The sequence below is a fragment of the Nonomuraea sp. NPDC050451 genome, assembly GCF_044458585.1.
The window spans coordinates 1-56758 of record NZ_JBITHZ010000034.1 but is presented as its reverse complement, the minus strand read 5'-3'; the positions used below and the strand labels follow the sequence as shown (position 1 = coordinate 56758).

The following is a 56758-nucleotide window of genomic DNA, read 5'->3' as shown; positions in this document are numbered from 1 at the left end:
AGAAGATCAGGTTGGTGCTCAGGAAATCAGGCGGCGTGGTGCCGAACCAGCCGAAGATGTCGGTGAGCGGCCCGAAGCTCTTGCTGTACAGGAATCCCCACATGACCGCCCCGATGACCGTGGGAATCGCGTAGGGAAGGAAGATCATGAGGCGCGAGAAGCGGGTGAACAGGGAGGTCACGGCGTCCAGGATCAACGCCATCGCGAGCGCGACGATGATCTGCAGCGGGATGGACACCAGCGAGAAGCGGATGACGAACCACGACCCCGACAGGAAGCTGGGATCGGTGAACGCCTTCACGTAGTTGTCGAGAAAGACGAAGCTGGTGCCGCCGATCAGCTTCTTCTGGAAAAGACTCAGATACAGCGCGTACCCGAGCGGCGCGATGAGCAACGCCAGGAAGACGATCCCGAATGGCCCGACGAAGAGCCACCCCATCAGATGCTCACGGAGGCGCACCTTACCGCGGATCTTGTGCGTCTTCTCTTGGGTGCTGGGGGCACCCTCTTCTATCAGGAGGGACATCTTGGGCTCCGGGAAATCGATGCGGGGGAAACAGCGGGCGGGCCGGCCGCCCTCAGACGGCGCGGCCCCGCCTGCTCGTCACTGAACGGTGAAACCTTGCTCTTTGGCGTACTTCACCACGTCTTCCTGCAGCCGGTCGGCGGCCTGCGCACCGGTGACGGAGCCCTCGATGAGCGCGCTGACCTGCTTCGTCAAGGCGTCGAAGTAGTACTGGCCGAACGGGCTGTAGGTCATGCCCTTGTAGGCGTTCGCCGCGGGCACGTAGACCTCCTTGTTCGCCTGCTGGCCGTCGAAGAACGCCACCTTCAGGTCCACGAACTCGGGGGAGTTGAGCGCCTTGAGGTTCAGCGGGAAGATGATCTGGTTGGTCCAGCCGTCGGTGAGCGACTCCTTGTCGGCGTACAGGCCGTACGCCACCTTCGCCGCGAGTTCGGGGTTCTTCGCCTGGCTCGTCACGGAGAAGGCAGACCCGCCCCAGTTCACCTGCACCGGGTTGGCGGGATCCCACTGCGGGAGCGGCGCCACCGCGAACTTGCCGGTGTCCTCGCCCTTGCCGACACCGCCACCGGTGAGGTAGCCGGGCGCCCACGCCGCCGAGATGTACGTGGCGTACTTACCGTTGATGACGCCGGAGATGTACTCGGGGGTGAACTGGTCCTGCGTCCCGACCAGCCCCTTCTTCGCCAGGCGCGCCCAGTAGTCGAGCACGTCCTTGGAGCCCTGGTCGTTCAGCTTGACGCCGACCGTTTCCGGCTGCGCCGGGTCGTAGGCGAACGGAGACGCGCCCTTCTGGATCTGCAGCGCCATCGTGAGGGCCGAGACGTTCGCGGCGAAGTCGCCGAAGTGCGGGCCGCCCGCGTCCTTCATCTTCTGCGCGGCCTGCTCGTACTCGTCCCAGCCCAGCACGTCCACGGCGGCCCGCAACGCCTGCCACTGCTCGGCCAGCCCGTGCGGCACCTCTCCGAGGGGGTCCTCGAAGAAGAAGGCCGGTTCCGGTGAGCGGGCCTGTGCGGCCGGCCCGGTGAGCGGCCGGGGTCAGCCGCGCCAGATCCAGGACCAGCGGCGCGGCCAGCGCCGAGTCGCAGCCGTGCCAGGTGAACTCCATGCGCATGCGGGGTTCCGAGGAAGCCTTCGAAGGAGATCAGGTCCCAGGCGGTCTTGAAGTCGTCGAGGTCCTCGACGTGCCTTCAGGTTGCGCAGGGCGAACATCGGGGCGAGCACCGACTTGACCAGAGTCCCGCCGGGCTCGCCGTCGTGACCCGCGTATGGGCACCCCTCCTTTCTTGCCAGGGTGTCCAGTGCGGGCGCCGGTGGAGGGCGTGAAGTCGACGTACGGGCAGCCTGCCGGCAGGGCGGCGTAGGCGGCCAGGGCGCTGGGCGGGCTCCGGGCCGTCCGGCGCGGCCCGCAGCGCGTCCAGATCGGTGTGGGAGGGGCCGGCGGGGCGGGACGGTGGGCGGCGGCCACTGTGCGGCCGCCGCCCGGCGTGATGGGTCATTCGGAGGAGAAGGCGGCGTCGAAAGCGGCGGCCGGTGGGGTGATGGCGTTGAGCGAGCGGATGTAGGCGAGGGATTCCGGCGCGCCGTGCAGCCGGTCCATGCCCGCGTCCTCCCACTCGATGGAGATCGGACCGTCGTAGCCGATGTGGTTGAGTGCGCGGAAGCACGCCTCCCACGGCACGTCGCCCCGGCCTGTGGACACGAAGTCCCAGCCACGCCGGGGGTCGGCCCAGGCCAGGTGGGAGGCCAGACGGCCGCGCCGGCCGTCGCGGGTGGCCACCCGGGCGTCCTTGCAGTCCACGTGGTAGATCCGGTCGGCGAAGTCGAGGATGAAGTTCGCCGGGTCCAGGTCCTGCCACACCATGTGCGAGGGGTCCCAGTTCAGCCCGAAGGCAGGCCGGTGCCCGATGGCCTCCAGCGTGCGGACCGTGGTGTGGTAGTCGTAGGCGATCTCGCTTGGGTGCACCTCATGGGCGAAGCGCACCCCGACCTCGTCGAAGACGTCGAGGATCGGGTTCCATCGGTCGGCGAAGTCGGCGTAGCCCGCCTCGATCATCGACGGGGGCACCGGCGGGAACATCGCCAGCGTGTGCCAAATTGACGAGCCGGTGAAGCCGACGACGGTACTGACGCCTAGCGCGGCCGCCGCGCGGGCGGTGTTCTGGATCTCTTCGGCGGCACGCCGCCGTACGCCTTCGGCTTCGCCGTCACCCCAGACGCGAGCGGGCACGATGCCCTTGTGGCGCTCGTCGATGGGGTGGTCGCAGACCGCCTGGCCGACCAGGTGGTTGGAGATGGTCCACACCCCGAGGTTGTACTTGGCCAGGGTCTCCTTCTTGCGTTCGATGTAGGAGTCGTCCGCCAGGGCCTTGTCGACCTCGAAGTGGTCGCCCCAGCAGGCGATCTCCAGGCCGTCGTAGCCCCATTCCGACGCCAGCCGGCAGACCTCCTCGAACGGCAGGTCCGCCCACTGCCCCGTGAACAACGTGACCGGCCTGGTCATGAACCCTCCACAGTGATGAAGCGGCTGTCCTCAGCCGCGCTGTTCTCGACCGCCGTCAGCACCCGCTGCACCCGCAGGCCGTCCTCGAAGGACGGCGCGGGGTCGGTGCCGGCGGCGATCGCCTCCAGGAAGTCCTTCATCTCGTGGACGAAGGCGTGCTCGTACCCGAGGCCGTGACCAGGCGGCCACCACGCCCCGGCGTACGGGTGGTCCGGCTCGGTGACCTGCACCCGCCGGAAACCGTGCTCGGCGCTGTCGATGGTGTGGTCGTGGAACCACAGGTCGTTCATCGACTCGAAGTCGAAGGCCAGGCTGCCCAGGGCGCCGTTGATCTCGATGCGCAGCGCGTTCTTGCGCCCGGTCGCGAAGCGGGTGGCCTCGAAGGAGGCCAGCCCGCCGCCGCTGAGCCGTCCGATGAACAGCGCCGCGTCGTCCACGGTGACCGCGCCCCTCCCGACTCCGCCGCCGGCCGAGAGCCCGGCCGAACCAGTCGCCAGCGGACGCTCCTTGACAAAGGTCTCGGTCAGCGCCGCCACCCCGGTCAGCCGCTCACCAGTGATGAACTCGGCGACGTCGATGGCGTGGGCGCCGATGTCGCCGAGGGCCCCGGAGCCGGCCTTGTCCTTCTGGAGCCGCCAGACCAGGGGAAACTCGGGGTCGACGATCCAGTCCTGCAGGTACTGCGCCCGTACGTGCCGGATCTTGCCGAGCATGCCCTCTTCGACGAACCGCCGGGCCAGCGCGACGGCGGGCACGCGGCGGTAGTTGAAGGCGACCATGCTGCGCACGCCGCGCGCCGCCGCCTCCTTCGCCGCCGCGGCCATGGCCTCGGCCTCGGCGACGGTGTTGGCGAGCGGCTTCTCGCAGATCACGTGCTTGCCCGCCGCCAGCGCCGCGACGGCGATCTCGGCGTGCGAGTCGCCGGGCGTGCAGATGTCGATGATCTGCACGTCGTCGCGATCGAGGAGGCGCTTCCAGTCGGTCTCCGCGCCGGCCCACCCCAGCTTCTCGGCGGCCTGCGCGGTCGCCTCGGCCGATCTGCCGGCCACGGCCACCATCGAGGGCCTGAACGGCAGGTCGAAGAACGCGTCCACGCTGCGCCACGCCTGGGAGTGGGTACGGCCCATGAACGCGTAGCCGACCATGCCGATCCCGATGACGGGCCTCATGACTCGAACCCGAGAGGCAGGTACTGGGCGGCGTTCTCCTTGGTGATGGTCTCCGAAGCCAGTGTGATCGACTGCGGCACCTGCTGCTCCAGCAGGTCGCTCATGCCCTTGCCCTGGGCGATCAACCGGGCGATCTTGATCGCCGAGGCGGCCATGGTGGGGGGATAGGTGACGGTGGCCTTCAGCACGCCGCTGTCGGCCTGGATGTCACGCATCGCGTTGGCCGAGCCCGCGCCGCCGACCATGAAGAACTCGTTGCGACCGGCCTCCTTGATCGCCGCCAGCACGCCGATGCCCTGGTCGTCGTCGTGGTTCCAGATCGCGTCGATCTTCTTGTGCGCCTGGAGCAGGTTGGCGGCCACCTGCGTTCCTGACTCCACCGTGAACTTGGCGTCCTGCTGGGCGGTCACCTTGAAGCCGTACGTCTTCAGCGCGTCGGCGAAGCCCTTGCTGCGGTCCTGGGTCAGCGGCAGCGTGGCGATGCCCTGGATCTCCAGGATGACCGGGTTGGAGACGCCCTTGTCCTTCAGCGTCTTGCCGATGTGGTGTCCGGCGGCCACACCCATGCCGTAGTTGTCCCCTCCGATCCAGGCCCGGTACGACAGCTTGTCCGGGAAGACGCGGTCCACGTTGACCACCGGGATGCCCGCGTCCATGGCCTGCCGGGCGACCTGGTTGAGCTGCTGGCCGTCGTTCGGCAGGATCACCAGCACGTTGACCTTCGCCTGGATCAGCGACTCCACCGCCGAGATCTGCTGGTTGATGTCGTTGGTCGGCTCGACCGGCTTGAACTCGACGTCGGTGTACTGCTTGGCCGCGTCCGCCGCGTTCTTGCTGATGGCGGCGATCCAGCCGTGGTCGGCGGCCGGGGCCGAGAAGCCGATGACGACCTTCTCGCCGGGGGCGTCGTTGCCTTCCTTGGCCGCGGGAGCGGCGGCGGGCGCGCTCGCCTGCTGGGTGGCGACCGGCTCGTTGCTGGTGCAGGCGCTGATGAGGGCACCCGCGCCGAGGGCGGCGCCGCTGAAGAGGAAGCCGCGCCGGGCAACGTTCTTGTCCATGTCTGCTCTCCTTGCTGAAGCCGGAAGGCTTGCGATCCGGCTCTGGTGTCAGGTGTGTGTTCTGAGGCTTCGCCGCTGCAGCAGCACGGCGGCGACGATGATCGCGCCCTTGGCGATGAGCTGGTCGGCGGTGTTCAGGCCGTTCAGGATGAACAGGTTGGTGATCACAGTGAAGATCAGCAGGCCGAGGATCGATCCGATGATCGTGCCCCGGCCGCCGCTCAGCAGCGTCCCGCCGATGATCACTGCGGCGATCGCGTCCAGCTCGTACAGGTCGCCGTGTGTGGACGATCCGGTCGTGGTCCTGGCCATGATCAGCACCGCGGCGATCCCGCAGCACAACCCCGACAGGGCGTACAGCAGCAGCGTGTGCTTGCGCACGTCGATGCCGGCCAGGCGGGCGGCCTCGGGGTTGCCGCCCACCGCGTAGGTGCGCCGGCCGAACGTCGTGCGGTTGAGCACCAGCCAGCCGAGCAGCACCACCAGCGCGAACACGTACACCAGCAGCGGCAGCCCGAGCACCCGTGTGGTCGACAGGCTCACGATCATCGAGTTGTCCTGCTGCACGAGCTGTGTGCGCTGGTTGGACATCCGCTGCGCCAGACCGCGCGCGGCCACCATCATCGCCAGCGTCGCGATGAACGGCACCATCCGGCCGTAGGCGATCAAGATGCCGTTCAGCACTCCCGCGCCGGTGCCCACCAGCACCGCGCACACGATCATCACGACCGGCCCGTAGGACTGGGTCGCCAGCGTGGTCGCCCACACCGACGCCAACGCCATCAGCGCGCCCACCGACAGATCGATGCCACCACCGATGATCACGAACGTCATGCCGACAGTGATCACCCCGATGGTCGAGGCCAGTGCCAGGATGCTCACCAAGTTGGAGGAGGTGGCGAAGTTCTCCGGCCTCGTCACCAATCCCACGATCGCCAGCAGTATCAACGCCGCGGCCAGGCCCAGATGCCGGACCTCACCCAGCCGGCCGAACCGCCCGCCCGGTCCCGCCGCCTTCAATCGCGGACCTGTCGGCGCGGCCTGATCAACGTCGGTCATGCGATGCTCCTTCGGTAGGGGGATTCGCCACATCGGATCCGGGCCTCTGTCCTGCGGAGACCATCACCAGGTCGAGCACCCGGTGCTCGTCCAGGTCCTCGGCCGGCGCCTCATGGACGATCCGGCCCTCGCGGATGATCAGCACCCGGTCGGCCAGGCCCAGCACCTCGGGCACCTCGCTGGACACCAGCAGCACGCCGATGCCGTCGTCGGCGAGCTTGCGCACCAGCGCGTACAGCTCGGCCCGGGCGCCGACGTCCACACCCCGTGTGGGCTCGTCCAGCAGCAGCAGCTTGCGGTCCTCGGCCAGCCAGCGTCCCAGCACCGCCTTCTGCTGGTTGCCGCCCGACAAGGTCCTGATCGGGCGGCGCGGGTCCGGCGGGCGGATGTCCAGCGCCTGCGACAGCCGTTCGGCCTCGGCGAACTCGGCCCGGCGGTCGAGCCAGCCCAGCCACCGCGGCCTGGTGTAGCGGCTCAGACTCGCCAGCGTGATGTTCTGCGCGACGGGGTGGTCCAGCAGCAACGCCTGCGCCTTGCGCTCCTCGGGGGCCAGGCCCATGCCCATCCGCACCGCGCGGGTCGTGCTGCCCGGCCGCACCGTCCGCCCGTCGAGCACGACCCGGCCGCGGGCCCGCCGCGCGCCGTAGATCGCCTCGATGATCTCGCTGCGACCGGAGCCGACCAGGCCGGCCAGGCCGACGATCTCCCCGGCTCTGATGCTGAACGACACGTCCGCGAACCGGCCGGGCAGCGTCAGGTTCTCCACCCGCAGCACCTCGGTCCACTCCTCGGGGGCGGCCCTGCCGGGCCGGGGCGGGAAGACGTACTCGACGTTGCGGCCGGTCATCAGCGCCACGATCTTCGAGGTCGGGGTGTCCTTGGCCGCCAGTCCCACCGCGACCGTGCGCCCGTCCTTCAGCACGGTGACCCGGTCGCCGATCTCGCGGATCTCCTCCAGCCGGTGGGAGATGTAGATCACCGCCACCCCCTGGGAGGTGAGGTCGCGGATCACCCGGAACAGGTTGCCGACCTCGTCGTGGTCCAGCGCGGCCGACGGCTCGTCCATGATGATCAGCCGGGCCGAGTGCGACAGTGCCCTGGCCATGCTGACGATCTGCTTGTGAGCCGGCGACAGCCGGCCCACCTCTGCCCGGGGGCGGATCTCTCCGTGTCCCAGCCGCTCGAGCAGCTTGGCCGTCGCCCGGTCGCCCTCGGCCCGGCGGGAGAAGCCGAAGGTCGCCGGCTCGTGGCCGAGGAAGATGTTCTCCGTCACGCTCAACCCGTCCACCAGGTCGAGCTCCTGGTAGATGGTGGCGATCCCGTGGCCCATCGCCGCGGTCGGCGGCGCCAGCCGTACGGGCGAGCCGTCGAGCAGCACCTCGCCCTCGTCGGGTTCGTGGGCACCGGACAGGATCTTGATGAGCGTGGACTTCCCGGCGCCGTTCTGGCCGAGCAGGCAGTGCACCTCTCCGGCTCTGACCTCAAGGTTCACACCGTCCAAGGCGCGCACGCCCGGGAACTGCTTGACGATTCCTCGCATCACGAGCAGCGATGACGAGTCGGATGGTGACCGCGGCACAGGGGCCTCCCTCGATTACGGTGTGGCCGTGCCCGCCTGATGGCCCCGCCCGCCTGACGGCGCCGGTTGGCACCGCCGCGACGGCACCGAGGTCGGCGTCAACGGTGCCGGTGCGGCTCCGGATGACCGATCAGGCGGGCGGGACGTTCTGGGTGGGGAAAGGGCACGGGGTTTCCCGTCCGACTGACCGCATGCCCCATGGCCGCGGCACGCGAGATGGGCGGGATGTGCCGAGGCGGTGCGGAACAGGACGGTCAGGCGGACGGGACGTTCAGGTAGCGGGCGGTAGATCGGGACCGCGTGGCGGACACGCGGGTCAGGCTGACTGTGGCGATCAGGCCATCGGGGTTCCCTCGACAACCCCGATGGTTGGGGACGTTCGGATCGAGATGCTTGTGGGGTCGGACAGTGCTCGTTCGACGACGACTCCGGCCGCTCCGCGTGAGGCGGCGCCGAAGCCGAGGTCGGAGGCGACGAACCGGCAGCGCTCGACGGCGTCGCTCATGCCCAGGCGTGCCAACGCCTGCTGCGCCGCGGGGATGAGCAGGTCGGCGAGTCGCGCGAAGTACCCGCCCAGCACGATCACCCGTGGGTTGAAGAGGTTGACCAGCATGGCCGCCCCGATTCCGAGCCACCGGCCCACCTCCGCGGCGGCGGCGTCGACGCGGGGATCCCCTTCGGCCCGTCGCTGCTCGATCTCGGCCAGCCGCTCCTCCGGGTCGCGGACGACCTGCGGGCCGGTACCGTAAGCGCGGTCAGGTGTGGCCATGCGGACCAGCGCGGCCAGCCCGACTTTGGTCTCCCAGCAGCCGACCCGGCCGCAGCGGCACGACTCGCCGGAGGGATCGATCATGACGTGGCCGACCTCCCCCGCGAATCCGTCCGCTCCGCCCAGCAGCCGGCCACCGGCGATGATGCCGCCGCCGATGCCCACCTCGCCTGTGAGGTAGACCAGGTCGGAGGTGCCAGCCGCGACGCCCGAGGTGTACTCGGCGAGGGCGGCGAGGTTGGCGTCGTTGTCCACCGCGACGGGGATGTCCGCGGCGATGTTCGCGCGGGACAGCCGCTCCGCGACCGCCACCCCGCGCCAGCCGAGGTTCGGGGCGACGACGACGGTGCCGGTGGTGGTGTCGATCAGGCCGGGGACGGCCACGGTGATCCCGGCCGGCGTGATCCCGAGCCGGTCGAGGTCGGCGACGGTCCTCTCGGCCATGCGGGCCAGCTCGTCCAGCGAGCGTTCCGGGCCGGAGCCCATGGCGTCGAAACCGATGCGCCGGTCGATGATCACCCTGCCGGCCAGGTCGGTGGCGATCGCGGCGATGTAGTCGACGTTGACTTCCATGCCGAGGGCGCCGACCCGGGAGCCGTCCAAGGTGAGGGCGACACCCGGGCGGCCGACGGAGCCGGCGTGCTGCCGCCCCATCTCCTTGACCAGTCCGCGCGCCTGCAGCTCGCTCACCAGACTGGTGACGGTCGCCTTGTTCAGCCCGGTCGCGGCTGCGACGGCCGATCGGGTGCACGGCCCGCACGCGCTGACGTGACGCAGCACGAGGGCGAGGTTGGAACGGCGCACGGTGGCCTGGTCCGCGGGAACTCCCGCGGACCCGCCGCGACTCATCGAGTCGGTCGCGTGGCCGTCGGCCCGGTCGTGGTCCACGCCCCTCCTCGATTAGTTCAGATGGCTAGCCGAATTAAAGGCACGACTTCCTGCGGGCACAAGTATTAAATCGTTCGTAACTTGCATAACGTTCCGGTAACTGAAGCGAGAAACGTGGCTGAAGTGCACGGAAATGAGCGATGCCAACTCGTTACGGACTTGAGGGGTGCATGGTCGGACATCGCCGTGTTACAACCCTGATTAATTGATCTGGGAGACAAACAAACGGGCAGGTGGTGCGGGTGGCGTACAGACCGTCCCGCTCCCGCGCCCCGGGCGGCGCCGCGCCGACGGGTCCCGCCACGCTGCGCCGGGCGAACCTCTCGCTGGTGCTGCGCGAGCTGCGCGACCACACGTCCTTGTCCCGTGCCGAGATCGCGCAGGCGACCGGACTGCACCGGGCCACCGTCTCCAACCTCATGGCCGAGCTCCTGGAACGGCGGCTGGTGCGGGAGGTCGGCGTCGAGCACGTGGGGGCGATCGGCCGTCCCCGACGGGCGGTGGCGCTGCACGGCGCGCACGTCGGCGCCCTGGGCATGGAGATCAACGTCGACTACATCGCGGTCCACGGCACCGATCTCAGCGGCCGGAGCCTGGTCGAGCGCCGACTGGTTCACGACGCGATGGGCAGCGGCCCGGACAGCGCCGTGCGCCGGCTCGGGCTCGTGGCCAAGGAGGCCGTGGAGGCGATGCGGCGGGCCGGAGCTGTCCCCTCCGGCATCGTGGTAGCCGTCCCGGGCCTCGTGGACGTGACACGCGGCGTCGTGACACTCGCGCCGAACCTCCACTGGCGCGACCTGCCCCTGGCCGAGCAGCTGAGCTCCATACTCGGCCCGCGGAGCGTGCCGGTGCGGGTGGACAACGACGCGAACCTCGCCGCCCTGGCCGAATACACCTCCGGCGTCGCCGCCGGCACGCCCCATCTGGTCTATCTCACCGGAGAGGTGGGCGTGGGCGGCGGCATCATCTCAGGCGGCGAACTTCTGCGCGGAGCGGACGGATTCTCCGGCGAGGTCGGACATCTGCGGGTCGACCCCAACGGCGACCGATGCGGCTGTGGCCGCATCGGCTGCTGGGAGACCAAGGTCGGCCTGGCCGCGCTCGTACGCGCGGCCATGCCCGAGCAGGCGTACGGGCTGCCCGGCATGCCGGTGCCCGACCCCGACGAACGGGTGGCCGACATCGCCAGAGGGCTGGCCTCGGGCGACCGGCGGATGATGACGGCGGTGGCGCAGGTAGGCGAGTGGCTCGGGCTCGGCGGCTCGATCCTGGCCAACCTGTTCAACCCGCGAGTGATCGTCATCGGCGGCTACTTCGCCTCGCTGGCCCAGTGGCTGCTGCCGCACGCGCAAGATCAGCTGCGTCGGCTCGTGGTGGCCGCTCCCGCCGCCCAGTGCCGATTCGTCGCCTCCACACTCGGCTTCGGCGCCGCCTCCCGGGGCGCCGCGAGCATGGTGGTCAACCACATCATCGACGATCCGACGATCTTGTATTCACTGCCCAGGCCGGCACCTTAGCGACGGCCCCACAGACCTGGAGACGGCACCCTCCAGCAACCGCAACATCCGCTACCACCAAGTGGCAACAAGCGCGGCGGCGCGCGCCTTGCCTGACGTCCCCCCGGTCAGGAAGGGTTTCCATGTCACCACGTCCTCGCACGTGGGCCAGGCTGCTCAACGCGGTCCTGCCAGAATGCGGACGACGCCCGAGACGTCGCACCGCTACCACGATGGCCTTAGCCCTCGTCGCCCCTTTCCTCACGCTCCTCGCGGCGCCGGTGAGCGCCGAGGCCGCCACGGCCGCGGAGCCCGCTTTCAACGTGCTCGTCTTCTCCAAGACGACCGGCTTCCGGCACGACTCGATCCCCGAGGGCATCGCGGCCGTGCAGAAGCTCGGCCAGGAGAACAACTTCGCGGTCGACACGACCGAGGACAGCGCCCTGTTCACGGACCAGAACCTGGCGCGGTACCAGGCCGTGGTCTTCATGTCCACGACCGGTGACCCGCTGGGCACGCAGGAGCAGAAGGACGCCTTCCAGCGCTACATCCAGGGCGGCGGCGGCTTCGTGGGCGTCCACGCCGCCGCCGACAGCGGGTACAACTGGGCCTGGTACGGCAAGCTGGTCGGGGCGTACTTCAAGCAGCACCCGGCGATCCAGCAGGCCACGGTCAAGGTCGAGGACCCGGCGCACCCGGCGACCAAGGATCTCCCGACGACCTGGACCCGTACCGACGAATGGTACGACTACCAGGCGAACCCGCGTGGCACGGTCCACGTGCTGACGTCGATGGACGAGAAGTCCTACACCGGCGCCACGATGGGCGCCGACCACCCGAACACGTGGTGTCAGGACTTCGACGGCGGCCGTTCGTGGTACACCGGGCTCGGCCACCTCAAGGAGAACTACAGCGAGCCCAACTTCCTGAAGCTGCTCCTCGGCGGCATCCAGACCGCCGCCGGCGCCGTCAAGGCCGACTGCTCGGCCTCGCAGAGCAGCAGCTTCGAGAAGGTCACGCTCGACGACAACACGTCGAACCCCATGATGGTGGACGTCGCCAAGGACGGCCGGGTCTTCTACATCGACCGGCTCGGCGAGATCAAGATCATCAAACCGGCCGGCGGCACGGTGACGGCGGGGAAGCTGAACGTCTTCACCGCCAACGAGAGCGGCCTGCTCGGGCTGGCGCTCGACCCCGGCTTCGACTCCAACCACTGGGTGTATCTCTACTACTCCCCCGCCGGTGCGAACGTCGACCGGCTGAGCAGGTTCACCGTCACCGGTGACACCGTGGACCTGACGAGCGAGAAGAAGATCCTCGACGTCCCGGTGCAGCGGGCCGAATGCTGCCACCACGGCGGCGGCATGGTGATCGACCCCAAGACCGGCAATCTGTGGCTGGGCACGGGCGACAACACCAACCCGTTCGCCTCCGACGGCTACACGCCGATCGACGAGCAGTCCGGCCGCTCCAGCTGGGACGCCCAGCGCACCGCGGGCAACACCAACAGCCTCAGCGGCAAGCTGCTGCGGATCCACCCCGAGGCCGACGGCACCTACACCATCCCGTCCGGCAACCTGTTCGCGCCGGGCACGGCGAAGACCAAGCCGGAGATCTACGGCATGGGCCTGCGCAACCCGTTCCGCATCGGTCTCGACCCCAAGACGGGCAACATCATGCTCGGCGAGTACGGTCCCGACGCCAACTCGGCGAGCCCCACCCGGGGCCCCCAGAACACGGTCGAGTGGAACCTCGTCTCGAAGCCGGGCAACTTGGGCTGGCCGTACTGCGTCGGCAACAACACCCCGTACGTCGACTACAACTTCGCCACCAAGCAGTCGGGGTCGCCGTTCAACTGTGCCGCGCCGGTCAACGACTCGCCGAACAACGACGGCCTGACCAGCCTGCCGCCGGTGATCCCGGCGACGATCTGGTACCACTACGCGGCCGACCCGCAGAACTTCCCGGAGCTGAGCGGTGGCGCGCCGATGGGCGGCCCGGTCTACCGCTCCGACCCGAACCTGCAGTCGGACGTGAAGTGGCCGGCGTACTGGGACGGCAAGGCCGTCTTCGGCGAGTGGAACAACGACAAGGTGTGGTCGTTCCAGCTCGACGAGAACGGCAGCAAGGTCGTCGAGATGAATCCGATCCTCGGCTCCCTGTCGTTCAAGAAGCCGATGGACATGAAGTTCGGCCCCGACGGCGCGCTGTACATGATCGAGTGGGGCTCCGGCTTCGGCGGCGACAACGCCGACTCCGGCATCTACCGCATCGAGTACACCAAGGGCACCCGCCCGCCGATCGCCCGTGCCACCGCGGACAAGACCGACGGGCCCCTGCCGCTGACAGTCAAGTTCTCCAGCGAGGGCAGCCGGGACCCGGAGGGCAAGACGCTCTCCTACGCCTGGGACCTCGACGGTGACGGTGACGCCGACTCCACCGACCCCAACCCCACCTTCACCTACGAGAAGGGGGGCGATTACAGCGTGGTCCTGACCGTCAAGACCCCCGACGGCAAGACCGCCACCGCCAGCGTGTCGATCAGCGCGGGCAACACCCGTCCCACCGTCAAGGTGGACGTTCCGCCGAACGGCGCCTTCTTCGAATTCGGCGACCAGGTGAAGTTCAAGGTCACCGTCACCGACGCCGAGGACGGCACGATCGACTGCGAGAAGGTCAAGATCCAGGCGATCCTCGGCCACGACAGCCACGGCCACCCGCTCGACCAGCTCAAGGGCTGTGAGGGCACCCTGCAGACCCAGCAGGCGGGCCACGGCGAGTACGACAACCTCTTCTACGCCATCGAGGCCAGCTACACCGACGCGGGCGCCAGCGGCGCCGGACCGCTGACCGGGCGGGGCCAGATCATCCTGGAGCCCAAGCGCAAGCAGGCCGAGCACTTCTCGCGGACCGGCCGGGTGGCCGACGGCAAGGGCACCGACGCCGCCGGCGTCCAGGCGGAGACCACGACCGACACCCAGGGCGGCAACCAGCACATCGGGTTCGTCCAGGACGGCGACTGGTGGTCGTTCGACCCGGTGAACCTGTCGAACGTCACCGCGATCCGGCTCCGGGCCTCCTCGGGCGGAGCCGGCGGAACCGTGCAGGTCCGGGCGGGCAACCCCGAGACCGGCGCTCTGGTCGGCTCGGTCGACGTGACCCCCACCGGCGGCTGGCAGACGTTCACCGACGTCACGCTCGACCTGACCAGCCCACCGACCGAGAGCGGACCGCTGTACTTCGTCGTGCGCAAGCCGGCGAGCGCGGCCGACAACGCCTACCTCGCCAACTTCAACTGGGTCGACTTCGTCGGCAAGGGCGCCACGGACAACCAGCATCCGGCCGTGACCGCGACGGCGACCCCGGCGACGGGCGTCGCCCCGCTGAAGGTCGGCTTCAAGGCGACGGCCACCGACCCCGAGGGCGACCCGATCACCTACAAGTGGAACTTCGGCGTGACCGGCGCGCCGGAGCCCACCACGGCCGAGGCGAGCTACACCTACACCGCGCCGGGCAGCTACACGGCCGTGGTCACCGTGACCGACGACAAGGGCGCGTCGGCCACCGCGCAGGTCCCGGTCAAGGTGGACGCGGCGGCCACGGTGTGCTTCACCGGCCGTTCCGACGACTTCCTGGGCAGCCAGCTCGACCGTGACCGCTGGTCGGTCATCCGGGAGAACCAGGACCTCAAGGTCGCGGACGGCAAGCTCGTGATCCCGACCTCTACCACCGACATCTACAGCACGGGCGGCAACACGCCGAACATCGTCGTGCAGCCGGCGCCGTCGGGTGCGTGGACCGCCACCGCCAAGCTCACGCTGGACGCGCGTGACGCGTACCAGCAGGCGGGCCTGGTGATCTACGGCGACGACGACAACTACGCCAAGATGGTGCTCCAGGCGCGGTCGACCTCGGGTTCCAACCACGCCAGCCGTATCTTCCAGTTCATCCGGGAGGAGAACGGCAGCCCGAACGAGGTGTCGCAGAGCAACACGGCCAACCTCGGGGACTCCTACCCCGACACGGTGTACGTGCGGTTCGTCAGCGACGGCACCAACATCACCGCCCACTACTCCTCGGACGGCACCACGTTCACCGCGATGCCGCAGACCAAGCCGCTCGCCGGGATCGCCAACCCCAAGATCGGCCTGATCTCGCTGGCCGGGGCCAACCACCCGGTGGTGGACGCGTCCTTCGACTGGTTCCACATCACGCCGGACGACAAGGCGTCGGCGCCGGCCCCGGACGACGAGTTCGACGGCACCGCGCTCGACTCCTGCCGCTGGAACGCGGTCGTGCGCCCCGACGCCACGGCGGCGCGCGTCGGCAACGGCAAGCTGGAGCTCGACACCACGACCGGTGACATCTACGGGACCGGAAACAGCGGCCCGAAGAACTTCATCCTCCAGACGGCGCCGAGCGGCGACTGGACGCTGGAGACCAAGGTGGACGCCTCGGCGCTCAACGAGCAGTACCAGCAGGGCGGCCTCATGGTGTACACCGGCGACGACGACTACGTGAAGCTCGACTTCCTCACCACCAACTCGGCAGGCTCGACGGTGGCGCGGGGCATCGAACTGCGCAGCGAGGTCGGCGGCACCGTGCAGAACCCGCAGCCGCAGGTGAACAACCTCACCAGCGGCGTGTGGTGGCTGCGGCTGAGGAAGGCGGGCACCACCTACACCGGCTCCTACTCCTCCGACGGCCAGACCTGGACGGATCTCTCCGCGACGGTGGCGAACACCGCGGTGGCCACCGGCGCGAAGGTCGGCGTGTACACCATCGGCACCAACCAGTCGGCGTCGAAGACGGTCACGTTCGACTACTTCCACCTGACCAAGGCAGGCTCGGACGAGGACAGGACCGCGCCCGTGACGACGGCGACGACCGATCCGGAGCAGCCGGCGGGCGGTACGTTCACCGGTCCGGTGTCGGTCACGCTGAAGGCCACCGACGAGGACGGCGGCAGCGGGGTCGACATGACCGAGTACCAGCTCGACGGCGGCGGCTGGACCGCCTACACCGGGCCGATCACCGTGACCGGCGACGGGCAGCACGAGCTGAAGTACCGCTCGGCCGACAAGGCGGGCAACGTCGAAGAGGCCAAGACGCTGACGCTGACGATCTCGGCGCCCGCGCCGCAGGTCAAGCTGACGGTCTCCGCCTCGTCCCGCTGCATCGGCACTTCGGCGTACGTGGCGGTCACGGCCGTCAACGGCTCGGACGTGCCGGCGACGGTGACGCTGACCACCCCGTTCGGTTCGAAGACCGTGGCCGACGTGGCCCCGGGCAAGCAGGCGTACCAGTCCTTCAACAGCCGGGCCGGGCAGATCGACGCGGGCACGGTGACCGTGAAGGGGACCGCGACGATCGGCGGCAAGCAGGTCACCTCGTCCTACGACGCCGCCTACCCGGCGATCAGCTGCCGCTGACCGCCGACGGCAGAACCGGGGCCGGCCGGCCGAGCAGCCGGCCGGCCCCACCCCCCTCAATGGAGCGAACACATGAAAACGAACAGGACTACGCAGATACTCGCCGCGGCGATGCTCGGTGTCGCGCTCGCCGCCGGCGTCGGCGTGGCCGGTCCAGCGGCGGCGGACGACGACCCCGGCAAGGGCATCGACGTGTCGGTGACGATCGAGCCGAACACCACTCCCGGTCAGGTGTCCATGACCGTCGCCGACAACGGCGGAGTGGCCCTGCAGGAGAACGGCTCCAACGCCGCCGCCCGCCAGTTCGTCGGCACCCTGCCGACGGTCACGGTGACCGACACCCGCCGTCCCGAGGACATCCCTGCCGGTGACTTCTGGGCGGTCGTCGGCCAGGCCGGCGAGTTCACCGCGACGAGCGGTTCGGCGCCGCCCATCGGCCCGCAGTACCTGGGCTGGCGGCCGCGCCTGCTGAGCGGCTCCTCCTCCGGGGCGGTGGAGGCCGGTGAGCCCGTCTCCAGCGTCATCTCGGACGGCTCGGGAGCGCCCACCGTCGGCCTGCAGGGGCAGGAGCTGCTGGTGTCGACGGCGAACTCCGCCGACGAGATCGGCACCTGGCAGGTCAACGCCGACCTCGCGCTGCGCACTCCCGCCGACGTCGCCGCCGGCGAGTACCACTCGACTCTGACGCTCTCCCTCTTCAACCAGTCCTGAGCCGGAGGCAGGACGCCATCGCCCGCTGTGGGCGATCCGGGACCTGTGCCGGCCTGGCGCAGGTCCCGGACGCCCACGATGAGACTGGAGACACCTCTGTTGACCACAAGCCGTTCGCGAGGCGCCCTCGCCCACCTCGCCGTCCTACCCGCAGTCGGCGTTGCCCTGCTGGTCGCCGTCCTGGTCACCACGGTCGCGTTCGCGACCCCGTCCGACGCCGACACCACCTGGTCGGTCGTTCCGGCCAACGCCGACGGTCCTGACGGCCGCAGCGTCATCGACCTCGAGCTCGCCGGCGGACAGCAGGTGGTCGAGCATGTGGCGGTCATCAACCGCTCCACTCAGCCGGTCGACTTCGCGATCGACGCCAACGACGGCTACCTGACCGCCAAGGGCTACTTCGACATGCGGCCCTCGGACGCGCAACCGACCGACGGCGGCTCCTGGGTAGCGGTTCCCGAGAAGGTGACCATCGCCGCCGGGGCCACCTCCGTCGTGCCGGTGACGGTGTCGATCCCCCAGAACGCGACGCCGGGCGATCACCCCGCAGGTGTGACCGCGTCCCTGGAGACCGTCTCCGGTCAGGTACGGGTCCAGAACCGGGTGGGCGTCCGCCTGAACATCCGCGTCACCGGCGACTATGTGGCCAAGGTGGCGGTAACCGACGTGCGAGCCGAGTACACGGGATCGTGGAATCCCTTCGCCGCCGGATCCGTCGAGGTGACCTACACCGTGGCCAACGTCGGCAACGTCCGGCTGGTCACGGACAACCGGGTCCTGACGTCCACCTTCGTGGGCGAGAACACCTGGACTGACCCGTCCGCGCCCAAGACCAGGGAGCTCATGCCGGGCGGCAGCCGCACGTTCGTCGCACGGGTGCCCGGTGCCTGGCCGCTGGGGCCCATCGGCACGACGGTCACGGCGATCCCCTCGCCCGCGGGCAAGCCGATCCCGGGCGTCGCCGCCCAGCGGATGGCGATCGACACCACGGTCTGGGCCCTGCCGTGGCCGCAGCTCGCCCTCCTCGTCCTCCTCGTCCTCGCCCCCTTCGCCATCCGGCTGGTCGCCGCCTGGCGCCGCAGGCGCATCGAGAAGCTGATCATGCTCCACGGCAGAGGCACGCCTCAGGAGGCGTGAGCGCCATCGACATCCGCCCTCAGGAGGTGGCGACCATCAACCGACCCAGGCAACCGGCCCCCGCACAGGGTGCGACGTGGGCCCGCGTGCTCCCCCTCGTGGTCGCGTTCGCGCTCGGCGCGATCGTCGCCGGCGGTGTGGTGTTCGCGCTGACCCGGCCGGACTCGATCGAGCGGACGGCCAACCGTCTCCGTGCCGAGTCCGCCCTCCGCGACAGAACGCAGATCAAGGCCCTGACGGAGCTGGCCCGCAGCACGCGGGCCCGGCTCCTCCCCGTGCTCGACGGGCTGAGCCGGGCCATGCCGGCCGACGACACCGCGGGGCCCGTCGCGGTGACCGCCGTCGACGTCGAGACCTGGCAGCAGGCGGCCGCCGCGGCCGTCCAAGGCTTCGCCGACCCCCCGTCCGGGGAGACCGCCACCAACGTGGCGCGGTCGAGTCTCGCCTCCGCCGTACGGCAGCTCGCCACGACCGTCGACACCTACGCGGCCGCGCGGGATTTGACAGGACCGGCCCGCGCCGCCGCCATGGACCTGGCCGTACGGCAACGCGCCGACGCGCTCTTCACCTGGTCGATCGGAGCGACCGCTCTCGACGCCGTGAACGTCGACGCGGGCTACGGCCACCAGCACGTGTTCCTACCGACATCACCCGGCGAAGGGGCGCTCACCCCCGACACCGAACCCGAGGGGAGTCACGACTCGTGAACAAGGCACCGGCACACGTCCTCACCGTCCTGCTCACCGTCGCGCTGGCCGGGCTCACGCTGGTGCTCGGCGCACCGGCGGCCTCCGCCCACGGCGGGCCGATCAAGCTGGAGGTGACGGGAGACGGCGCCGACAACGTCAACGTGCTGGTCACGTACAAGAAGGACGGCCATCCCGTAACGGAGATCGTCGAGGCCACGCTGACGGCGACCTCGGCGGACGGCCGTTCCTTCGGGCCGGTGCCGCTCAGGTCGGCACCCGAGGGCCAGAACCTCTACCACTCCGCCGAGCCGCTGCCGAGCGGCGAGTGGCGGGTCACCGTGGCCGCGACCGAGCCCTCCAAGGCGAAAGCGACGGTGAAGGTGAAGGCGGGCGTTGTCGCCGCCTCACCCGTGGCGGCGACCGCCCCCGCAACGGGCCAGGCGACGGCGCCCGCGCGGAACAAGGCCGCCGCGCCGGCGACCGTGATGGACGACCAAGGTGCGATGGGGACTCCCCTCAAGATCGGCATCATCGTCCTCGCGGCGCTCGTCGCCCTCGCGGCCTGGATCGCCCTCGCCTGGCGGCACCGCATGGGCGTCCGGCGCTGAATTCGGCCGGCCGGGGATTGACGAATACAACAGAAGGACGCAACCGACCAGGACCTCGCCGGGGCTGGAGAGGTGGGCTGAGCAACCTCGTTCCGGCCCCCTGGCGCGGCCCGGATCTCGACGTCGTCCCGATGGGCGGTGGCGCCACGATCGGCTCGGCCATCGACGCCAGGCTGGTCGACGCGCTGACGCTGCGCCTCGCGCCCGTCGTGCTGGGCTCCGGGACGCCGCTGTTCACCGGTGCGGCGCCGCGCACGCTGGTGCAGCGGAGCGTGGGCCGCTCGATGAGCTTGCCCTTGCGGAACTTCACCCCCCGACGCGGACCAGAGCGACGAGGTGAGGGGCGCTGACCGCACGCCAGCGGGCCCAGGCCGACTCGATCAGCTTGAACGCCACAACCCGCGCCTCTTTGGGGGTATCGCCTCGGCGCTACCCGGAAGGGAACGGCGCCGAGGGAGAGCGCCGGAGGGCCGGGCTCGAGCGCCGAGCGCACCGCAGCGTGCGCGTAGTCCGGGGTGCTCGGCGTACACAGCGGTCCGCGGGTGAGGGCTTCCTGCGGATCTGCCATTTCTGCCCCATCCAGATTAAGATCCACCGTGGGAGAACAGGAGTGAGTCATGGCCCGAGTGCTTGTTCTGACCGGCGATGCGGCGGAAGAGCTGGACTCCATGTACCCCGTCTTTCGGCTCCGGGAAGGGGGTCATGAGGCGATCGTGGCCGCCCCCACCACGCGTGCGGTAAAGCTGGTGGTCCACGACTTCGAGCCCGGCTGGGACGCCTACACCGAGAGGCCCGGCCATCAGCTGCCGGTGGATCTCGCGTTCGCCGACGTGCGCCCTGAGGACTATCAGGCGCTGGTGATCCCGGGCGGCCGCGCGCCGGAGTACATCCGCACCGATCCCGACGTCGCCCGTATCGTGCACTACTTCTTCGAGCGCGGCCTGCCGGTGGGCACGATTTGCCACGGCCCGCAGGTGCCGGCGGCGCTTGGCCTGCTGCGCGGCCGTTCCACGGCGGCGTTCCCGCCGTTGAGGACCGACATGGAGATGGCAGGTGCGACCTTCGTGGATGCCCCCGACGTGGTGGACGGCGCGATGGTCTCCTGTCGTGGCTGGCCAGACCTGCCTGAATGGTCGCGTGCCTTCATGCGCGTGCTGGAAGGCGCGAACGTCGGCTCGGCTCTGACATCAGGATGAGATGTGCCCCGGAAGACCGGGCCTTTCTCGCCGTGTCCGGTGCCACAACTCGGTTGTAGCCTTGGTCCGCAGTTTCGCACGTCATCAAGAGGCGCTGCGATACACCGCTCGTGCCGATTCATGGACACAAATCGTTGGGCAACGGCTGCTCGGTGGTCATCAGCCGGACTGTCTGAGCGCTGGTCGCTGCGGTGTTGGCGAGGGCGGCGGTGGATTCTGCGGCTTGGCACTTGCGGTGCGCGCGCAGCACGGTGACGGTGTCCTCATCCAACGCAATCCGACGGCCTCATCCCGGCGCAGCCTCCGCGACGCGATCATTCGGTACAGCGCGAACAGCCCGGCGACCCGTTCGTCGCTCCTCACCAGCGCCTTGGGGCGCTCGGCGTCGGTTCGACGACCGCGGCGGGGTTGAAGTCGATCAGTCGGTCGTGCTTGATCGCGATGTTCAGCGCGTGCCGGGGGGTGGCGCGGATGCGGTGCATGGTGGCTGACCGACCGGCCGCCGGTACCGCACCTTGGCCCGCTACTCCGGATCGCCGCTGGCGCGGGCGGTGGTGATGACGTCGTTGAACTCCTCAATCGCGTTGAACATGCCCGCGACACGACGCCCTGTTCACCGCCGATCGTGACCTGGTCGAGGTCATCGAGGACGTCGCCCATCTCGGCGCCCGCCTGATCATCCGAACCGCCGTCGAGGCCGAGGCCGACGCTTCCCTCGGCCGCGCCCGCTACCAGCGCGCCGCCACCGTCACCGCCGAGGAAAGCAGCGAGGAAGACAGGGCGGTGCGGTCGGGCTACCGCAACGGCCGCTGCCCGACCACCGTCAAAACCACCAGCGGTTCGATCACTATCGCCGGCCCAAGCCGCGCGGCACCACCGAGAGGTTCGCCTCTCGCCTCTTCGGCACCGGCGTCACCCGCACCCACGCCCGGGAGACATTCGTGATCGCGTCCTTCGTACGCGGCATGAGCGTGCGCGACGTCGAAGGCACACTGGCCAGTCGTCCCTGAACGTCGCCACGCCCGGTATCGAGGAAAACGTCGCCAACGTCATAACCTATGTAAACCAGTGAGTACCAGGAGAAACCAGCGAACGGCGATATTCTGCCCGCCGGATGGAACGGACATCCGGAAAAGTGTTATGGGGTCGCCCCCAGCCAGTCTCCTCAGGACGAGAGATCGTCTCGTGAAAGGACTCACATGGTTCTCCGTACCAGCCGACGGAGTCTGCTGAAGGCCGCGGCCGGGATCGCGGTGCTGCCGGCGCTGCCCTCCGTGGCGGGGGCGTCGTCGGCGGCGGCGTTCAAGCACCCAGGACTGCTGCACACCCAGGCGGACTTCGACCGGATCGCGGCCGCGGTGCAGGCGGGAGCGCAGCCGTACAAGAGCGGGTGGGACAAGCTCGTCGCCAACGGGCACTCCAAGAGCACGTGGAAGGCGCGCCCGCTGGAGACGGTGGTGCGCGGCGGGACCGGGCAGAATTACTGGCAGTTCTACAACGACGTGCACGCCGCCTACCAGAACGCGCTGCGCTGGAAGATCTCCGGCGAGAAGGCGCACGGCGACGCCGCCCGGGACATTCTGAACGCCTGGTCGGGCATGTTGAAGACGATCAACGGCAACGCCGACCGGTTCCTGGCGGCGGGCATCTACGGCTACCAGTTCGCCAACGCCGCCGAGCTCATGCGCGGCTACCCGGGCTTCGACGTCGAGCGGTTCCAGAAGATGCTGCTGAACGTCTTCTACCCGGTGAATGACCGCTTCCTGCGTGAACACAACGGTGCCTGCGTCACCAACTACTGGGCCAACTGGGACCTGTGCACCATGGCCTCGGTCCTGGCGATCGGGCTGTTCTGCGACGACCAGGCCAAGTTCGAGCAGGCCGTCGACTACTTCAAGAACGGCAAGGGCAACGGGTCCATCATGAATGCCATCCCGTTCCTCCACCCGGGCGGTCTCGCCCAGTGGCAGGAGAGCGGGCGCGACCAGGCGCACACCGTGATGGGCATCGGCCTGATCGGCACCATCGCGGAAATGGCCTGGAACCAGGGCGTCGACCTGTACGGCTACGCCGACAACCGGATCATGAAGGCGGCCGAGTACGTCGCCAAGTACAACCTGGGCCACGACGTACCGTTCACCACGTACAAGTGGGGCCACGGCCAGAAGTGCGCCCCCCGGGAGCAGACGGTCATCTCGAGCGCGGCGCGCGGCCAGGACCGTCCCGTGTGGGAGCTGCTCTACAACCACTACGCCAACCGGCGCGGGCTGGCGTTGCCGTACACGAAGGCGTACGCCGAGCGGGTGCGGACCGAGGGCGGTGGCGGCGACTACGGGCCGAACAGCGGCGGGTTCGACCAGCTCGGCTTCGGAACCCTGCTGTTCACCCGCGCCGCCGCCTCCGGCGGTGGCGGCGGCGGCGCGCTGCCGACCGGGGCGACGCGCACCCTCCAGTCGATCAACTTCCCGAAGGAAGGGATCGCCGCCTCGGGTGCTCTCGGCGTGCTCGGGGAGGCGGCGCCGCTGCGGATCGTGCCCGGCCTGGCCGACGCCAAGGGCTACTCGTTCATGGACGGGGACGGCCGCTACCTGCGGCACAAGGATTACCGCCTGCGGTTCGACGCCGACAATGGCACCGAGCTGTTCGAACAGGACGCGACCTTCCTCGCCCGGCCGGCCTCGGGCGCGGGGAGGGTGCGGCTGGAGTCGCTCAACTATCCCGGTCGGTTCATCCGCCACCGCCACCACCAGCTGTGGCTCGACAAAGGCCAGGACACCTCCGCCTTCCGAGCCGACAGCACCTTCAAACCTGCCACTTCCTGATCACCTGTGCACCTCGCGCACGACGAGTCATCCCCTGGAAGGAAGCACGTTTGTTCAGCGGAACCTTGAAAAGGCCCGCCCCGCTCGGCGCCATGCTGCTGGCGGCCTACCGGCGGTAAGGACCAGCTCGTCGGCGAGGCGCTGCTCTGGGCCGGGGACTTCGCGATGCCGCATCGTCCCACCACCCGCCGTCCACACCTACCCCCGACCCAGCAGCCCGCCGCCTCGCTGAGCGGCTGATCGGACCAGGCCTCGGCCATGACCGCGCGGATCAGGGGGGGCCGCCGCCGACGGGTGATCCCGAGCGCGCGATCTCCTTGGGCGAGCCCCCCTGGCCGCGCAGTCATTCTGGTTGCGGCACGTGCTCTGGCCGCTGCTGTACGGCGCGTGGATGCACAGGCGGGCCGACGGGATGTCCGGTCACGAGGCGCTGACGCTGTGCATGGGCGCCCTGGCCAAGGCGGTGGCGCCGTGAGCGGGTCGGCCTGCCGTGTCCGGCCGCAGGAGCCGCCCGTCCAAGCCTCCACCTCCTGGTATGTACGCTTACCGGTGTGACCCGCCGTCCGCACACCCGCCCTCCCGTCCTCGCGGACGTGGCGAGGGTCGCCGGCGTGTCCGTCCCCACGGTGTCTCGGGTGCTGAGCGGGTCCGCGCCGGTGAGCGCCGACAAGCGCAGGCAGGTTCTGCGCGCGATCCAGGAGCTGGGATACCGCCCCAACGCCGCGGCGCGCGCCCTGGCGACCGGCCGGCGCTCCATCATCAGTGTGCTGACCAGCGACACCACCCGATACGGTTATGCCAGCGCGATCCGGGGGATCGAGGAGGCCGCCCGCGCGGTCGGCCTGGTGGTGGCCCTGACGATGCTGGACGGCGACGACGAGGAGTCGACGCGGGTAGCCGTGGACCTCGCGCTCGACCAGCCGCTCGCCGGGATGATCGTGCTCGAGTTCGATATCCAGGGCAGCCGGGCGCTGGCGGCACTGCCCGACACGGTCCCCGTGGCGGCGGTGTCCTCCGCCGGGCCGGGCAGGAGCGTCCCGCGAGCCCTGTTCGACGACCACGCCGGCGCGCGGGATGCGACGAACTACCTGCTCGGACTGGGCCATCGCACCGTGCACCACGTGGGGATACCGGCCTCCGGCCGGCCGAGCGGGCGGCTGCTGGGCTGGCGAGAGGCGCTGGAGGCGGCGGGAGCCCCGGTTCCGGAGATCGTGGAGAGTGACGGGACCCCGCGCTCGGGCCTCCAGGCCGGCGCGCGCCTGGCCAGGCGCGGCGACGTGACCGCGGTGCTGTGCGGCAACGACGAGGTCGCCTTCGGCGTGATCAAGGCCTTGCAGGACGAGGGCTCGCGGGTCCCCGAGGACGTCAGCGTCGTCGGCTTCGACGACCACCCGCTGGCCGAGATCTGGACTCCTTCGCTGACCACGATGAGCCAGGACTTCGCCGAGCTGGGGCGCATGGCGGTCGACTTCCTGCTCGGCAGGCTGGCAGGGGTGCCGGTGGCGACGCCGCGGTCGACTCCGCGCCTGGTCGTGCGCAAGAGCACCGCTCCACCCGCCCGCTGACCTCGGCCTAGGAACCCTTCGACCACGCACGCGTGGTCATGTTCCCTCATGACATCTCGTGTTGAAAGCGTTATCAGCTCATTTCCCTTGGTCCCCTTGCCTCATCGCTTGATAAACGCTTTCATGGCTGAACCGCACCGTATGTCCGGCTTAAGGAACGTGATGACGAGCAGAACCATCCAGTGGCGTCCCGGCTCTCTCGACCTGGTCCTCGAGCGGCCCGAAGACGCTCCGGCCCGCATCGCGAGGCTCGGGACCGCGTCGCCCGCACCGAGCGCCGTGGCCCCGTTCCGGGTGCAGCCGCTGGTCGAGCTGATGGTTCTGGGGGAAGGCCGGGGACTGTCCAACACGCGGTTCACCGACACCGCCGCCGGATCGCGGCTCCGGTTCGTGGACGCCGTCGAGCAGGCGGACGGCGACTGGCGGGAGCTGCGGGTGAGGCAGCGTGACGAGGTGACCGGACTGGAGGCGACAAGTGTCTTTCGCGCCAGGACGGACGTCCCGGCCCTGCAGGCCTGGACCGAGGTCACGAACACCGGACCGGCGCCCCGGGTTCTGCAGATGGTGTCGTCCTTCGCCTCCGGCGCGCTGGCCGAGACGGCGGACGACGGCGACCTGGTCCTGTGGCGAGCACGCGCCGACTGGTGCGCTGAGGGAAGGTGGGCGGCCATCCCGCTGTCGGGGCCGGACGGGCTGGCGGACATCAACAGCGAACTGCACCAACACGACGGCCGGGGCGCGCTCGTCACGGTGAGCAAGAGCACCTGGTCCTCGGGCGAGTACCTGCCGACCAGCGTCCTGGCGAGCGCCCGCACCGGCCGGGCCTGGGGCTGGCAGATCGAGCACAACGGCGCCTGGCGCTGGGAGGTGGACCGCCGCCGCGACGGGGCGAACGCCGTATCCCTCGTGCTGAGCGGCCCCACCGACCTCGACCACCAGTGGAGCACCCGGCTGCTCCCGGGGGAGAGCTTCGTCGCTGTTCCCGTGTCCGTCGCTGTGTCCGACGAGGGTTGCCAGGGAGCGCTGGCCGCCCTCACCCGGCAGCGGAGGGCGATCCGCCGCGCGCATCCCACAGACGACGCGCTGCCGGTCATCTTCAACGACTACATGAACACCCTCATGGGCGACCCGACCACCGAGCGCCTGCTGCCTCTCGTCGACGCCGCCGCGGAGACCGGCGCCGAGTACTTCTGCGTCGACGCGGGCTGGTACGACGACGGCGGGAAGTGGTGGGACAGCGTCGGCGAGTGGCGCCCCTCGACCGGCCGCTTCCCGGACGGCGGGCTCGCCCGGGTCTTCGACCACATCAGGGCCAGGGGCATGCGCCCCGGCCTGTGGCTGGAGCCGGAGGTCGTCGGGGTGCGCAGCCCTGTCGCCGCGATGCTGCCTGACGAGGCGTTCCTGAGCCGGAACGGCGAGCGGGTCGTGGAGCACGGCCGGTACTTCCTCGACCTGCGCCATCCCTCTGCCAGGAAGCATCTCGACGAGGTGGTCGATCGCCTCGTGCACGACTACGGCACCGCATTCTTCAAGCTCGACTACAACGTCACCCCGGGGCCGGGCACCGACCGGGACGCGCTCCAGCCGGGAGAGGGACTGCTCGAGCACAACCGGGCCCACCTGGAGTGGCTGGACGACCTGCTCGGCCGCCACCCGGAGGTGATCTTCGAGAACTGCGCCTCGGGAGCCATGCGGGCCGACTACGCAATGCTGTCCCGCCTCCCGCTCCAGTCCACCTCCGACCAGCAGGACTGGCGGCTCTACGCCGCCATCGCGGCGTCCGCGCCCGCCACGATGCTCCCCGAGCAGGCAGGCAACTGGGCCTACCCGCAGCCGGGGATGCCCGCGGAGGCTCTGGCCTTCACCATGATCAACGGTCTGGCCGGGCGGCTCTACCTGTCGGGACATCTCGACAAGATGAGCCGGGCCGAGCGGGAGCTCGTCGCGGACGGGGTGGCCGTGCACAAGCGGATCAGGGCCGAGGTCGCCACGGCCGAGCCGTTCTGGCCGCTGGGGCTGCCCGCCTGGTCCGACGACGTCGTCGCGCTGGGCCTGCGCACCGGTGACACGGTGCGCCTGGCCGTATGGCAACGCGACGGCGGGCCGCACGACATCCAGGTGGACCTACCCGGCCTGCGCGGCCGCCGGCTGTGGGTGGAGACCGAGTATCCGGCGACGCTACCCGGCTGGCAGCACCGGTGGGACGCCTCCACCGCGCGGCTCACGGTCCGTCCTGCCGTACCCGGACCGTCCGCGCGCCTGCTCCGCCTGCGGCCGGAGAACTGATCCCTTTCAACGTGGCAGCCCTCACCTCCCACCACACACCAGGAGAATCCATGAAGACGCGAGGCCTTTCCCGCGCGGCAGCCGCCGCCACGTGCGGGGCGCTGCTGCTGGCCGGCTGCTCGGCGGGCAACCCCGGGACGTCCTCAGCCACAGCCGGGCCGGTCGCCACGACCTGGCCTGACCCGGGCGCCGGCCTGCAGGGGGTGACCCTCACCCTGTGGATGTCGACGCAGACCGCCTCGATGGCCGACAACGTCATCAAGTCGTTCGAGGCCAAGACGGGAGCGAAGATCAACAAGATCGTCATTCCCGACGTCTACGAGACCAACGCGCCGACCAAGCTGGCCACGGGCGCCAAACCGGACCTCGCCACCTGGCAGCCGACAGGCAGCATGCTCGCGCTGCTCAAGCCGTCCACCGACCTGCAGAGCCTGGACGGCGCGCCGTGGCTGGCCAAGCAGACGCCGGCCATCCAGAAGCTGGGCCTGGTGAACGGGCATCACTACGCGGCCTTCGTCAACGTCCCCTCCGTTCTCGGTGTCTTCTACAACAAGTCGGTGTTCCAGAAGGCGGGGATCACGAGCCCGCCCAAGAACTTCCACGAGTTGCTCGCCGACGCCCAGAAGATCAAGGCGGAGGGGGTGGCGCCGTTCTTCGGCGCCGCCGGCGACCAGTGGCCCACCCAGTGGTGGCCGCAGGTCCTGCTGGCCGAGGCGTCGAAGAAGGGCCTGTGGGAGCGGGTCAGCCAGAACAAGGAGAAGTTCACCGATCCGGAGATCCTCGGCGCCGTCCGGCAGTTCCAGGACATGGTGAAGCAGGGTCTGTTCAACAAGGACGACAAGACCTCCAAGTACACCGAGTCCGGCCCGGCCCTGCTCAAGGGCGAGGCGGCGATGGTGCTGCAGCTCACCTCGTTCGCGTCGCTGATGCAGTCGACGGCGGACACGGCGACCATAGACCGGGAGATCGGCTGGTTCCCGATCTCCAAGAACGGCAACATCGCCACGTCGGTGCCCGGCGGTGACAACGCCCTGGTCGCCTTCAAGACCGGAGATCCGAAGCGGGAGTCGGGCGCCCGGCAGTTCCTGCGGTTCTGGCTGGAGACCTACTACCCCGACTACGTGAAGTCTGCCGGCACCGTGTCGATCGAGCCTGCCGTACCGACTCCCGCCGGCGTGCCGGAGGTCGTGAAGCAGGCCACGGCCGCGCTGGGCGACGCGGCCGGCTCCATGCAGCAGAACGCCGCGGTGAACCCGGACTTCTACGTGAACCTGGCGAACATGGTCAACGGGACCATGACCCCCGAACAGGTGACCTCCACCACACAGTCGCAGTTCGCCCAGCTCGCCCAGGCACTCGGGATCCAGGGCTTCTGACGGCGGCGGGGGCACGGACCCCCTCCCGCCCCCCGCCACCACACTGAAAGGCATGCAGGATCGCCATGATCCCTTCTCTTTCGGCCGCTTCCGGTCGCTCGCCGCGGCGAGCGGTGTTGTACCCGAGCTCGTTCCTCGCTCCGGCGTTCGCCGTGCTGGCCGTGTTCTTCTTCCTACCGACCGTCTTCAACTTCGTCTACGCCTTCACGGACTGGTCGGCCTTCCATGACGACATCCGCCCCGTGGGGCTGGCCAACGTCAAGGCGGTGCTGTCCAACGGCTCCCTGCTGTCGTCACTGCGGATCACCATCGTCTACGCGGTCCTGGTGGCGATCATGCAAACGGGGTTCGGGCTGGGGCTCGCCCTGCTCCTGGAGCGCGACACCCGGATCAACCGGTTCGCCAGGGTCGTCTTCTTCATCCCGGTGCTGATGTCTGCCCTGGCGGTGGGGTACACCTTCCAGGCGCTCCTCAAGCCCGACGGTCCGCTCAACGGGCTCCTCGGCGCTCTCACCGGCCAGCAGGTGACGATCCCCTGGCTCGGCAGCACCACGTGGACGGTGGTGACGGTGGCCTTCGTGAACTCCTGGAAGTGGATGGGGCTGGCGATGGTGATCTTCCTCGCCGGTCTCAAGACGATCCCGGCCGACGTGCTCGAGGCGGCCAGGATCGACGGCGCCGGCAGGTGGAGGACCTTCCGATCCATCCGGTTCCCGCTGATCGCCCCCGCGGTGACCTTCAACGTCGCGACCGCGCTGCTGGGCTCCTTCAACGGGTTCGACACGATCCTGGCGACCACGGGGGGAGGGCCCGCCCAGCAGACCGAGGTGCTCGACATCTACATCTTCCGCGTCTACGGCAACGGCCTGTTCGCCCAGGCGACCACGATGAGCCTCGCCCTCCTTCTCCTGGTCGCTCTGCTGGCCTTCCCTGTCATCGGTTACCTGCGCAAGAGGGAGCGCGTCCTGTGAGGATCTCCACCCGGGGCTGGTCCCGCCTCGTTCACCCGGCCGTCGTCATCATCCTGACCGCCGTCGTCATCGGAATCCCGCTGTGGCTGGCCCTGGTGACCTCCGCCAAGTCGCAAGGCGAGGCGAACCTGCCCGACCTGTCCCTCCCGCGGGTGTGGCACCTGTGGGACAACTACTCCCAGGCGTTCACGCAGGGGCGCATGCTGTGGGCGCTGTTCGGCAGCCTGCTGGTCATGGTGCCGTCCGTCGCCGGGGTGCTGATCTTCGGCTCGCTGGCTTCATGGGTGCTGGCTCGGCGGGCAGGGCGCGTCATGGCTGTGCTCTACTCGGCTGCGATCAGCGGGATCATCCTGCCTCCGGCCGTCGTCACGATCGTGCTGCTGCTCCGGCAACTCCACCTGGCCAGCACGCCGATCGGCATGGTGCTGGTCTACATGGGCATGTACATGTCCCTGGTGATCTTCTTCGTCACCGGTTTCGTGCGGACCATACCGGTCGAGGTGGAGGAAGCGGCCCGCATGGACGGCGCACGGCCGCTCGGCATCTTCATCAAGGTCGTCCTGCCGCTGCTGCGCCCGGTCATCGCGACCGCCACGATCCTCATCTGCCTCTACATCTGGAATGACGTCTTCTACGCCTTCTTCGTGCTCGGCGGAGGGACGTACTCGACACTTCCCCTGAACCTGTACTCGGTGGCGAGCAGCAATCTGTATCAGAACAACTGGAACCTCGTTTTCGCCTATGTCGTGCTCATGAGCCTGCCGCTGGTCGTCGTCTTCGTCGTCGCCCAAAGACGGATCATCTCCGGCATCACCGGAGGAGCCGTCAAGTGACGGTGGTCCACTGCTGGTCGGGCTGCCCGTTGCAGCCCCAGATCTATGCCCTGCGCGGTTCATCGGCGAGGTCGAGCACAAGTTGGTCGATGGTGAGGAAGAGGTCGTCTCCGGGTCGCACACACGCTCCGACCAGGACGGTGCGGTGGGCGTACGAGCTGAGGATCTTGCTGCCGGCGGCCAGTTGCGCCCACCCCTTGCGGAGAGCGGGTGTGGGCTCAAGAACTCGAGTACTTCAAACACAGAGCCCTTCGCCCGGTGAGCGGAAGGGCTCTGGGGCGCCGCATGGCTGGTCCGGGTCACCTGGGATCATGCTTCGTGATCTTGTCGATGGTGTACGCCGTCACCCGGCGCCTGTTGTCTGAGGTGCCCACCTCCAGCTCATCGCGAACGCCGATAGCGCCGCCCTCGGACCGGCAGACCGGTGAGCTGCTGGTCCGGCGCTTCGCCCAACAGTTCGGGGTGAATACGCCGTTCTTCCACGGCGGCCTGAACCAGGAGCAACGGGCCGACATCGTCCGCCTGTTCCAGTCCGACGACGGTCCGAAGTGCTCATCCTCAGCCTGAAGGCCGGGGGCACCGGGCTCACGCTCACGTGCGCCGCCGACGTCATCTACTTCGACCGGTGGTGGAACCCGGCCGTGGAGGCCCAGGCATCCGACCGGTCCACCGGATCGGTCAGACCCGCACGGTCACCGTCACCACCCTGACCACCGGGACCGCCGTCGAGGAGCACATCGAGGCCATGCACAACCGCAAGTCCGCGCTGTCGGACATCGCCGACGATCCCCGCATCGCTCTCGACGTGCAGGGCTTCTTCCCTGCTTCGGTGAGCGGCGGCCAAGCGCCCGCACCCTCACCACCCGCTGAGCCCGCGGATGCCCCCGCACCCTCCGGCCGTGACGGCCTCGCTCGCCCGCTCCGCCCGCGCCGTGGCGTCGATCGGAAGTCCTTCGAGAAAGGGACATGATCTCGCCGTAGACCGGCCTGTTGCAGACGGCAGAAATGGTTTCCATGTACACATGACCTGAGCTGGCCGTGTGTCAACGGGGAAGGAAGCGTGTCATGCCCGCACCGCATCCGATCGAGTTCCGGCAGCGTGCCGCGGCCCCGGGACCCGCCCCCCAAAGCCCGACCGCCCAGCTCAAAAGGTCCCCGAGAACGGGCTACACCCATCGGCGGTAGTCGATGGATACCGCGAAGGCCAGCGCCGGCAGCGGGACCGGTTCGTGCTCAGGGGCGCCGCATGACGACCTCTAGGAAGCGCATGCCGTTACCTTGAGGTGGTCGGCCATCATCCAGTGGTACTGAGGCCGGTCGTTCGGCGTCCGCACGGCGCGGAAGAGAACGCCGTTCACCCATTTGTCGGAGTATTTATCGTCATATGTGATGAGCTGCTGCCTGGTCTTCTCCCTCAGAATGCCTGCCTGCGGGTCAGGCAGGTGGTAGACGGGGGCCGAGTCGACGATCACCACGGCGCAGTGCTGACGCCCCACGATGGGCATCTGGGCGGGGTTCGGCGCCTGCGTCGTCGTCTTCGGCTCCAGTGCGGCGCCGACGAGTTGGCCCACCCCGGCGGCGAGCACCGCGCTGACCGATGTGATGACGAGATGCCGCAGCCATGGGCGGTCGGGCCGCGGGGATCGCTCTTCGGCCCGCGCTCTCGCTTCGGCCTGCCGCGCCTCACGGACGCGCTGCTCCCACTCGCCCCAGCCGCCGCCCAGATACTCGATGATGTCCCGCACGGCCGGTTCCGGTGGGATGCTGCGGCCGGAGAAGAGATCACCGATCACGGTCTTGCTGCGGTTAATATCAGCGGCAATTTTCCGCACACTAGGCGAATTGGCGGATTTGCGCAGCTCTTCGAGATCGGCATAGAACTGGCGAAGAACGTGGCGATAATCGTACCATTGTCCGGTTTCCATTTATCTGTCCAATCCCGAAGTCATCGGTATGCCTGAGATTGTGCCGTAACTCCGGCATTGACGGCGGTCGCTCTGTCCGCAATCCGTCCGCGGACACGACATCCCTTGCCCACCGGCTTCCCGAGGCGCGAATGTCGGGACATGAACACGAACAGCAGGGGCAAAGCCCTCTTCACGGCCACGGTTCTGGCTCTCGTCACCATGGGGACAACGACCACGGAAGCAGCGGCGGCCGCAGAAGGGACGTCTATCCCCGGATGCCGCATTTACCGGCCGGACCCGCACATCGTGGCTGGCCAGCGAATCAGGGTAAATTACTACTTCTCATGCAATAACCGACGCATTCGGTACGTAAAGGCCACATTAGCCTTGAGGCGACACCGGGGCGGACTCCCGGACGCGGTCGAGACGTCGTACCAGTTCGACAGGTTCCAGAACCCCGCGCAGGCCGGCATCAACGCCGCGCTCGAGACGCCCGCGGCGTGCCAGTCCGGCAAGCGGTACCACGGCGACATCACCATCAACGTGTCTCTCGCCGGCGCCCAGAGCCGCACCTCGACCCTGCGCGGCCCCTCCATCACCTGCGCACGTTGATCAAGGGAGTCTCGATGACCACGAGAACGATCTGGGCACGGGCCGCCGCCCTCGCCGCCACGCTCCTCCATCCCGCCGCCGCCTCGGCCACGAAGGAACCACCTCCGCCGTTCCAGCCCTGCACGGCGTTCCAGCCGCCCTGGCTGCCGAACGCCCACTCCCACAACGACTACGAGAACCGGCGGCCTCTGTGCGACGCGCTTCAACGGACACACCAGCGTGGAAGCCGACATCTGGTACGTCAAGAACCTCGCCGACGAGGAAAGCCTTTGGGTGGGACACACCTCCCCCACCACCGGCAGACTGGACGAGCTTTACCTGAACAAACTCCGCGACGTCATCGACCACAACCAGCGGAAATACGGCAGCCCGACCGTCCTGCCGCGCTACTACGGCCGCTCCAGTTGCTCGTAGACATCAAGTCCACCGGCCAGGAAGCCCGACGAGCGTTCGAACTTTTGCACCAGACGCTTCGAGACCATTACCGCACCATGGTCACCCGCCGGCACGACGGCCGGAAGATCTCCGGCCGAGTGGACGTGGTCCTGACCGGAAACAGGCCGACGAATCCCGTGATCGACGGCTGGCGTTTCGTCGGCATCGACGGTGCGGCCTCCGAGCTGAACGGTCCTCATCGCATGGGCCGCTGCAAGCGGGTTCCGCTGGTGAGCAGCGCCTGGACCGACGCGTACAACGACCCGGCCGTGCTCCGGCATTTGGTACGCACGGCGAACTCCCGCGGACAGTACTTCCGCGTCTACCACGCCGACAGCGGCACCTGGCAGAAGCTGTACGACGCCGGAGTCCACTACATCGATTCCGGCCTGCACCCCGCGGCACTACGCGCCTTCCTGAAGGACAAACAGCAGGTGAGACCACCCAGCCCCTGCATTCCCTGAACCGCTCGCCAGCAGCCGGAAGTGCCCCGCTCCACTCCCCTGGCGCAGTTCGCGGCCTCCGCGCAACTGCGCCACATATTCCGCACGACGTGCGCCTCCGACGAGCGGAACACGTTCCTCTCAGCGACGCAGTTATTCAGCCTGGATGGAGGAAACGCCACTGTGGTGTCCGACATGTATGTAAGGTGCCTCCGGTGATGGGCACACTCCCTTACGCGATGGCCACCTCCGGCAGAGCGCCCTCCCCTCTCGCCATGATCCTTGGATTCATCGCCTTCATAGGCATCCTGGCCCTCCTTGCACGGCTCCTCCACTACATCGCCCAGCGCCGGGCCGCCACGCGCCCCACGGTTCACTTAGAACCCCCGAACGCGTCCTGGAGATCCCGGTTGCACCCAGGTCAAATCTGCTGGGCGTCCCTCCACTTCGCCGAGCGTTCAGGCTGGAAAGTTCGCCCTTGTCTTGTGATACGCACCCATGAGCAGGGCATAGAAGTGCTGAAAATCACGAGCCAAGACAAGTCGCACCGACATGACTGCATACAGATACCAACGGCAAGTTGGGACAAGCGAGCACGGAAAGACAGCTGGCTCGACCTGGGTGAAAGCTATTTCATCTGGGATCAGGCGATTCAGCGCGTTGCAGGATCCTGTGACGCAGCGACGTGGCACCAGGTGATGCGACGCCATCGCACCGGCTATGTCTACATCGCGAACAGCACGGACGACAAGTAGGCATGGCGATTTCAAACTCGGCGGCTCCGCGACCCGCTCTACCTGCACCGCAGCTTGTTTGTCCCTTGCGCACCCGCAGGTGCAGTCGGCCCGGTCTGCCGCGTGGACGACTGGCCTCGGCTCCCGAACGTGTCCCGCCCGGAAACACGGTTTCATGCTGTGAGCTGGGGTTTTGCTGGCGCGATCAGATCTGCGACTGCGACCGCCGCAAGGTGTTGTCGCTGGTCTGCCGGTTGGTGAGGTGCCTGTTCGCCCTGCTGACGGTGCCGGTCCGATCTGATCGGTCCAAGGACGTTTAACTGCTGGTACTCCGTCACGAGAACCAGGCCCTCCGCCGCCTGTGGGCGGAAGTATTCCCGGTCACCCCGGCGACGATCTTGCGCTGGCACCGCTCCTTGGTAGCGCGTAAATGGACCTTCACGGACAGACGGCGCCCGGGACGGCCCGGCACCCGCCGGCCGGTCGAGGCACTGATTGTGCGGATGGCGCGGGAGAATCCGACCTGGGGACATAGAGGAATCCAAGGCGAATTGGCGCGCCTGGGTTACACGATCGCCGCTTCCACGGTGTGGAAGATCCTGCACACCGCCGGTATCGATCCGGCGCCCCGGCCGGGCCGACCTGGCGGCAGTTCCTGACCGCTCAAGCCCAGGCGATCATCGCCTGTGACTTCCTCATAGTCGAGACGATGCTGCTCAAACGGCTGTATGTACTGGTCGTCATCGAGCACGGCACCCGGCGACTGCACCTGGCCGGAGTGACCGCACACGCGACCGGAGCATGGACCACGCAGCAAGCCCGCAACCTGTGTGCGCTGGTGAGGGCGTTCCTCAAGTCCGGGGTCATGACGGCCCTTGGCGAAGCGGAAGAGACATTGCGGGAACACCCCAGGGCGGGATTCTCTCCCCGCCGCTGGCCAACATCGCCCTGTCACCTGAAGGAGGTCACGATCCCGATCGGCCACACCGGCGTGGTCGTCACGCTGGACGGTGCCGAGGGCGCGGCCATGGGCGAGCCCGTCGAGGGGCACAGCAGCTTCCGCAAGCCGTGGGAGTTCCTGGCCCGCGGCGGCACCAGGGGCGTGCAGGAGGAGACCCTGAAGGAGGGCGCGCTCCTCGCCCTGAACCCGTGGTTCGTCCGGGTCGTGCTCATGCCGACCCGGGTGATGATCCTCGAGTGGCGCGACAAGAGCGACTCGGAGCGGCAACTACGACGCCGAGCTCGACCGCATCGTCCTGAACGTGCAGGGCTACCGGCTGCAGGTGGACATGAACCAGACGCTGCGCATCCCGGAGACGGCCGCGCCCACGCTGGTCAGCGAGTTCGGCGGCACGGGCAACTCGCCGCTCGGCGGGGTGTACGACGATCCCCGTCCCGTGCAGCGCTTCGTGGAGCGGGTGCTCGGCTCGACCGTGGCGGGCTACTTCAACGGCATGGCCATGGCGGGGACGATCGACGAGTTCCTCAGGCGCTACGCCGAGACCCGCACCGCCTTCGCCGCCAAGGTCCGCAGCGCGCTGGAGGAGTGGGGCGTCGAGGCGCTGCAGACCAACCTCGGCGCCGTCGAGGCCGAGGACCCCAGCTCAACGCCCTGCTCCAGGAGGCGGCCGACGAGGAGCTGCGCGGCAGGCGGATGCACATCACCCACAGCCTCCTCACGGTCGAGGAGCAGATCGACGAGGCCAGGGCCCGCGCGGAGCGCCGCCGCGTGAACGCCGACAAGCAGATCGACGTCGAGTTGCTGGGGCCGGCCCGGCACACGCTGATCCAGCTGGCGAAGGCCATCTCCAGCATGGACGGTCCGGACATCGTGACCGGCGGCGACGGGGACCACCTGCAGCTGATGGTGCTGCGTGACATGCTCAGCCGGCTGCGCGACATGAAGCCGGACAAGGAGCTGGAGCAGGGCGAATGATCCCGGAGTGGATCGGGGCGGTCGCCGGGGTCGTCGCGATCGTGCCGTTGCTCGCGGCGGGGCTGACCAGGCCCCCCGCCGGACTCCCCGCCGGGCCCGGCGGGCCCGGCGGGGAGCGGTACGACCTGTTCCTCTCCTACGTCGACGCGGGCCGCGGCCAGGCGGCTGCTGACCGCGCACGGCCTGACCGTCTTCTTCGCCGAGTGGTCGGTCGGGCCGGGGGTCGTCGAGCTGATCGCCAAGGGCGAGGCCATCGAGGGGGCGGCGCACGGGGCGCTGCTGTTCAGCCGGAACTCGGTCGGCGACGCCGGGCTGATGGACGCCTACGCGGCGCTGCTGACCCAGGTCTACAACGGCTCGGCGGGCCGCGTCGTCCCGGTGCGCCTGGACGACGCGGAGCTGCCGCCGTTCGCCGAGATCCGCCGGCCGATCGACCTGCGCCGCGGCTGCGACGCGGAGGTGGCCAAGCTCGCCGCGGCCGTCGCACAGAAGCGGTAGCCCGTCGGTCCCGGGGCCCGCCGCCGTGCGACGGCGGGCCGCCGCCCCCTGGAGGCCGCCGCCCCCTGGAGGCCGCCGCCCCCTGGAGGCCGCCGTCCCCTGAGGGCCGCCGTCTCCTGAGGGCGGTCGTCTCCTAGAGGCGGTCGAGGATCTCGCGCAGCTGGGCGACCTCGGCCTGCTGGGCGGTCTCGATGGTCTTCGCCAGCTCCTTGGCCTCGGCGTTGGAGCCCTGCGCCTGCTCGGTACGCGCCATCTGGATCGCGCCGTTGTGATGGGCGATCATCAGCTCGGCGAACTGCCGGTCGAACGCGCCGCCCTTGGCCGCCTCCAGCTTCTTCATGTCGTCCTCGGACATCATGCCGGGCATGTCATGGCCCATCCCGTGGTCCATGCCGCCGGACGGCATCGGCTTGCCCCAGGCCGTGAGCCAGCCCTTCATGGTCTGGATCTCCGGGTCCTGAGCGGCCTTGATCTTCGCGGCCAGCTCCTTGACCTCCTTGTCGGCGGCCCGGCCGGCGGCCAGGTCGGCCATCTCGACCGCCTGCTCGTGATGCGGGATCATCATCTGCGCGAACATCACGTCCGCGTCGTTGAACTCCGCCGCGGGCGAGGCGCTCGCCGACGTCGCGGCGGGCGCGCTGCTGGACATGCCGGCCATGTCCGGCCCCATCGAGCCGCTGTCGGCGCCGCCGCAGCCGGCGACCAGCGCGAGCACGGCTCCGGCCGCCGCGGTGGCAGCGGAGATCCTGATATTTGTGAACATGGTGTTTTCCTTCGGTGATGGATGTACGCAGGCCGTCATCGCGGACCGGCCTTTCCGACCGTCCGCCGATATTTCGGCCTATATGCGCATCACCGAGAGCGCTGCGGGGCTCGGCGCCAGGCGGCGCGGCGGCGCTCTGGCCGCCGTACGCGCCGGGGACCCCCAACCGCCCATCCCCGCATGCCAGTACAGTGTGGCGGCCCAGACGACCGCGCCCAGAAGTGCGATGACCGATGTGAGCACGGCCAGGCACACGTCGCTCGGGTCGAACCCGACCGCGTCCCGCGAGCAGATCGCAGGCTCACTTCGGTCCATCTCGAATGCCGTCACGGGAGAAGCGTGAACGTGCGAGCCTTGAACGACGGCGACACCATGATGAGAGGCGAGATGCCCGAGCGTGTGCATGCCGGCCACGCCGAACGCGATCAGCAGGGGCAGCAGCCAGGGGAGGCCGGGCAGGAGCAACCGCCGTGCCATGCGCTCCCTCCTCACACCTGCCGACGTTAGTACTCATGCCAGGATATCCAGCGACATCACTGCTCATCCGGACAACCAAGCAACTATTGGTCATAGTAGTAGATGCCCCAGCACGATGAGCCTCCCGTTGAACGCCGAAGGCGCGCCGCGCGTATCTCCTCTTGGACCGGCGTGACCGTCCCCTAGCACAGGTAGTACCCGCCGTTCCGGATCGTCGATTGCCGCAAACAGGCCAGACAGCCCTTTCACTTCTGTACTATTTCGCCCCAGGTTCTGGAGATTTACGAGGAGGCGTCGTAGTGGCCGTCCCGACAAGGCTTGGACGAACAGCGGCGGCCGCGGCCCTGTCCGTGGTCGCGCTGGTCGCCACGTCCGGCACCGCCGTGGCCGAGCCGTCGCCGGCCAAGGCCAGGGCCAAGCTGGTGAAGCTGAACGAGCAGGCCGACCAGGTCGTCGAGCGCTACAACCAGGCCACCGAAGCGTACAAGAAGGCCAAGAAGAAGTACGACGCCCTCAACACCGAGCTCCGCCTCAAGGACGCCCGAGCCGGCGCCCTGCGCGACGACCTCGTCCGGCTGGCCGTCAACGACTACCAGTTCGGCCCGCTCAGAGGATGGGAGCGCTTCACCGGCCAGGCCGACCCCCAGGCGATCCTGAACAGCATGGCGTCCTTCCAGGAGATGGCCGAGTCCCGGGCGGCCAAGGTCCGTGCCTACGAGGCGGCCACCAAGGAGCTGCGCGATCGGCGCAACGACGCCAAGACCACCCTGGGCGAGGCCGACGCCGCGCGCGACAAGGTACGCGACGAGAAGTCCAAGATCGAGAAGCTGATCGCCGAGCAGACCAAGCTGCTGCGCAGGCTGGGCGCCTTCAAGACCGGCGACCCCAACAGCGCCGGCATCAAGTACACCGGCCCGGCCTCCGGCAACGCCCGCATGGCGCTGCAGTTCGCCTTCGCCCAGGTGGGCAAGCCGTACCGGTTCGGCGGCACCGGACCGGGCTCCTACGACTGCTCCGGCCTGACCCAGGCCGCCTGGCGGCAGGCTGGGGTCGAGCTGCCCCGTACGACCTGGACCCAGTGGAGCTGGGGCGCCGCCCGCCGCGTCCCGCTGAACGCGTTGCAGCCCGGCGACCTGCTCTTCAGCAAGGGGCTGGGGCACATGGGCATGTACGCCGGCAACGGCAAGATGGTCCACGCGCCGCAGACCGGGGACGTCATCAAGGTCGTCGATCTGGACGACTACTGGCGCACCCGCCTGCTCGGCGCGGTCCGCCCCTGACCGGGGCCTCTACGTGCTCCGGTGAGCCCGGCCGATGAGGTGCGCGAGGGCGGGGACGATCGGCTGCGGCGCGAAGGCGAACCGCTCGACCTCGTCCACGGCGAACCCCGCCCGCCGGATCGCGGCGAGCGTGTCGCGGTTGGGACTGCACCCTCCGGCCATCCGCCGCCACAAGGGGCTGATCGCGTCTTCGAGCAGGCCGAGTGCCGGGTTGGACGATCGTACGTGCTCGTAGAAGCGCAGCTCCCCGCCCGGCCTGAGCACCCGGGCGATCTCGGCCAGCGCCGCCGGCGGCGAGGGCACGCTGCACAGCACGAGCGAGACCACCGCGGCGTCGAAGGCGTGCTCCTCGCCCGGCAGGGCCTCGGCGTGCCCGGCCACGACCCGCACGGGCACGGGCGCCGAGGCGGCCTCGGCCTCGGCGAAGCGGCGCAGGGTGTCCTCCGGTTCGACCGCGACGACTTCGCTGACCGTCTTGGGATAGTGGGCGAAGTTGCGGCCGTTGCCGGCGCCGATCTCGATCACCCGGCCCTCGAGCCCGTCCAGGAGCCGTTTGCGGTGCTCCCGCCCGCCGCGCAGGTCCGCGGCGGCGGAGGCCTCGACGTACATGCGGGCCAGGCGGGGATGCTGGAATCCGGACAGGTCAGTCACGACGATCACCTCTGTTCAGGGGCTGACGTCTTCCAGACTGGCTCATGACGGACGGAGACGGCGTCGGCGTGCGTGCCGTCGCCTGGACGACGGCACGCACGGTTCGTCATTTCTCGCAGCGGACGGGGTAGGTGGTCTGCGCCGTCGGCTTGTTGTGGTTCAGGATCTCGATCTTGACCGTGCCGTCGGTCCTGGCCGGCCGGCTCCAGCTGAACGCCTGGACGCCGAGGATCCCGCTCTCCGGGACCTTGAGGGTGATGGTCCGCCCGGCCTGGCCGTCGATGACCCAGTGGTAGCTGATCTCCGTGCCGACCGGCGCCTTGAACTCGCCGAAGGCCGTCAGGGACGGGTCGGCGACGCAGTTCCCGTAGTAGCCGACCGACTCGATCTCGGTGATCTGCACCGTGCCCGGCGACGGGTCGGGCTGCGTGCACGTCCAGGTGTAGGGCTCCTGCTTGGCGGGCTTGTTGTGGTTCAGGATCTCCAGGCGGACCACGCCGGAGCCGCTGGACCTGGTGTTGCTGTACCAGAAGTCGCCGATCTTGGCCCGTACGCCGGGTTTGAGGGTTTCGGTCCTGAGCGTGCCCGGCTTGCCGTCGACGACCAGGCGGTACTTGATGTCCGCCTCTCGGTCCGTCACGACCATGGCGTCCGCCCGCAGGCTGAACAAGCCGTCGCACTGGCCGGTGAAGTGGGGCGTCAGCATGTACTCGAAGGTCAGCTTGGCGTCGCCGCCCTCGTCGGCGCAGGTGAAGGAGAACTCGCGCTCGGCCGGCTCGGCGGGGCCGCCGTCGGCCGCGAGGCCGAGCGTGTGGGTGCCGTTCCGGCCGGAGTCGAGGCTCCAGGTGGCGGACACCTCACGGGTGCGGGGCTGGTCGCCGGCGGGGAAGTCGACGGTCTGCGGCGCCCACTTGACGCCATCGAGGATCCACCAGTACGTGACCTTGCGCGCCGGGCCGGCCTGGAGCGAGATGCGGCCGGTGGCCTGGTACGGGACAGGCTCCAGGCAGCTGCCCTCGTAGTCGCCGGGGGTGACGTCGACGATCTGCGGCACCGGCTTCTGCGCAGGCGGCTCCGACGTCGGGGTCGTCGTGGGGGTCACCGTCGGAGTGGGCGTCGGCGTGGTGGGCGGCGGTGTCGTCGGCGTGGTGGAGCAGGTCACCTGGTAGGTGGCGCGGCCGGAGTCGTGGCCGCCGGCGTTGAGGATGCGGATGGCCTTCCAGCCGCCGGTGGAGCTGCCCACGGACAGCGGCAGCGTCACCTGCCGGGTACGGGGCCCGCCCGCCGCGAAGTAGAGCGACTCGGGCCGGCCCTCCCCCGCGCTGCTGTCGATCCACTGGTAGTCGACCTTGGCGGGCGTGCGCGACACCTGCACGGTGCCCGTGAACAACACCGTCGTGGGGCAGGCGCCGCGGTAGGTCGCCGGGCGCGCCTCGACGTCGGCCGCGGCGACCAGCGGCCTGCCGGGCTCGGCGGGCAGCGGGTGGGCGCCGTCCCACACCTCGACCGGGCCCGCGCACGCGACGCTGAAGCGGCTCTTGGCCGACAGCCCCTTCCTGCCGAGGATCTCCACGGCCTGCCAGCCGGAGGTGGTCCGGTCGAACGTCTGGCGGTCCCTCACGACCACCTTGCGCGAGCCGTTGACGCGGAAGCTCTTGATGGCGCCCTTGCTGCCGTCACCGCGCACCCAGCGGTAACGCACGGTTCCCCGGCCCTTGGCCGCGACCACGGCGGAGAAGCCGACCGTGGTGGGGCAGGCGCCGGACTGCTTGGCGGGGCTCGCCTTGACCTTGGCCACGGCCGTCCTGACCGCGGGGGCGGCCGTCCTGACCGCGGGGCCGGCGAGCGCTGGAGGGGCGGCCAGCAGGCTGCTGAGCAGCACGGCACCCAGCAGCAACGCTGTCCTTCTCATCGGGGGTCCCTTTCTTTCCACAGAAGAGGGACCATGCTCCCCGGCCCGTCTTGGGGATCACTTGGACCTCTCTTGTAACTCCCGCCACAAGCGCCGCCAAGGATCGGTCAGAATGTCCCAGTACGGCGGTGCCGTCGGATGAGGAGGCGTGTGGACGAGAGCGTGTCGCTGGCCCAGCTTGCCCGTCGGCTGGAGGAGGTGGTGGGTGAGCTGCGCGGCATCCCCGTCGACGTCGAGCGGGTGGAGGACGACGAGCTCGTCCGGAAGCAGATCGCGCAGGCCGTCCGCACGGCCGGCGAACTGCGCGCCATGCACCCGGTGGGCTCGACGGAGCGCGGCCGCGAGGAGCAGAAGAGTCGGCTGCGCGTGCTCGACGCCCTGCGGCGCGGCATGACGATGCGCACGATCGTCCACGCGAGCGTCCTGGACCACCCTCGCAAGGCGGCCCGGATCAGGGAGCTGCACGCCGCCGGCGACCTGCACCGGGTCATCGACGAGCAGATCCAGCAACTGCTCGTCTTCGACCGCGCGGTGGCGTTCGTCCGGATCACGCCCGTCCCGCACTCGCCGGGGGCTCTGGTGATCAGGCAGCAGAGCCTGATCACCACCCTCATCGACCTGTTCGAGGGGACCTGGGCCAAGGCCAGGGAGGTCACCGAGCCCACGCACCGGCTGACCCGGCGGGAGCGCGAGGTGCTCGCGCTGATCGCCGAGGGGCGCTCCAACAGCGCCGTCGCCCGCGCCCTGTCGATCACCGAGGCGGCCGTCGGCAAGCACGTGGCCGGCGTGTTCACCAAGCTCGAACTGCCCGCGACCGCCGACGACAACCGGCGGGTGCTGGCCGTGCTCGCCTACCTGCGCGGCACGGCGGGGTAGGGCCAGGACTACCCCGTCCTCGCCCCAGCCCTCCTGCGGACGGGATCCGGCACGCACTTCAATGAACGTCATGCAACGTATGACTGGATTGCTGGTCGGCGCGGTCTTCGGCGCGGTCTTCGTCGTCGTCAACGCGCAGAGCCCGCTGAACACCTTGACCGTGAACCTCCTGCGGGCGGCCGCCTGCCTGGCGGCCGCGAGCGTGGTCGCCATGTGGTTCGTCACGGCCCGGAGGCAGCACGCCGGCGGCGCGGGCCCGCGGCGGAACATGTTCGGCCGCGGCTATCTGATCGTCGTCGCCGCCGAGGCGCTCCTGCTCTTCGGCGGGCTCCGGGTGCTGGCCGCCTGGGGACTTCCGGCGCAGGCCAACGTGGCCTGGGTCGCGTTCGTGGTGGGCGTGCACTTCATCGCCCTGGCGCCGATCTGGAAGGACCGGGGCATCGCCATACCCGGTGCGGTCCTCACCCTGCTCGGCGTCGCCGGCCTGCTCCTCGCCCCGACCGGCGCGGTCGGCTGGGTGCCGCTCGTCAGCGGCGTGCTGTCCGGAGTGGCGCTCCTGACCGGCGCCGTAACTTTCGGCTGGCGAACGGTGACGGCTCGAACAGCTTAGCCCGCACAATGCCGCGCCTTTATGGAAAGTGTGCTGATCCGTGCGGATGCCTGCCATTCCGTGCGAGCCCTTGCGCCCCGGGTACCGGGGAAATCAAATGGGGTTCGCGACCGGGCGAATAAAGCCGCGTCGGTCCTCACGCAGAAAGGAGGTGTCGGAGAATGGCATTCGCCAAGCACACCGCTGCCACACTGCTGGGCCTGAACAAGGGTCGGATGGGCGGCCGCTACCCCTGGGCTGACTTCTAAAGAACGGGCGCCCGCTCCCCGAGCGGGCGAATACCCCAGGTGAATGACCGCGCTTTCCGCGCCGGTGCGAGCCACCGGCGCGTGCCGGCGTGGGCCGCGCGGACGCTGGCCCGTCGGCAACTCCTACGACTACGACCGGGACCGGATCGGCTTCCTCCGGCGCTGCCAGGCCGAGTACGGCGACATCTTCACCTTCAGCCCGGCCACCGTCTTCGTGGCGGACCCCGAGCTGATCGGCGAGCTGTTCAAGAAGTCGAACGAGCTCTATCTCACCGAGGAGTCGCTGTTCCCGGCCCGGCATTCCGACCAGGAGGTGAGCGACCACCTGGACGGCTGGATGCGGGCCCGGGGCCGCGCCTGGCACGGCATGACCAGGAACGTCGTCAGGTCTCACGGGCACCGGGTGACGGACCTGCTCGACGAACGCCTCGCGTCGCTCGCCGGCCGGGCCTTCCACGTGGTGCCGTTCATGCGGAGCTACAGCGCCAAGCTCTCGGCGATGTTCTGTTTCGGCCTGGACAACGAGGCCGTCTTCGATGCCGCGGAGCAGCGTTCGGGGCTGGCGCTGCCGTTCATGGACTCGAGCCTGACCTTCCCGAGCTGGCTGCCGCTGCCGTCCATCAAACGGGTGCAGCGGGCCGAGGCGCGGGTGAACGCGGCCATCACCGAGAAGTTCCGGCAGCGTAAGGCCGCGCCGCACGAAACGCCGGATGACCTCATCGACCTGCTGCTCGCCGACGACCCCGACATGCCCTCGGAGGACGAGGCCATCAATTTCCTGACGTCCATGATCCTCGCGTCGTTCGGCTCGCCCGGGGCGACGATGGCGTGGGTGATCCGGGAGATGGCCCGGCGGCCGGAGGTGCGCGAGCGGCTGCGTGACGAGGCGCTGGCCGTCATCGCCGACTCCGGCGGGCTCGTCAACGAGCGGAGCCTGCCGTACGCCGACGCCGTGACGAAGGAGGTCATGCGGCTCTTTCCGCCGACCTGGCTCATGGGGCGCAAGGTGCGCAAGACCTGCACGTTCGGCGGCTACACCCTGCGGCCCGGCATGGACGTGCGCTTCAGCCCGTACCTCATCCACCGCGACCCCCGCTACTGGCCGGACGCGGAGGAGTTCCGCCCCGAACGGTGGCTCGAACCCACGCAGCAGCCCCGGTTCACCTACTTCCCGTTCGGCGCCGGGCCGCGGGTGTGCCTCGGCATGCACCTGGGCATCTACCAGGCCATCGTGGGGACCGCGCACATCGCGGCCCACTACGACATCGAGGGGCTGGACCTGCACGACTCCGACGCCGTCGCCGGTCCGGTGCTGGAGCCGCTGGCGCTGCGGGTCAGGATGAGGCGCACCCACGCGGGACGGACCGTGGTGGGGGCATGACGGCGCCGGCCGGCCGCTTCCGAGACGCCCTGGCCATCGGCGAGTTCCGCGCGATCTTCGCCGCGCACATCGTGTCGATGACCGGGAGCGTCCTGGCCCAGCTGGCCCTAACCGTGCTGGTCTACGTGCGGTCCGACTCGCCGCTGCTGGCCGCGGTGACGTTCGCGCTGCCGATGCTGCCGCAGCTGGTCGCGGGGACGTTGCTGTCGGCGCTGGTGGACCGGGTGCCGAACCGGCGGCTGCTGGTCGGCTGCAACCTGATCTCGGCGGTGCCGGCGGCGGCGATGGCGGCGCCCGGCGCGCCGACGGCGGCGCTGCTGGCGCTCGGGTTCGCGCTGGGGCTGATCCGGCCGGTGTTCGGCGGCGCGCGGGCCGCCACGATGCCGCAGGTGCTGCCGGGCGACGCGTACGTGCCGGGGCGCAGCCTGATGCGGGTGGTGGCGCAGGTCGCGCAGATCGGCGGCTTCGCGGTGAGCGTCATCGCGCTGACCCTGGTCTCGCCCGGCACGCTGCTGCTGGCCGACGCCGTGTCCTTCGGCCTGTCCGCCGCGCTGCTGCGGTTCGGCACGCGGGAGCGCCCGGCGGCCGCGGGCTCCGGGCAGTCGCTGGTGCGCGACTCGCTGTCGGGGATCGGCCGGCTCATGGCGGTCCGGCCGCTGCGGCGGCTGCTGGTGTTCGCCTGGGTGGTGCCCGCGTTCGCGGTCGCGCCCGAGGCGCTGGCGGTGCCGTACGCCGGGGAGCTGTCGGCGAACGACACCGTGGGCGCCGGCCTGCTCCTGACCGCGCTGCCGCTGGGCACGGTGGCCGGCGAGTTCGCGGGGAACTGGACGCTGTCCGCCGGGCGGCAGGTCAGACTGATGGCGGCGCTGGCCGCGCTGTGCTTCGCACCCCTGCTCGCCTTCGCGTTCCGGCCGCCGATCCCGGTGGCGGCGGGGGTGCTGTTCGTCGCGGGGCTGGGCGCCTCCTTCCAGCTCGGCCTGGACCGCATGTCCTGGACGCCGCGCCGAAGGAGCTGCTGGCGCGGGCCCTGAGCATGCGGGCCTCGTGGATGATGTTCTTCCAGGGGCTCGGGTTCGCCGTGGCGGGGCTGGCCGCCGAGTTCGCGCCGACCACGGCCGTGATCACGGGCGCGGCGCTGTGCGGGCTGCTGGCCGCCGGGGCGTTCGCGCTCTCAGGCGTTCAGCCTCGGTACGTTGCGCTCGCGGATCAGGCTCTCGGCCAGGATTCGCAGGGCGAGCGGTGAGCCTCCGGCCTCGACGACGTACCGGCGGCACGCCTCCCGGTCCCGGTGCGCGAACTCGACGTTGAGCGCGGCCGACAGCACCCGGAACGCGTCGTGGTCGCTCAGCGCGCTCAGCTCCATCGGCAGCGCGCCCTCCCGGATCACCAGGTCGCTCAGGTACGCCCGCGCGCTCACGACGACCGTGCACGTGGGCGAGCCAGGCAGGAGCGGGCGCACCTGCCGTACCGACCGGGCGTTGTCCAGCACGACCAGCATCAGCTTGCCGGCCAGGACGCTGCGGTACAGGCAGGATGCCTCCTCCTCGTCGTCGGGCACCACCCGCAGCCCCAGCGCCCGCAGAAACCTGACGATCACCGGATGTGCCCCAGCATTTCCCGATAAATCCGCGTAAAGGTGGCCGTCGGGGAACCGCGCCGCCGACCGGTGCGCCCACTGGACGACCAGCGCCGACTTGCCGATCCCCGGCGGCCCGGTCACGAGGATGAGCGGGCCGGCCGCCGGGTCGTCGTACGGCCGCCGCGACCACTCCTCCAGCTGGGCCAGCTGCGGGTCCCGCCCGGCGAACCCGCGGATCGGGCGCGGCAGCTGGCGCGGCACCGGCAGCGCCGGATCGGGCCGGATCGGGGCGAGAGCCCCCTCCTCCCCCGCCGCCAGCGCCCGCCAGGCCCGGCGCCACCGCCGCACCTGCCCGGCCGCGTACCGCTGCTGGCCGCAGGACATCAGGCAGGCCCGTACGAACGCCTCCACCAGGGCCAGCCGCGGCAGGCCGCGCGGGCTGTGACCACGTAGCACCGCCGAGACCGTCGTCTCCGGGAGTACGTCGACCCAGGTGCCGTCCGCGAGCTCCACCGAGCCGCCGAGGATGCGGAGCCGGCGGAGCGACGGCTGCCCCGACCACCGGCGCAGCGCCACCAGGCGCTGTAACAGCTGCTCCGCGGCCGCGCAGCCCTCGGGACCCGGAATTTCGTGGTCCGGGTCTTCCGGGTAAACGGCGTTACCGGGCGTGGGCGCGCGCATTACGGCCGACTGATAACGTCGTGGAGAATGCGCGTAAATGTGGCCCCGGCGTGATTCGCATGAGCATTTTGTCCCCCGACGGTCACGACTTATGCCGGAGGCCGATGTCCGGAATTTGACGCCTCCGTTTCTTACTCCCGAGCGGCCGAGTTCGGCCCGGAATTACGCGGCGACCCGGAAATGATACGCGTCCATGCGGCCACTCTCCGTATATCGCCCGGCGAATTCCACGGACGCCCACAGGGGAGCGCGCCAGGCGGCCCGCCCCGCCGCGGTGCCCACCCTTGTGCGGCGGCGCCCGGCCTCCTGCGCGCCGCCGGAAGGAACCCCGCCGCTACCGCCACTGACCTGCTCATGGCTACGGTCCTTGCCAGCGGAGGCTCGACCGCTTCAATCGTGAGCGGAACCGTTCTCCAGCAGCTCGGTCGCCGACCGGGGTCGCTCGGTGGGGGCCACGGCGTGCTGGGGTTGCATAGTTTGATCGCGGGCGCGGCGATAGGGTCCCGGCTGTGAACGATATTGCCGGTGGGGTTGAAGTTGAACGGGTCTCAGCTGGTTCGCAAGACGCGTCGGCGCCGTCCGTCGTGATGATGTGTGGGATCGCGGGGTCAGGCAAGTCGACCTATGCACAGGCGTTGGAGCGACGCGGCTATGTCCGGCTGTCGATCGATGAAGCGATCTGGGCGCAATTCGGGCGTGACGGCGCCGAGTTCGACCCGGCAGAGTACGAGAACCACAAGGCGGCTGCCGAGGAAACCTTGAAGAGGCGGCTCGTGGACCTGATGGGAGCCGGCCGGCCGGTGGTCTTGGACTACAGTTTCTGGCGCCGGGCGACTCGCGACCGCTACAAGGCCTTGATCGAGAGCCATGGGTGTCAGTGGGAGCTGATCTATCTCAAGGCGAGCCCTGAGACGCTGCGTCAGCGGCTCGCCGTACGCAACAAGCTGCACGGGGCCAACTCTGTGACCGTGTCCGAGGATCTTCTCAACAGGTACCTTGCCGGTTTCGAGGAGCCCGTCGGCGAAGGGGAGCTCACAATTCCGCAGGACTGAAGACACACCCCCCAGGCCAGGAGCCCAGGGTTCCGGGCGTTTCCAGGGCTTGAGCGCACTGGTTGAGCAGCTCGACGAGGGCCCGGCCCGGAGATCCACTCCCGGTTGTCGCCCCTGGGTCGGCGTCGCCGCCGACCCCGACCGGCTGTGCGGGCGGCTCACCGGTCGTCCTCCCTGATCGACATGCTCGTCGCCGACCTCGACTCGATGGCCACGATCGGGTGAACGGACGGTCGGGGCCGACGCGGAGAGGTGCCGTTCACGGTGCGGCGGGCAGCGGGGTGGGGTGCTTGGCCCAGTAGAAGCTGATGTTGCGTGCGGTGCTGCCGTAGAAGCTCTCCTCGATCGCGCGCACTCGGCGGGTTCGCACTACCCGCGTGAATTCGGCGTCGAGGAGCACTTTGACGTCGTCAACCCCCTCCTCGGACCAGGCGGCGGCTGCACTGATCCGGCACGTTCGGTTCTGCCCTGTCCAGGTACGGTCGCGGCCGCCGTCGGCCGCGACCGTACGCGGAGGTCGATCTTCTACTTCTTGATGGGCGTGCCGGTGACCAGCGGCAGCGAGATCGAGGTGCCGGCCAGGTCGATGGTGACCTTGGCCCCGGTGCCGGGTTCGACGTCGTCCTCGGTGCCGGTGCCGTCCACGTTGGAGTTGAAGTCGTCGTTGGTTCCGGTCAGGACCAGGCCGAGCCGGTGTCCGGCCTTGAACTCGTAGTCCTGCGGCAGCATCTTCCAGGTGATCTGGTACGGCTTGCCGGGCGTCAGCGGTGCCTGGCGGCTGAGCGACTTGTGGTTCTGCGCGTCCAGGATTCCGCGGGTGACCACGTTGAAGCCGGAGGTCGCCGTGTTGTCGCCGGCCCGGAGGTAGCAGCCGTCGTCGTCGGCCGTGCTCTGGCCGACGCAGGTTTCGCCGCCGATGAACTTGAGGCCTTGCGCGCGGCCCTGGCCGGTTTCGCGGTAGTTGATGCGGGTGTCGGTGCCGTAGTCGACGAGCAGGACGCCCAGGTTGGCGGTCGGCTTGTCGAGCTTGAGGCGCAGGCTCGCCGTCGGCGTTCCGGACACCCTTATCGCGTTCTTCAGGGGTGGGGTCAGGTAGGCCAGCCGGTGGGGGTTGGCGGTGGCGGGGTCGGCGGCCATCGCGACCTCGGTCTGGGCGGTGTCGAGGTAGCTGCCGGTGCCGGTCGAGGGCTTGGCGCCCAGGGAGCCGTCCTGCTGCGGCCTGAAGGTCACCTTCTGTGTCGGTGCCGGCCAGTCGGCCTGGGTGATCCAGCGGTCCGGGCCGAGCTGCACGTCGACGCGCGGCCGGCTCATGATGTCGTTGGCCACGCCCATCAGTTCGTGGTCGAACCACTGGTGCAGGGTGTCCACCCACACGTCACGGCGGGCCCAGAACGGCTCGAGATGCCCGTACTGGGTCACCCATATCTTGCGCTGGATGTTGGAGGGCAGCAGGGCCCACCACTCGGGGATCTGGCTGCTCACCACGTTGCGGTCCTGCATGCCCATCACCGCGAAGACGCTGGCGCGGATGTTGCGCGCCTTGGAGATCGACCCGTTCCGGTAGTTGCGCTCGTGCCAGTAGGCGTTGTAGTTGCCGGTGGCGTCGTCGGAGTCTTCGCGCAGCTTCTGGCGCACCGCCGCGCATTTCTGCGCCGGATCCTTGTCGACCCGCTCGGACTGCCAGGCCGCCGCGTCCTTGAACCAGGTCAGGACGCCGTTGATGCGCGAGTTCTCGTATCCGCTGGTGTAGCCGGCGATGTTCACGATCGTCTCCAGCCCCTGCACGCCGGTGCCGGCGACGGCGGCGCCGAGCGCCCCTTCGTAGGAGTGGCCGATCATCCCGGTGCGTCCGGTGGTCCAGGTGGCCTTGACCGGTGCGCCCTGGTCGTCGTAGGCGGCCGCCCGGCCGTTCAGCCAGTCGACGACCGCCTTGCCGCCCAGCACGTCGGCGGCGCCGTAGGAGGTCGGGCAGCCCTCCGACAGCCTGGTGCCGATCATGTCGACGGACACGAACGCGTACCCGCGGGGCACGAAGTAGTTGTCGTACCACATCGGGAACTTCGTCACGTTCCCGTCCGCGTCGTAGCTCTTCTTCTCGACCTCGTAGCCGACGCCCGGCTCGTCGTAGTACGGGGTTTCCTGCATGATCACCGGGACCTTGAGCCCGGCGGCGGACTCCTTCGGCCGGATGATGTCCACCCGGATCAGGTCCTTCTTGCCGTCGCCGTCACTGTCGAGCGGCGCCTGCACCCGGACGTGTTCACGGATGGCGTCGGTGTAGGAGAAGGCGGGCTGCGTCACCCCATCGGAGAGCTTGATCTTCGGCTCGGCCGTCGCGGACGCGGCGGGAGCACCGGCGACCACGAACGCGGTCGTGAGGGTGACTGCGGCGAGAGACCTTCGCCGTTGCGGGGTTAACATGTGCATCCCTTCTAGGGTCGGTTGTTGTCATGGGTGCAGCCATCGCGGGCGCCATGTGGCGGTTCCGCTTGTCGGCGCGGGTGCACTGGCCAGGTCAGCGGGATCAGCGCCGGCCGGCGGAGCACGCGCAGGTGGCGGCGAGAGCGCCGCCGGACAGCGGCGAGATCGTCGTGGCGCGGACGAACGGTGACGGAGCGACCGGCGGTGGCCGTGGTGCGGCGCGAGCGCAGCGAGCGGCCGGTGCAGTGGCCGGTGCAGTGGCCGGTGCAGTGGCCGGTGCAGTGGCCGGTGCAGTGGCCGGTGAAGAACGCTTGGCGCTGCAGGTTTCGACCTGACGTCGCCGGCAACGGGACCGGGTGCCCAGCCGGGCAGGTCACGGTGCTGTCAGCGGCGTCGATGGCAAGGCGTCAAGGGCCGAACCCCGCCGGGCACGGCCCTGCCTGACCCGCCTTCGCCGTCGCGTCACCGGGTCCGGGCAGGACCCCTGTGACAAGCGGTGAGCTGCGCGGGTCGACACCCCGTCAAGCGGCGCCGAGGGCTTCGGTGATCTTGCGGGTCATGTCCGCCACGGTGGGGCTGGGCCGGCCCTGGTGGGTCCGGGCGGCTGCTTCGACGGCAACCAGGACGGTGCGGCGGAAGTTGTCGGCCTCTGCCGAATCGTGCTCCTTGAGCAGGCTCACGGCTGCGGTCAGGGCCGGCAGCACCTGGTCGGCGATGGCGGCCACCGACTTGCTGTCCAGCTTCATGTCCTTGGGATACTCGGCGAGCACGTGCCCGACCAGCCCGGTGGCGGAGGACAAGGCGATGGAGCCCTCGGTGGCGGCCTTGTGGGGCTTGCCGGCGGCATCGGCGGCGGACAGCAGCGTGACGGCGCCGTAGGCGGCGGTGCGCAGGGTGAGCTTGTCCTGGTCGGTCAGCGTGATGGACATGGTGGTGTGCTCCTTTGACTTTGTTGTGACGTTCAGTCGAAGTGGCGGATGGTGAAATGCGTCCCGGTGGTGCCCAGGGCGTTTCGATGGCTGAGGCCGGGCCAGGCCCAACGGTTCGGCCGCCAGGAGCCGGCCGTTGGGTTGAGGCCCGGGCACACCGGGGTGCGGGCTCGGTGTCAGTTGTCGATCGCCTGGTAGAGCGTGGTCCAGAAGTCGTGCATCAGCCGTATCGAATGCGGGGCGGACGCCCCGACCTGGGTGAGCAGGATGCCGGTGAGCTGGTTGGCCGGGTCGGCGTAGGTCGAGGTGCCGCTCCCGCCGTCCCAGCCGAACTGGCCGATGGGTGCGTAGTCACTGCGGTGGGTGCGTACCGCCATCCCGAAGCCCCAGCCGCCGTGCTGGCCCTGACCGAACGACACATGGACGTTGTCGACGGCCATGGCGTGCCGGGCGGCCTGCTGCTCGGGCGTCAGGCGGTTGGTGGTCATCAGCTCGACGGCGGGCCGCGACAGGATCCGCTCGCTGCCGTGCATCCCGCCGTTCAGCAGCATCCGGAAGTAGGCGTGGTAGTCGTCGGCGGTGGAGACCAGCCCGCCCCCGCCGCCCTGGAACGCCGGAGGCGTGCTCCACCGTCCGCCCGCGGGCTCGTCCCACACGTGGAACTCGCCGGTCTGCGGGTCGGGCGCATACAGGGTCGGCAGCCGGTCGATCTGGTCGGCGGGCACGTGGAAGCCGGTGTCGGTCATGCCGAGGGGCTCGAAGATGCGCTCGCGCAGGAACGCCTCGAACGACCCGCCGGTGACCCGGGCGACGAGCACGCTGAGGACATCGTGGCTGATCTGGTACTGCCAGCGCTCGCCGGGCTGGTACATCAGCGGCAGCTCGCTCAGGCGGCGCATCCACTCATCCGGCCCGGGCATCGGCTCCGGCAGGTTGGGCGTGAGCCCCTGCTCGAAGACCGCGCCCATGATCGGGGTGCCCAGCGACGTCATGTCCATGCCGAGCCCGAACGTGGAGGTCAGCAGGTCCCGTACGGTGATCGGCCGCCGCGCCGGCACGGTGTCGTCCAGCGGGCTGTCGATCCGCTTCAGCACCTGCCGGTCGGCCAGCTCGGGCAGCCACGGATCCACCGGGTCGTCCAGCCGCAGCCGGCACTCATCCAGCAGCACCATCGCCGCCGCCATCGCGACCGGCTTGGACGTGGAGGCCATCCGGAAGATCGTGTCCCGGCTCATCGGCGCGCCACCGTCACGTCGCATCGTCCCGATCGTCTCGACGTGCGTCTCATCGCCCCGGCTGACCAGGGCGACGATTCCAGGAATCTCCCCGGAATCGACATGCCGCGCCAGCACCTCACGCAGTCTGTACAGCCCGGCCTTGGACAAGCCGCTGTTGCTCTGTCCCATCATGAATCTCCTTGACTGAAGTGTTCGATCTTTGCGAGACCCGTCCCGATGTGGCGCTCATGGGCTTCCATGAGCGACGCGCAAGGGCCGGGGGTGAGCTCGGCGTGGCCCGGTTCGCAACCCGCAGACCGCGATCGCTGAACCGTTCATGCAGCAACCATCGCCGACCGCTCTGATACCGGGCCGTTGCCGTCCTGACGCCGCCGCTGACACGACACCGCATGGTCGACGGCGAGCTGATGGTCATGCCCGGCTGCACCAGCGGTCGAGGGCGGCGTGGGCGGGCTGCCACTGGGTGTCGTAGGCGGTGCGGGCGGGCTCCGGCAGGGTGGCGAGCATGCTCGCGGTGGTCTGCGGGTCGGCGTTCTCCAGCAACCACGGCAGCAGCCGGGGCGCGTCGGCGCCGACCCGCTGGCCGTGGATCTGGTCGAAGGCCGCCCACTGCCTTGCGGTGAGAGCTCGCCGGATGAGCGGAATCACCGCGTCCTCCTCATGCTTGAGATGCCCGCGCAAGCCCGTGACCAGGGAGTCGGTGAGGTCCCCGAGCCGGAACGGGTCGACGTCGGGGTCGGGGTCAGCGAGCAGCTCGTTGACCGTCGCGATGAGCTGGTCGATGGCTGCGTGTTCGGCCTCCATCGCCTCCAGCAGCACCAGGCCGTCCGGCCGGTCGGCCAACTGCCGGCGCAGCGCAGGCCAGAGCAGGTCGTCCTCGGCACTGTGATGGATGCGTACGGATCGCGTGAACAGCTGCCAGCCGATCGCCGTGCGCAGGATGCGCCTGAGATCGTCGTCGATTCGGACGGTGACGCGGGCGATGTGCTCCAGTTCCCGGCGCAGGGCACGATGCATGGCGTACATCGCCGTCATGTCCAAGGGCATGGTCAGGTCCCGGTCCGGCCCACGCCCGTGCCGCGGCCGTTGGTCGGGCCGGTGCGCCGCCCGGCGATCTCTTGCCGCTCGTGGGACATGCAGCCCTGGTTGACGGCCCTGAAGAGGGCCCTGATGCCTTTCATCCCGTCGGGAGGGACAAAGGCGGGGTTCGTCATGTGCGCTCGCATGATGCTGTTTCTCCGGGATGAGGCATCGGGAAAGACACGTGAGTCCGAGAGTTGGCGGCTCACGCGGACGGTTCCGGTCGATCTCCACCTTGCTGAGGCGCCGCGACTCGATCAACGCCGACTTCGAGCACACAGCGATAACCCGCGGGTTATCACAACGCGAGGACGTCGAACTCCTCGTCTGGCTGCCCGTCTCACCCGCTGATGCGAAGGCGCTTCATCATCTTTATCCTTCGTATGCCGTCGGGCGATGGGCCGGCTGAGCTACAGATCGGGGCAGGCGTGGAGATACGTGATATCGAGATCTTTCTCACCCTGGCCGAAGAGCTCCACTTCGGCCGGGCCGCCGAGCGGCTGCACGTCTCCCAGGCGCGGGTCAGCCAGGCCATCAACCAGCAGGAACGCCGCCTGGGCGGCGCGCTGTTCGACCGCGCCAACCGCCGCCAGATCCGCCTCACCCCGCTCGGCCGCCAACTCCGCGACGACCTGCGACCGGTCTACGCGGGCCTGCGCGACAGCCTCGAACGCGCCCACCTGGCGGCCCGCGGCATCACCCACGTCCTGCGCGTCGGCATGCTCCCTATCAACGTCCAAGATTTGCGCCCCTACTGGGACACCTTCCGCTCCCGCCACCCGCAGTGGAAGCTGCAGATCCAGCACGCCTCCTTCCTCGATCCGTTCGCCGGGTTGCGCCGTGGCGACCTCGACATGCTGGTCTGCTGGCTGCCGGTCGAAGAACCCGACCTAACGGTGAGCCCCGTCCTGTTCGCCGACCCGCGGGTGGTGGCCGTGGCCACCGACCACGAACTCACCCGACTCACCACGGTCTCGCTGGACATGGTCGCCGACTTCCAGCACGCGAACCCCCCAACGTGGACGGACAACTGGGCCGACGGCTACATCCCGTCCCACACCCGCTCGGGGCGGCGGATCGAACGCGGCCCTTTGGTACACAACACGGAGGAGGCTCTCACCCTGGCCAGCACCGGGGACCTCGTCAGCCTCTTCCCCGCCCACATGAGGCGCTATTGGAGCCGGCCCGACATCGCCTACCTGTCCGTCACTGACATCGACGCCCTGCCGTACGCACTGGTGTGGCGTACCGAGACCGAGAACGACCCTATCCGGGCCTTCGCCCGAGTCGCCGCCGACATCGGCACCCTTGCCATCTGAGCCGCGCATCCTGGGCACGTCGCCTTGGTCGCGCATGCCGAGGAGCGCCCCGTCCCGCATGGGTGGCATTACCGCTGGCGGAGCCCTGCGAAGATGTACGCGACCTGTTATCACGTACATGAGCGATCACGGCGCCGCGGCGACCAGGAGAACCCCTCGCCCGAGCGGTGCGCGACTCCGGCACGTTATCCGGTACATCTCCCAGGCCGGTGCAGCGACCGCCGCCCGGCGGCCGACATGAGCGCCACACCGAAGATCACCGCCCTTCGCGGCGGGCACGTCACGCTCGCCGCGGCCGCCGACGCCTTCCTCGCCACCCGGCGCACATCCAACCTCAACACCCACCGCGCCTACGCCTCAGCCGTCGACCGCGTCATCGCTCTGCTCGGCCGTGACCGGCCGCTCGCCGAAGTCAGTGACGCCGAGATCGGCGCCGCGCTCGCCGACCTGTAGGGCCGATGCGCCCGGCGACCTGGAACCGCAACCGCGCCGCCATCACCTCCTGGCTCACCTGGTGCCACACCAAGAAGCACTGGGCCGCCCCGACGGTCCCGGCCGACGCCGAACGCAGCAAGGAAAGCGCCACGAAGCCCGCGCGGTCGCCAAGACCGCCATCCACCGGCTGCTGTCCCGCAGAATTGCCATGCCGCCAGGGACGAGATTGCCCACTTCAACAAGATCCCTTCGCCTCTCTCCTCCAGGAGCAGGGGCGGAGCGTGCTGCTGCGGGTGCAACCGACTCGACTGGTCCGGCAGAGCTCGCGGCCTCATCGACGAGTTACCTTCAACGACCTCACGACCGCCGACCAGATACCAAAACCCCACTCGCCTCCGGTCAAAGACGCAGGCATTCGTCGACTCAGAACATTGTGGGCAGAACCCAGTCGACCTCACCCATCCACCGGCGCGGCAGTCGCGGCCGGCCTACTTGCCTAATCCCCGAGTAAGGACGGTCTGGCCAGACGAGAAACGGGCGGGCTGTTCGAGCGCCGGGAACATTCAGGCCGTAAGGCCTTTCCGTAGA

General features: G+C 69.4%; 55 protein-coding genes and 3 pseudogenes (1 of these 58 cut by a window edge). 34 read left to right on the top strand and 24 right to left on the bottom strand.

Going from position 1 to position 56758, the window contains the following annotated elements; genetic code table 11:
- From ACIBI9_RS53050 to ACIBI9_RS53015, 8 genes are all read right to left on the bottom strand, one after another.
- Positions 1–439, bottom strand: the 5' portion of a protein-coding gene (locus tag ACIBI9_RS53050) for a carbohydrate ABC transporter permease (protein ID WP_397235066.1). It extends 416 nt beyond the left edge of the window; 439 of the gene's 855 nt are visible here — the first part of the coding sequence; it begins with the start codon at positions 437–439; its stop codon lies beyond the left edge, outside the window.
- A 165-nt stretch (positions 440–604) separates the two neighbouring features.
- On the bottom strand, positions 605–1483 hold the full coding sequence (locus ACIBI9_RS53045; RefSeq protein WP_397235065.1) for an extracellular solute-binding protein: 879 nt from the start codon (positions 1481–1483) through the stop codon (positions 605–607).
- A 535-nt stretch (positions 1484–2018) separates the two neighbouring features.
- Positions 2019–3026, bottom strand: a complete 1008-nt coding sequence (locus ACIBI9_RS53040) for a sugar phosphate isomerase/epimerase family protein (protein ID WP_397235064.1) — start codon at positions 3024–3026, stop codon at positions 2019–2021.
- Positions 3023–4195, bottom strand: a complete 1173-nt coding sequence (locus ACIBI9_RS53035; protein ID WP_397235063.1) for a Gfo/Idh/MocA family protein — start codon at positions 4193–4195, stop codon at positions 3023–3025. The genes ACIBI9_RS53040 and ACIBI9_RS53035 overlap by 4 nt, the downstream gene beginning before the upstream one ends.
- Positions 4192–5253: an ABC transporter substrate-binding protein gene (locus ACIBI9_RS53030; protein WP_397235062.1), complete on the bottom strand. Its 1062-nt coding sequence runs from the start codon at positions 5251–5253 to the stop codon at positions 4192–4194. Before ACIBI9_RS53030 ends, ACIBI9_RS53035 begins: the two co-directional genes overlap by 4 nt.
- Before the next feature lie 48 nt (positions 5254–5301).
- Entirely contained in the window at positions 5302–6312 is a 1011-nt protein-coding gene (locus ACIBI9_RS53025) for an ABC transporter permease (RefSeq protein ID WP_397235061.1), read from the bottom strand.
- On the bottom strand, positions 6299–7852 hold the full coding sequence (locus ACIBI9_RS53020; RefSeq protein ID WP_397235060.1) for a sugar ABC transporter ATP-binding protein: 1554 nt from the start codon (positions 7850–7852) through the stop codon (positions 6299–6301). Before ACIBI9_RS53020 ends, ACIBI9_RS53025 begins: the two co-directional genes overlap by 14 nt.
- Positions 7853–8225: 373 nt before the next feature.
- Positions 8226–9548, bottom strand: coding sequence for an ROK family protein (locus ACIBI9_RS53015; RefSeq protein WP_397235059.1), 1323 nt, complete (start codon positions 9546–9548; stop codon positions 8226–8228).
- Positions 9549–9790: 242 nt separating this feature from the next.
- On the opposite strand from ACIBI9_RS53015, the gene ACIBI9_RS53010 reads away from it, so the two are divergent.
- The 8 genes and pseudogenes from ACIBI9_RS53010 (at position 9791) to ACIBI9_RS52975 (ending at position 20820) form a co-directional block, all read left to right on the top strand.
- Positions 9791–11065: an ROK family protein gene (locus tag ACIBI9_RS53010; protein WP_397235058.1), complete on the top strand. Its 1275-nt coding sequence runs from the start codon at positions 9791–9793 to the stop codon at positions 11063–11065.
- Between the two features lie 212 nt (positions 11066–11277).
- A complete protein-coding gene (locus ACIBI9_RS53005) occupies positions 11278–16479 on the top strand; it encodes a ThuA domain-containing protein (RefSeq protein WP_397235057.1) in 5202 nt (1733 codons plus the stop codon).
- A gap of 72 nt (positions 16480–16551) precedes the next feature.
- Positions 16552–17190: a hypothetical protein gene (locus tag ACIBI9_RS53000; RefSeq protein ID WP_397235056.1), complete on the top strand. Its 639-nt coding sequence runs from the start codon at positions 16552–16554 to the stop codon at positions 17188–17190.
- Positions 17191–17289: 99 nt separating this feature from the next.
- Positions 17290–18327 (top strand): hypothetical protein, encoded by a 1038-nt coding sequence (locus ACIBI9_RS52995; protein WP_397235054.1) that lies wholly within the window; start codon positions 17290–17292, stop codon positions 18325–18327.
- Positions 18324–19034 (top strand): hypothetical protein, encoded by a 711-nt coding sequence (locus tag ACIBI9_RS52990; protein WP_397235053.1) that lies wholly within the window; start codon positions 18324–18326, stop codon positions 19032–19034. The genes ACIBI9_RS52995 and ACIBI9_RS52990 overlap by 4 nt, the downstream gene beginning before the upstream one ends.
- Positions 19031–19624 carry a hypothetical protein gene (locus tag ACIBI9_RS52985; RefSeq protein ID WP_397235051.1) on the top strand — a complete coding sequence of 198 codons (594 nt, stop codon included), beginning with the start codon at positions 19031–19033 and terminating at the stop codon, positions 19622–19624. The genes ACIBI9_RS52990 and ACIBI9_RS52985 overlap by 4 nt, the downstream gene beginning before the upstream one ends.
- A gap of 131 nt (positions 19625–19755) precedes the next feature.
- Positions 19756–19821: pseudogene (locus tag ACIBI9_RS52980) on the top strand (hypothetical protein); the annotation flags it as partial.
- Between the two features lie 420 nt (positions 19822–20241).
- A complete protein-coding gene (locus tag ACIBI9_RS52975) occupies positions 20242–20820 on the top strand; it encodes a DJ-1/PfpI family protein (RefSeq protein ID WP_397235050.1) in 579 nt (192 codons plus the stop codon).
- 118 nt (positions 20821–20938) lie between these two features.
- Here ACIBI9_RS52975 and ACIBI9_RS52970 read toward each other — a convergent pair whose 3' ends face one another.
- Both ACIBI9_RS52970 and ACIBI9_RS52965 read right to left on the bottom strand, forming a co-directional pair.
- Positions 20939–21091: a hypothetical protein gene (locus tag ACIBI9_RS52970; protein ID WP_397235049.1), complete on the bottom strand. Its 153-nt coding sequence runs from the start codon at positions 21089–21091 to the stop codon at positions 20939–20941.
- An 88-nt stretch (positions 21092–21179) separates the two neighbouring features.
- Positions 21180–21302, bottom strand: coding sequence for a hypothetical protein (locus ACIBI9_RS52965; RefSeq protein ID WP_397235048.1), 123 nt, complete (start codon positions 21300–21302; stop codon positions 21180–21182).
- A 717-nt stretch (positions 21303–22019) separates the two neighbouring features.
- Here ACIBI9_RS52965 and ACIBI9_RS52960 point away from each other — a divergent pair.
- From ACIBI9_RS52960 to ACIBI9_RS52920, 9 genes and pseudogenes are all read left to right on the top strand, one after another.
- Positions 22020–23642, top strand: coding sequence for an AbfB domain-containing protein (locus ACIBI9_RS52960; protein ID WP_397235047.1), 1623 nt, complete (start codon positions 22020–22022; stop codon positions 23640–23642).
- A 551-nt stretch (positions 23643–24193) separates the two neighbouring features.
- Positions 24194–25207 carry a LacI family DNA-binding transcriptional regulator gene (locus ACIBI9_RS52955; RefSeq protein WP_397235046.1) on the top strand — a complete coding sequence of 338 codons (1014 nt, stop codon included), beginning with the start codon at positions 24194–24196 and terminating at the stop codon, positions 25205–25207.
- 162 nt (positions 25208–25369) lie between these two features.
- On the top strand, positions 25370–27493 hold the full coding sequence (locus tag ACIBI9_RS52950) for a glycoside hydrolase family 36 protein (RefSeq protein ID WP_397235045.1): 2124 nt from the start codon (positions 25370–25372) through the stop codon (positions 27491–27493).
- Between the two features lie 50 nt (positions 27494–27543).
- A complete protein-coding gene (locus ACIBI9_RS52945) occupies positions 27544–28869 on the top strand; it encodes an ABC transporter substrate-binding protein (RefSeq protein WP_397235044.1) in 1326 nt (441 codons plus the stop codon).
- A gap of 113 nt (positions 28870–28982) precedes the next feature.
- Positions 28983–29840 (top strand): carbohydrate ABC transporter permease, encoded by an 858-nt coding sequence (locus ACIBI9_RS52940; RefSeq protein WP_397235043.1) that lies wholly within the window; start codon positions 28983–28985, stop codon positions 29838–29840.
- Positions 29837–30673 (top strand): carbohydrate ABC transporter permease, encoded by an 837-nt coding sequence (locus ACIBI9_RS52935; RefSeq protein WP_364854482.1) that lies wholly within the window; start codon positions 29837–29839, stop codon positions 30671–30673. The genes ACIBI9_RS52940 and ACIBI9_RS52935 overlap by 4 nt, the downstream gene beginning before the upstream one ends.
- Before the next feature lie 330 nt (positions 30674–31003).
- Positions 31004–31240, top strand: coding sequence for a hypothetical protein (locus ACIBI9_RS52930; protein ID WP_397235042.1), 237 nt, complete (start codon positions 31004–31006; stop codon positions 31238–31240).
- Positions 31222–31284, top strand: a pseudogene (locus ACIBI9_RS52925) (hypothetical protein); the annotation flags it as partial. The gene ACIBI9_RS52930 and the pseudogene ACIBI9_RS52925, both read left to right, overlap by 19 nt.
- 14 nt (positions 31285–31298) lie before the next feature.
- Positions 31299–31643 carry a hypothetical protein gene (locus ACIBI9_RS52920; RefSeq protein WP_397235135.1) on the top strand — a complete coding sequence of 115 codons (345 nt, stop codon included), beginning with the start codon at positions 31299–31301 and terminating at the stop codon, positions 31641–31643.
- 286 nt (positions 31644–31929) lie between these two features.
- On the opposite strand, the gene ACIBI9_RS52915 is transcribed toward ACIBI9_RS52920, so the two are convergent.
- Entirely contained in the window at positions 31930–32598 is a 669-nt protein-coding gene (locus ACIBI9_RS52915; RefSeq protein ID WP_397235041.1) for a hypothetical protein, read from the bottom strand.
- 369 nt (positions 32599–32967) lie between these two features.
- Here ACIBI9_RS52915 and ACIBI9_RS52910 point away from each other — a divergent pair, with 369 nt between their 5' ends.
- Entirely contained in the window at positions 32968–33192 is a 225-nt protein-coding gene (locus ACIBI9_RS52910; protein ID WP_397235040.1) for a hypothetical protein, read from the top strand.
- Here the strand turns inward: ACIBI9_RS52910 and ACIBI9_RS52905 are convergent.
- Complete coding sequence (locus ACIBI9_RS52905) at positions 33176–33358, bottom strand: hypothetical protein (protein WP_397235039.1); 183 nt, start codon at positions 33356–33358, stop codon at positions 33176–33178. The genes ACIBI9_RS52910 and ACIBI9_RS52905 overlap by 17 nt on opposite strands.
- 53 nt (positions 33359–33411) lie before the next feature.
- Here ACIBI9_RS52905 and ACIBI9_RS52900 point away from each other — a divergent pair, with 53 nt between their 5' ends.
- The 4 genes and pseudogenes from ACIBI9_RS52900 to ACIBI9_RS52885 all read left to right on the top strand — a co-directional run.
- Complete coding sequence (locus tag ACIBI9_RS52900) at positions 33412–33606, top strand: hypothetical protein (RefSeq protein ID WP_397235038.1); 195 nt, start codon at positions 33412–33414, stop codon at positions 33604–33606.
- Between the two features lie 77 nt (positions 33607–33683).
- Entirely contained in the window at positions 33684–34091 is a 408-nt protein-coding gene (locus ACIBI9_RS52895; RefSeq protein WP_397235037.1) for a hypothetical protein, read from the top strand.
- 194 nt (positions 34092–34285) lie between these two features.
- The gene (locus ACIBI9_RS52890; protein ID WP_397235036.1) at positions 34286–34825 is read left to right on the top strand and encodes a hypothetical protein; all 540 of its coding nucleotides are present in this window, start codon (positions 34286–34288) and stop codon (positions 34823–34825) included.
- Between the two features lie 377 nt (positions 34826–35202).
- Positions 35203–35346, top strand: a pseudogene (locus ACIBI9_RS52885) (hypothetical protein); the annotation flags it as partial.
- Between the two features lie 23 nt (positions 35347–35369).
- Here ACIBI9_RS52885 and ACIBI9_RS52880 read toward each other — a convergent pair.
- Both ACIBI9_RS52880 and ACIBI9_RS52875 read right to left on the bottom strand, forming a co-directional pair.
- Positions 35370–35555, bottom strand: a complete 186-nt coding sequence (locus tag ACIBI9_RS52880; RefSeq protein WP_397235134.1) for a hypothetical protein — start codon at positions 35553–35555, stop codon at positions 35370–35372.
- Between the two features lie 200 nt (positions 35556–35755).
- The gene (locus tag ACIBI9_RS52875) at positions 35756–35977 is read right to left on the bottom strand and encodes a hypothetical protein (RefSeq protein WP_397235035.1); all 222 of its coding nucleotides are present in this window, start codon (positions 35975–35977) and stop codon (positions 35756–35758) included.
- Between the two features lie 89 nt (positions 35978–36066).
- Here ACIBI9_RS52875 and ACIBI9_RS52870 point away from each other — a divergent pair, with 89 nt between their 5' ends.
- From ACIBI9_RS52870 to ACIBI9_RS52860, 3 genes are all read left to right on the top strand, one after another.
- On the top strand, positions 36067–36537 hold the full coding sequence (locus tag ACIBI9_RS52870) for an SPFH domain-containing protein (protein ID WP_397235034.1): 471 nt from the start codon (positions 36067–36069) through the stop codon (positions 36535–36537).
- Positions 36534–36740, top strand: a complete 207-nt coding sequence (locus ACIBI9_RS52865; RefSeq protein WP_397235033.1) for a hypothetical protein — start codon at positions 36534–36536, stop codon at positions 36738–36740. Before ACIBI9_RS52870 ends, ACIBI9_RS52865 begins: the two co-directional genes overlap by 4 nt.
- A gap of 165 nt (positions 36741–36905) precedes the next feature.
- Positions 36906–37238 carry a toll/interleukin-1 receptor domain-containing protein gene (locus ACIBI9_RS52860; RefSeq protein WP_397235130.1) on the top strand — a complete coding sequence of 111 codons (333 nt, stop codon included), beginning with the start codon at positions 36906–36908 and terminating at the stop codon, positions 37236–37238.
- A gap of 133 nt (positions 37239–37371) precedes the next feature.
- Here the strand turns inward: ACIBI9_RS52860 and ACIBI9_RS52855 are convergent, their stop codons facing one another.
- Together ACIBI9_RS52855 and ACIBI9_RS52850 are read right to left on the bottom strand one after the other, a co-directional pair.
- Complete coding sequence (locus ACIBI9_RS52855; RefSeq protein WP_397235032.1) at positions 37372–38001, bottom strand: DUF305 domain-containing protein; 630 nt, start codon at positions 37999–38001, stop codon at positions 37372–37374.
- Between the two features lie 78 nt (positions 38002–38079).
- Positions 38080–38478 (bottom strand): hypothetical protein, encoded by a 399-nt coding sequence (locus ACIBI9_RS52850; RefSeq protein WP_397235031.1) that lies wholly within the window; start codon positions 38476–38478, stop codon positions 38080–38082.
- A gap of 299 nt (positions 38479–38777) precedes the next feature.
- On the opposite strand from ACIBI9_RS52850, the gene ACIBI9_RS52845 reads away from it, so the two are divergent.
- Positions 38778–39758 carry an NlpC/P60 family protein gene (locus ACIBI9_RS52845; RefSeq protein ID WP_397235030.1) on the top strand — a complete coding sequence of 327 codons (981 nt, stop codon included), beginning with the start codon at positions 38778–38780 and terminating at the stop codon, positions 39756–39758.
- A gap of 9 nt (positions 39759–39767) precedes the next feature.
- Here the strand turns inward: ACIBI9_RS52845 and ACIBI9_RS52840 are convergent, their stop codons facing one another.
- Together ACIBI9_RS52840 and ACIBI9_RS52835 are read right to left on the bottom strand one after the other, a co-directional pair.
- A complete protein-coding gene (locus ACIBI9_RS52840; RefSeq protein WP_397235029.1) occupies positions 39768–40409 on the bottom strand; it encodes a class I SAM-dependent methyltransferase in 642 nt (213 codons plus the stop codon).
- 106 nt (positions 40410–40515) lie between these two features.
- Positions 40516–42321, bottom strand: a complete 1806-nt coding sequence (locus ACIBI9_RS52835) for a hypothetical protein (RefSeq protein WP_397235028.1) — start codon at positions 42319–42321, stop codon at positions 40516–40518.
- 138 nt (positions 42322–42459) lie between these two features.
- Here ACIBI9_RS52835 and ACIBI9_RS52830 point away from each other — a divergent pair, with 138 nt between their 5' ends.
- The 5 genes from ACIBI9_RS52830 (at position 42460) to ACIBI9_RS52810 (ending at position 46679) form a co-directional block, all read left to right on the top strand.
- Complete coding sequence (locus ACIBI9_RS52830) at positions 42460–43197, top strand: LuxR C-terminal-related transcriptional regulator (RefSeq protein WP_397235027.1); 738 nt, start codon at positions 42460–42462, stop codon at positions 43195–43197.
- 70 nt (positions 43198–43267) lie between these two features.
- Positions 43268–43807 carry a hypothetical protein gene (locus tag ACIBI9_RS52825; protein ID WP_397235026.1) on the top strand — a complete coding sequence of 180 codons (540 nt, stop codon included), beginning with the start codon at positions 43268–43270 and terminating at the stop codon, positions 43805–43807.
- A gap of 291 nt (positions 43808–44098) precedes the next feature.
- Positions 44099–45436, top strand: a complete 1338-nt coding sequence (locus ACIBI9_RS52820) for a cytochrome P450 (protein WP_397235025.1) — start codon at positions 44099–44101, stop codon at positions 45434–45436.
- Positions 45433–46467: an MFS transporter gene (locus tag ACIBI9_RS52815; protein ID WP_397235024.1), complete on the top strand. Its 1035-nt coding sequence runs from the start codon at positions 45433–45435 to the stop codon at positions 46465–46467. Before ACIBI9_RS52820 ends, ACIBI9_RS52815 begins: the two co-directional genes overlap by 4 nt.
- Before the next feature lie 2 nt (positions 46468–46469).
- Complete coding sequence (locus ACIBI9_RS52810; RefSeq protein WP_397235023.1) at positions 46470–46679, top strand: hypothetical protein; 210 nt, start codon at positions 46470–46472, stop codon at positions 46677–46679.
- Here ACIBI9_RS52810 and ACIBI9_RS52805 read toward each other — a convergent pair.
- Positions 46608–47696, bottom strand: coding sequence for an AAA family ATPase (locus ACIBI9_RS52805; protein WP_397235022.1), 1089 nt, complete (start codon positions 47694–47696; stop codon positions 46608–46610). The two genes, ACIBI9_RS52810 and ACIBI9_RS52805, sit on opposite strands and share 72 nt — an antisense overlap.
- Before the next feature lie 509 nt (positions 47697–48205).
- Here ACIBI9_RS52805 and ACIBI9_RS52800 point away from each other — a divergent pair.
- Positions 48206–48748, top strand: a complete 543-nt coding sequence (locus tag ACIBI9_RS52800; protein ID WP_397235021.1) for an AAA family ATPase — start codon at positions 48206–48208, stop codon at positions 48746–48748.
- Positions 48749–49273: 525 nt separating this feature from the next.
- On the opposite strand, the gene ACIBI9_RS52795 is transcribed toward ACIBI9_RS52800, so the two are convergent.
- The 5 genes from ACIBI9_RS52795 to ACIBI9_RS52775 form a co-directional block, all read right to left on the bottom strand.
- Positions 49274–51175 (bottom strand): CocE/NonD family hydrolase, encoded by a 1902-nt coding sequence (locus ACIBI9_RS52795; RefSeq protein ID WP_397235020.1) that lies wholly within the window; start codon positions 51173–51175, stop codon positions 49274–49276.
- Between the two features lie 515 nt (positions 51176–51690).
- Positions 51691–52098, bottom strand: a complete 408-nt coding sequence (locus ACIBI9_RS52790; RefSeq protein ID WP_397235019.1) for a hypothetical protein — start codon at positions 52096–52098, stop codon at positions 51691–51693.
- A 176-nt stretch (positions 52099–52274) separates the two neighbouring features.
- Positions 52275–53504 (bottom strand): serine hydrolase domain-containing protein, encoded by a 1230-nt coding sequence (locus ACIBI9_RS52785; RefSeq protein WP_397235129.1) that lies wholly within the window; start codon positions 53502–53504, stop codon positions 52275–52277.
- 243 nt (positions 53505–53747) lie between these two features.
- A complete protein-coding gene (locus ACIBI9_RS52780; RefSeq protein WP_397235018.1) occupies positions 53748–54383 on the bottom strand; it encodes a hemerythrin domain-containing protein in 636 nt (211 codons plus the stop codon).
- Between the two features lie 2 nt (positions 54384–54385).
- A complete protein-coding gene (locus tag ACIBI9_RS52775; RefSeq protein ID WP_397235016.1) occupies positions 54386–54550 on the bottom strand; it encodes a hypothetical protein in 165 nt (54 codons plus the stop codon).
- Positions 54551–54844: 294 nt separating this feature from the next.
- On the opposite strand from ACIBI9_RS52775, the gene ACIBI9_RS52770 reads away from it, so the two are divergent.
- A complete protein-coding gene (locus ACIBI9_RS52770; protein WP_397235014.1) occupies positions 54845–55735 on the top strand; it encodes a LysR family transcriptional regulator in 891 nt (296 codons plus the stop codon).
- Between the two features lie 237 nt (positions 55736–55972).
- Positions 55973–56188: a hypothetical protein gene (locus ACIBI9_RS52765; RefSeq protein ID WP_397235012.1), complete on the top strand. Its 216-nt coding sequence runs from the start codon at positions 55973–55975 to the stop codon at positions 56186–56188.
- Positions 56189–56758 lie beyond the last annotated feature (570 nt).

What these genes read in the sequence shown, in the direction of transcription:
- ACIBI9_RS53005 (WP_397235057.1), top strand. Translation starts at nt 11,278, where the DNA reads ATGGCCTTAGCCCTCGTCGCCCCTTTCCTCACGCTCCTCGCGGCGCCG.
- ACIBI9_RS52945 (WP_397235044.1), top strand. Translation starts at nt 27,544, where the DNA reads ATGAAGACGCGAGGCCTTTCCCGCGCGGCAGCCGCCGCCACGTGCGGG.
- ACIBI9_RS53030 (WP_397235062.1), bottom strand. Translation starts at nt 5,253, where the DNA reads ATGGACAAGAACGTTGCCCGGCGCGGCTTCCTCTTCAGCGGCGCCGCC.
- ACIBI9_RS52855 (WP_397235032.1), bottom strand. Translation starts at nt 38,001, where the DNA reads ATGTTCACAAATATCAGGATCTCCGCTGCCACCGCGGCGGCCGGAGCC.
- ACIBI9_RS52790 (WP_397235019.1), bottom strand. Translation starts at nt 52,098, where the DNA reads ATGTCCATCACGCTGACCGACCAGGACAAGCTCACCCTGCGCACCGCC.
- ACIBI9_RS52960 (WP_397235047.1), top strand. Translation starts at nt 22,020, where the DNA reads ATGGTTCTCCGTACCAGCCGACGGAGTCTGCTGAAGGCCGCGGCCGGG.
- ACIBI9_RS53040 (WP_397235064.1), bottom strand. Translation starts at nt 3,026, where the DNA reads ATGACCAGGCCGGTCACGTTGTTCACGGGGCAGTGGGCGGACCTGCCG.
- ACIBI9_RS52765 (WP_397235012.1), top strand. Translation starts at nt 55,973, where the DNA reads ATGAGCGCCACACCGAAGATCACCGCCCTTCGCGGCGGGCACGTCACG.
- ACIBI9_RS53035 (WP_397235063.1), bottom strand. Translation starts at nt 4,195, where the DNA reads ATGAGGCCCGTCATCGGGATCGGCATGGTCGGCTACGCGTTCATGGGC.
- ACIBI9_RS52930 (WP_397235042.1), top strand. Translation starts at nt 31,004, where the DNA reads ATGGTGTACGCCGTCACCCGGCGCCTGTTGTCTGAGGTGCCCACCTCC.
- ACIBI9_RS52915 (WP_397235041.1), bottom strand. Translation starts at nt 32,598, where the DNA reads ATGGAAACCGGACAATGGTACGATTATCGCCACGTTCTTCGCCAGTTC.
- ACIBI9_RS52875 (WP_397235035.1), bottom strand. Translation starts at nt 35,977, where the DNA reads ATGAGCACGACCCGGACGAACCACGGGTTCAGGGCGAGGAGCGCGCCC.
- ACIBI9_RS52950 (WP_397235045.1), top strand. Translation starts at nt 25,370, where the DNA reads ATGACGAGCAGAACCATCCAGTGGCGTCCCGGCTCTCTCGACCTGGTC.
- ACIBI9_RS52835 (WP_397235028.1), bottom strand. Translation starts at nt 42,321, where the DNA reads ATGAGAAGGACAGCGTTGCTGCTGGGTGCCGTGCTGCTCAGCAGCCTG.
- ACIBI9_RS53000 (WP_397235056.1), top strand. Translation starts at nt 16,552, where the DNA reads ATGAAAACGAACAGGACTACGCAGATACTCGCCGCGGCGATGCTCGGT.
- ACIBI9_RS52810 (WP_397235023.1), top strand. Translation starts at nt 46,470, where the DNA reads ATGCGGGCCTCGTGGATGATGTTCTTCCAGGGGCTCGGGTTCGCCGTG.
- ACIBI9_RS52850 (WP_397235031.1), bottom strand. Translation starts at nt 38,478, where the DNA reads ATGGCACGGCGGTTGCTCCTGCCCGGCCTCCCCTGGCTGCTGCCCCTG.
- ACIBI9_RS52780 (WP_397235018.1), bottom strand. Translation starts at nt 54,383, where the DNA reads ATGCCCTTGGACATGACGGCGATGTACGCCATGCATCGTGCCCTGCGC.
- ACIBI9_RS52965 (WP_397235048.1), bottom strand. Translation starts at nt 21,302, where the DNA reads ATGCACCGCATCCGCGCCACCCCCCGGCACGCGCTGAACATCGCGATC.
- ACIBI9_RS52805 (WP_397235022.1), bottom strand. Translation starts at nt 47,696, where the DNA reads ATGCGCGCGCCCACGCCCGGTAACGCCGTTTACCCGGAAGACCCGGAC.
- ACIBI9_RS52830 (WP_397235027.1), top strand. Translation starts at nt 42,460, where the DNA reads ATGAGGAGGCGTGTGGACGAGAGCGTGTCGCTGGCCCAGCTTGCCCGT.
- ACIBI9_RS52795 (WP_397235020.1), bottom strand. Translation starts at nt 51,175, where the DNA reads ATGCACATGTTAACCCCGCAACGGCGAAGGTCTCTCGCCGCAGTCACC.
- ACIBI9_RS53020 (WP_397235060.1), bottom strand. Translation starts at nt 7,852, where the DNA reads ATGCGAGGAATCGTCAAGCAGTTCCCGGGCGTGCGCGCCTTGGACGGT.
- ACIBI9_RS52785 (WP_397235129.1), bottom strand. Translation starts at nt 53,504, where the DNA reads ATGGGACAGAGCAACAGCGGCTTGTCCAAGGCCGGGCTGTACAGACTG.
- ACIBI9_RS52895 (WP_397235037.1), top strand. Translation starts at nt 33,684, where the DNA reads ATGGTCACCCGCCGGCACGACGGCCGGAAGATCTCCGGCCGAGTGGAC.
- ACIBI9_RS52815 (WP_397235024.1), top strand. Translation starts at nt 45,433, where the DNA reads ATGACGGCGCCGGCCGGCCGCTTCCGAGACGCCCTGGCCATCGGCGAG.
- ACIBI9_RS53025 (WP_397235061.1), bottom strand. Translation starts at nt 6,312, where the DNA reads ATGACCGACGTTGATCAGGCCGCGCCGACAGGTCCGCGATTGAAGGCG.
- ACIBI9_RS52820 (WP_397235025.1), top strand. Translation starts at nt 44,099, where the DNA reads ATGACCGCGCTTTCCGCGCCGGTGCGAGCCACCGGCGCGTGCCGGCGT.
- ACIBI9_RS52775 (WP_397235016.1), bottom strand. Translation starts at nt 54,550, where the DNA reads ATGACGAACCCCGCCTTTGTCCCTCCCGACGGGATGAAAGGCATCAGG.
- ACIBI9_RS52975 (WP_397235050.1), top strand. Translation starts at nt 20,242, where the DNA reads ATGGCCCGAGTGCTTGTTCTGACCGGCGATGCGGCGGAAGAGCTGGAC.
- ACIBI9_RS52825 (WP_397235026.1), top strand. Translation starts at nt 43,268, where the DNA reads ATGCAACGTATGACTGGATTGCTGGTCGGCGCGGTCTTCGGCGCGGTC.